Below are 55,909 nucleotides of genomic sequence, written 5' to 3'. Positions count from 1 at the left end.
ACCAAGCTCGACGCACTCGAGGCTCGCTTGCGGCCGCAGAGCCGCACGGAGGGCTATGCCGTTCAGGCCGGGCTCGAAACGCTGTCGCGTGGACAATTGTTCGGCTGGAAGATCGCAGCCACGAGCGTATCAGGGCAGAAGCACATCAATGTCACGGGACCGCTGGCCGGGCGCATCATGAGCGACACCGTCATCGCCGATGGCGGCACCGCGTCGATGAAGGGCAACGCGATGCGCGTCGGCGAGCCGGAATTCGCCTTCCGGATAGGGCGCGATCTGCCACCGCGCGCGGCGCCGTACGCGGTCGACGAGGTTCTGGCCGCCGTCGGCAGCTTTCATCCCGCGATCGAGATTCCGGATTCGCGCTTTGTCGATTTCGCCGGCGCGGGCGAGGCACAGCTCATCGCCGACAATGCCTGCGCGCATCTGTTCGTGCTGGGCGCGGCGACGTCTGCGGATTGGCGCGCGATGGATCTCGTCGAGGAACGGCCGCAGATCACGCTGCGCGGCGAGCGCTATATCGGCCACGGCAGGAACGTGCTCGGCGATCCCCGCGCAGCGCTCGCCTGGCTCGCCAACGAGCTGCGCGGGCTCGGCCTTACCTTGCGGGCAGGGGAGGTAGTGACGACAGGCACGTGCCATCCGCCGCTGCCGATCCAGGCCGGTGATCATTTCGCGGCGGATTTTGGTGTGCTCGGGAAGGTGTCGGTGGGGTTTGTGTAACCACCGCCGTCACCCGTGGCACGTGAGATTCTCGTAGCCCGGATGGAGCGAAGCGCAATCCGGGGACGCTATCGCCTGAAAGCGACGCCGGTCCCGGATTTCGCTACGCTCCATCCGGGCTACGCATCAGCGCCTACGGCTCTCACCTGTGCCCGAAGATCGCGCTGCCCACCCGCACGTGGGTGGCGCCCAGCATGATCGCGGTCGCGAAATCGGCGCTCATGCCCATCGACAGATTCTTCAAGCCGTTGCGCTCCGCGATTTTGGCGGTCAATGCGAAATGCGCGGCCGGCGGCTCATCGACCGGCGGGATGCACATCAGGCCGGAGATCGTCAGCCCATAGGTGTCACGGCAGCTTGCGAGGAAGGCATCGGCCTCGCCGGGCGCGACGCCGGCCTTTTGCGGCTCCTCGCCGGTGTTGATCTGGACGAAGAGGTGGGGGCGCTTTTTCTGGGATTCGATTTCCTTGGCTAACGCCTGGCAAATGCTCGGACGGTCCACCGAATGGATGGCGTCGAACAGCGCGACCGCCTCCTTCGCCTTGTTGGACTGCAGCGGCCCGATCAGGTGCAGCGCGATATCTGGGTAAACAGACGTTAACGCCGGCCACTTGCCTTTGGCCTCCTGCACCCGATTCTCGCCGAATACGCGCTGTCCGGCGGCGATAACCGGCGTAATTGCACTGGCGTCGAAAGTCTTGGACACTGCGATCAGCGTAACGGAGCTGCGATCACGCCGCGCATCCTTGCAGGCGCGTGCAATTTCGGCTTCGACCGAAGCGAGTGCGTTTGGTGAATCGCCGGTTATCGGCGCTGCGCTTTTTTCTGTCATGACGTTGGATTGGCCGTGATCGTACGGGAGGTAAGTCCAATTTTACCGAGTTCAAGAAAGAGTTTTTGAACCCTTCGCTTTACCTTAGCCCGCGGGGTGGGCAGCGAAGATGGCAAACGTCAGTTTCAACCGCAAACGAGCGAAACTCAAGCAGGTTCTCGGAATCCGGGCCCGGCTTGCGTTGCTTGCCGTCATTCTGGTTGCGCCCTTGATGCTCGAGCGCATTCGTTCGCTCGAGGACGCGCGCACGCGGCAGATCGCGCAGGCCGCGGCCGAATTCACCACCGTCGCACGGCACAGCGCCGATGCGCAGCGCGAGGTGATCTCGTCGGTCGAGACCATCCTGAAATCGGAAGCCTTCATCCGTGCCTCCGCCGGCGGCATCAGCAAGAGCTGCGACGTGCTGCGCGCGAGCCTGCCCTCGAACCTTCCCTGGATCCGCACGCTATTGATCGCCGGCCAGGACGGGCGCATCCAGTGCGCCACCAACAACATGTATGTCGGCCTCGATCTCAGTGACCGGCCCTACTTCCAGCAGGCGCAGGAAACCGGCCGTTTCGTGCTGAGCGATTTCATCCTGTCGCGGCCGGTGCCGTCCCCGACCGTCATGGCGGTCTACCCAGTGTCGGCGTTCAGCGGCGTCGCCGATGCCGTCGTGCTGGCCACCGTCAACCTCGACTGGATGTCGAAGGTCATGAACAATCTCGGCGGCCGCGCCGGCATCACCGCCGTGCTGGTCGACAGCGCCGGCACCGTGCTGGCCGCCCCCGCCGACCAGCACAGTACGGTCGGCCGCCCCCTCGACAACATGCCGCTGATGTCCGCGATCGCCGACAGGGCGCTGCGGTCGGACCAGGACGAAGGCTCGCTGTCCTTCCTCGCCGCCGACGGCTCCCGCCGCGCGGTCAGCTACATCCGCATCGCCGGCACCAATGCCCGCCTGATCGCCAGCATCGACGAGGACAAGGTGTCCGCGGCGGTGAATCGCGACATCCGCACCGCCTATCTCCAGCTCGGGTTCGTCGTCGTCTTCGTCCTGCTCGGTGCACTCATCGCCGCCGAGAAACTCGTGATCAAGCCGATCGAGATGCTCGCCGACATGGCCAAGCGTCTCGGCGAGGGTGATCTCTCGGCGCGCGCCGCGCGCAACCGCCTGCCGGCCGAGTTCGTGCCGCTGGCCCGCGCGTTCAACGCGATGGCCGCGCAACTCAGCCAGCGCGAGCGTGAGCTGATCGCGAGCAACGACCGGCTGACCGTGATGGCCTCGATCGACATGCTGTCGGGCCTCGCCAACCGCCGCGGCTTCCAGAGCCGGCTCGATTTCGAATGGATGCGCGCGCAGCAATATGGCAGCGACCTCGCGCTGCTGATGATCGACGTCGACCATTTCAAGCTGTTCAACGACACCTACGGCCATCTCGAAGGCGATTCCTGCCTGACGCGGCTCGGCGAGTCGCTCTCCGGCATCGCCGCCGACACGATGGGCTTTGCCGCGCGCTATGGCGGCGAGGAATTCTGCCTGCTCTTGCCGAACACGGACGTGAACCGCGCCGTCGAGATCGGCGAGCAGGTGCGTGCGGCCGTGCTGAAGCTGTGCCTGCCGCACATCACCTCCGCCCACATGATCGTCACCGTCTCGATCGGCGTTGCCGCGACGAGGCCCAACGAGGCCTTGCGCCCCGGCGATCTCATCGAAGCCGCCGACGCCGCGCTCTACGCCGCCAAGCATCGCGGCCGCAACAGCGTCGTCGAGCACGGCGTGCAGGCGATCGAGACCGGCGCGGCCGCCATGATGATGGCGGCGAGCGCCTAACCCGCAGCCCCCGCCCGATCGAGCTCGATCTCCGTCACCACGCGATTGCGGCCGCCACCCTTGGCGAGATAGAGCGCGCGATCGCAGCGCTCGATGAGATCGGCGATGGCTTCACCGGAACGATACTGCGCCACGCCGATCGAGACGCTGATAGAGGGCAAGGTCTCGCCGGTCGAGCGACGGGTGATGGTGCATTCGGCGATCGCGCGCCTGATGTGCTCGGCGATCCCGGCACAGGTAGCCAGATCGGCGTCCGGCAGCACCGCGATCAGCTCCTCGCCGCCGTAGCGGGCCGGCAGATCCTGCGCGCGCACCTTCTCGCGCAGCACCCTGGCCATCAGCCGCAGCACCTGATCGCCGACGCCATGTCCGAAATCGTCGTTGAAGGTCTTGAAGTGATCGATGTCGAGCAAGAGCACGCTGAGCGGCTCGCCCCAGTCCGCCGTGACTTGCGCCTTGCGCAGGAATTCGTCCAGCGCCCGCCGGTTGGCGAGGCCCGTCAGCGTGTCGGTCCGCGCACGCTCCTCGGACTTGGAGAGCGAGGCGCGGATCACGTCGAGCTCGCGGGCCTTTTCGGCGGAGCCCGCCTCCAGATGGGTCGCCCGCGTGGCCGCGCGGGCGAGCTCATTCATGAGCTGGGCGACCAGCGCCTTCGGATCGACGCCGGATTGGCCCTGGTCGGCGACCTCGCTGATCGCCTGCATCTGCGAATGGTTGTCCGCGATCGCGGTCGCCAGAAACTCCTTCGCCGCTCCCATCAGGGCGTTGAGCCGCTCGGACGTGTCGACGACGGCCGCACTCACCTGTGGCGCGACATAGGTCTCGAACAGGTTCTGATTGGTCCGGGCGTCGAACGGACGATTGTGGTCGATCAGGAGATCGATGGCGTTGCGCAAATCGTCGTGGCTGCCTGCGAAATACTGGTACCAGACCGCAAAATTGATCGGCGTCGGCGCGATCCGCTGCTCGGCCATGCTCCGCATCGCCCGTCCGGCAATGGACGCGGCATAATCGTAGTCGGGATCGTCGAAGCTGGCGTCCATTCGAGTGTTTTGGGGTCCCTGGCCAGCCGCAACCTCGCATCGACCCCTTAATCACACCCCAACGGCGGCCTCGGTAGTTATGCGGAGCAGCGCCCCAGGTTCCGGGGTGAGGCAACCCATTGACCCCCCGAGGGCTTCTATGGCCTAGTCCGCCGTCTTTAGACGGCCGAACCCAAGAAAAACCAACGATTCCATGACCTCCGAACGCTACAACGCCCGCGATTCCGAACCGCGCTGGCAGGCTGCCTGGGACCAGCAGGCGATCTTCGTCTCGAAGAACGACGATCCGCGGCCGAAATACTATGTGCTCGAGATGTTCCCCTACCCGTCCGGGCGCATCCATATCGGCCATGTCCGGAATTATACGCTGGGCGACGTGCTGGCCCGCTTCATGCGCGCCAAAGGGCTCAACGTGCTGCACCCGATGGGCTGGGACGCCTTCGGCCTGCCGGCCGAGAACGCCGCCATCGAGCGCAAGGTCGCGCCCAAGGCCTGGACCTACGACAACATCGCCGCGATGAAGAAGCAGCTCCGCTCGATCGGGCTGTCGCTGGACTGGAGCCGCGAATTCGCGACCTGCGATCCCAGCTACTACAAGCATCAGCAGAAGATGTTCCTGGACATGCTCGCCGCCGGCCTCGCCGAGCGCGAGAAGCGCAAGCTCAACTGGGATCCGGTCGACATGACCGTGCTCGCCAACGAGCAAGTGATCGACGGCCGCGGCTGGCGCTCCGGCGCCGTTGTCGAACAACGGGAAATGAGCCAGTGGGTCTTCAAGATCACGAAGTACTCGCAGGAGCTGCTGTCGGCGCTGGATGGTCTGGACCGCTGGCCCGACAAGGTCAGGCTGATGCAGCGCAACTGGATCGGCCGCTCGGAAGGCCTGCTGATCCGCTTCGCGCTGGATGCGGCGACGACGCCCGCCGGCGAAAGCGAGCTGAAGATCTTCACGACGCGTCCCGACACGCTGTTCGGCGCAAAATTCATGGCGATCTCGGCGGATCATCCGCTGGCACAGGCCGCCGCCGCAAAGAACCCTGAGCTTGCGGAGTTCATTGCCGACATCAAGAAGATCGGCACGGCGCAGTCGCTCATCGACACCGCGGAGAAGCAGGGTTTCGACACCGGCATCCGCGCGGTGCATCCGTTCGACCCGAGCTGGAAGCTGCCGGTCTATGTCGCCAACTTCGTGCTGATGGAATACGGCACCGGCGCCATCTTCGGCTGCCCCGCGCACGACCAGCGCGACCTCGACTTCGTCAACAAGTACGCGCTCGGCAACACGCCGGTCGTTTGTCCCGAGGGCCAGGATCCGAAATCGTTCGTCATCACCGACACCGCCTATGACGGTGACGGCCGTATGATCAATTCGCGCTTCCTCGACGGCATGACCATCGATCAGGCCAAGGAAGAGGTGGCGAAGCGTCTCGAGAGCGAGCTGCGCGGCAACGCGCCGGTCGCCGAGCGCCAGGTCAATTTCCGCCTGCGCGACTGGGGCATTTCGCGCCAGCGCTATTGGGGCTGCCCGATCCCGGTGATCCATTGCCCGAAATGCGATGTCGTGCCGGTGCCGGATGCGGACCTGCCGGTGGTGCTGCCGGAGGATGTGAGCTTCGACAAGCCGGGCAACGCGCTCGACCATCATCCGACGTGGAAGCACGTCACCTGCCCGAAATGCGGAGGCAGCGCTAGCCGCGAAACCGACACCATGGACACCTTCGTGGATTCGTCCTGGTACTTCGCGCGCTTCACCGATCCCTGGAACGAGACTTCGCCGACGACGCCTGCCGTGGCCAACCGGATGCTGCCGGTCGACCAGTATATCGGCGGCGTCGAGCACGCGATCCTGCATCTGCTCTACAGCCGCTTCTTCACCCGCGCGATGAAGGCGACCGGGCACGTGGCGCTGGACGAGCCGTTCGCCGGCCTGTTCACGCAGGGCATGGTGGTGCACGAGACCTACCAGAAGGCCGACGGCACCTATGTGCAGCCGGCCGAGGTGAAGATCGAGGTCGGCGGCAACGGCCGCCGCGCGACGCTGCTGTCGTCAGGCGAAGACATCCAGATCGGCCCGATCGAGAAGATGTCGAAGTCGAAGAAGAACACGGTCGACCCCGACGACATTATCGAGACCTACGGCGCCGACGTCGCCCGCTGGTTCATGCTGTCGGACTCTCCGCCCGACCGCGACGTGATCTGGAGCGAGGAGCGCGTCCAGGGCGCCTCGCGCTTCGTGCAGCGGCTGTGGCGGCTCGTGAACGACTCCGTGGAGTTCGGCAAGGGCGCGCCGGCGGCGCGGCCGGCCTCGTTCGGCCCGGATGCGACCGCCCTCCGCAAGGCCACCCATGGCGCGCTGGACAAGGTCACCACCGGGATCGAGCGGCTGCACTTCAATGTCTGCCTCGCCCATATCCGCGAATTCGCCAACACCTTCTCGGAGGTGCTCCAGCAACCCGGCCAGCCGGCGGCTGACCTCGCTCCAGATTTGGCTTGGGCCATCCGCGAGGCCGGCCAGATCCTGGTCCAGCTGTTCTCCCCGATGATGCCGCACCTGGCCGAGGAGTGCTGGCTGGCTCTGGGCCAGCAGGGGCTGGTTTCGGAGGCCAATTGGCCCCAAATCGAACGCGATTTGCTGGTTGAAGACAGCGTGACCCTGGTGGTCCAGGTCAACGGCAAGAAGCGGGGTGAGGTCACAGTTGCAACAGCGGCTCAGAATCCGGAAATCGAGGCTGCCGTTTTGGCCCTCGATGCGGTAAAGCTGGCCCTGGACGGCAAGCCCGTCCGCAAGGTGATCATCGTCCCCAAGAGGATCGTGAATGTTGTCGGCTAGGATCCGCATCGCAGCCCGCCTGCTGGCAGTCGCCGCACTGGCGGCGCTGACGGCTGGCTGCTTCCAGCCGATGTATGCCGACCGGGGCGACGGCACCCCCGGCCTGCGCGAGAAGCTGATGGGGGTCGAGCTGCCGCCCATCAGCAAGCCCAACGCGTCCCGCGAGGCTCGTGTCGGCGTCGAGGTCCGCAATGCCCTGGCTTTCAAGCTCTACGGCAGCGCCACGGGCATGCCGCCGACGCACCGCCTGGACATCCGCTTCAACTCCAGCCGCTCCTCCCTGATCGTCGATCCCAACACGGGTCTGCCGAGCAGCGAGAATTTCGGCATCGACTGCCAGTACAATCTGATTGAGATCGTCAGCGGCAAGTCGGTCATGACCGGCACCACGTTCTCGCGCGTGTCCTACGACATGCCCGGGTCCTACCAGCGCTTCTCGCGCAACCGCGCCGTTCGCGATGCCGAGGATCGTGCCGCCAACGAGATCGCGGAGAACATCAATACCCGGCTCGCCGCGTTCTTCACCGCGGGCACCTGATTCCATTCCGTCATTCCGGGGCATGCGAAGCATGAACCCGGAATCTCGATCCCCAACCTCTGGATTCCGGGTTCGCGCTGCGCGCGCCCCGGAATGACGATCTAGGCCGATGGTCGCGCTGCGCGGAAAAGAAATCGACGCCTTCCTCGCCCGCCCCGATGCGGGCCGTCCGATCATCCTGCTCTACGGTCCCGACGCCGGCCTCGTCCGCGAACGCGCCGACGCGCTGATCGCCTCGGCGGTCGACGATCCCAACGATCCCTTCTCGCTGGTGAAGCTCGACGGCGACGAGCTCTCCGCCGAGCCGTCGCGGCTCGTCGACGAAGCCATGACGGTGCCGCTGTTCGGCGGCCGCCGCGCCATCCGCATCCGCGCCGGCTCGCGCAGCTTTGCCGGCGGCATCGATACGCTGGCCGAGATGAGCGTGAAGGATTGCCGCATCGTGATCGAGGCCGGCGAGCTGCGCCCGGAATCGCCGCTGCGAAAAGCCTGCGAGAAGGCCAGGACGGCGGTCGCGATCGGCTGCTATCCCGATACCGAGCGCGACCTCGCCAAGCTGATGGAGGACGAGCTCCGCATCGCGAATTTGCGCATCGCGCAGGATGCCCGCGCGGCGCTGATGTCCTTCCTTGGCGGCGACCGCCAGGCCTCGCGCAACGAGCTGCGCAAGCTCACGCTGTACGCGCATGGCAAGGGCGAGATCACGCTGGACGACGTGATGTCCGTGGTCGCCGACGCGTCCGAGCTGAAGCTCGATCCGATCGTGGACGGCGCCTTCGCCGGCCGGCCCGACATCGTCGAGACCGAATTTGCAAAAGCGATGATCGCCGGCACCTATCCCGGCGTGATCATCTCGGCCGCACAGCGCCAGGCCGCATGGCTGCACAAATCCGCACTCGCCATCGCCGACGGCCAGCCGGCCTCCGCCGTGCTCGACGGCGGCTTTCCGCGCTTACATTTTTCACGAAAGCCGATGGTCGAAACCGCGCTGCGCAATTTCAGCGTGGCGCGCCTCGCCGCCATCATCGAGCAGCTCGCGACCGCCGCGCTCGACACCCGCAAGCAATCGACGCTAGCCGCCGCCATCGCCCAGCGCACGCTGATGGCGATTGCGGCGAATGCGAAGCGGCGGGGTTAGGTCTCCGTTCTCGCCACGTCGGCGTAGCTCTCTCCACTCGTCATTGCGAGCGCAGCGAAGCAATCCAGAGTCCCTCCGCGGAAAGATCCTGGATTGCTTCGCTGCGCTCGCAATGACGACGTGGAAATAGATCCGCCCGCAATGACAGAGCGAAGCGCCAAACCCGTCATCCTGAGGTGCGAGCCGTGCGACGCAACGCGGCGCGCGGGGAGCCTCGAAGGATGAACGGCCGAGATACAGCCGGGCCGTCGCCCTTCGAGGGCCGCTGAAGAAGCGGCCACCTCAGGGTGACGGTGATAGAGAGTCGGCGCGTCTACAGCGCGCCTTTGGCGAGCCGCTTCATCACCTCGTCGAGCTGATCGAGGTTGCGGTAGTTGATCTGCACGGAGCCGCCGGGGTCGCGGTGATTGACGGTGACCTTGAGGCCGAGCGCGTCGCTGACGCGCTTCTCGAGGTCGATCGTATCCGGGTCCTTTTCCTTGCCCCCGGTCGAGCGCGCCTTCTGCGGCTTGCGCTCCGGTACGCCCTCTTCATGCGCGAGCGCCTCGGCCTGACGGACGTTGAGGCCCTCCTCGACGATGCGCTTGGCGGCGGCGAGCGGATCGGGGACGCCGATCAGCGCGCGGGCGTGACCCGCCGTCAATTCACCGGTCGCGATGAAGGCCTGCACCTCGGCCGGCAGCTTGGTCAGCCGCATCATGTTGGCAACGTGGCTGCGGCTCTTGCCGACGACCTTTGCGATGTCGTCCTGGCTGCGTTTGAACTCATTGGCGAGCGCGTGATAGCCCTGCGCCTCTTCCATCGGGTTGAGGTCCTCGCGCTGCACGTTCTCGACGATCGCGAATTCCAGCGCATCGCTGTCGCTGATGTCGACCGGGACGATCGGCACCTCGTGCAGGCCGGCCATTTGCGAGGCACGCCAGCGCCGCTCGCCGGCGATGATCTCAAAGCGGTCCTGCGCGCCCTTCACCGGACGCACCACGATCGGCTGGATCACGCCATGCTGCTTGATGGACTCGCTGAGCTCCTTGAGCTCCGTATCCGAAAACGTGCGGCGCGGATTGCGCGGATTGGCCTTGATGAATTCGATCGGCACCTTGCGCTGCGCGCGCGGACGATCGACGTGCTGAGCCTCGCCGCCGACGTCACCGATCAGACTTGCAAGACCCCGGCCCAGTCGCGAACGCGCTTCGTCGGCCATCGCCAGCTCCCTTGGATTCACGGTGCAGCACTCCAGAACTGAATTATCGTAGGGTGGGCAAAGCGAAGCGTGCCCACCAGTTGTTTATGTGCGGAAGATGGTGGGCACGGCGAAGACGCCTTTGCCCACCCTACGGCACCGCTAATGCGTCGTGCGCAGCTCGCGCTCGCGCTGAATCACTTCGGTGGCGAGCCGCAGGTAAGCTTCGCTGCCGACGCATTTGAGATCGTAGACCAGCACGGGCTTGCCGTAGGACGGCGCTTCCGAGATGCGCACGTTGCGCGGGATCATGGTCTTGTAGACCTTCTCGCCCATGAACTGGCGAACGTCGGCGACGACCTGGTTGGAGAGGTTGTTGCGCGAGTCGAACATGGTCAGCACGATGCCATGGATCGACAGGTTCGGATTGAGCGTCGAGCGCACCTGCTCCACCGTCTGCAGCAATTGCGACAGACCTTCGAGCGCGAAGAACTCGCACTGCAACGGCACCAAGATCGCGTCCGACGCCGCCATCGCGTTGACCGTGAGCAGGTTGAGCGAAGGCGGGCAGTCGATCAGCACATAGGTGTAGTCGGCGTCCGGCGAGACGTTGTTGTTGAGCGCGCCGATCGCGTCGCGCAGCTTGAAGGCGCGGCCGGGCGTGGTGCCAAGCTCGAGCTCGAGGCCGGAGAGATCCATGGTCGAGGGCGCAATGTGCAACCGGGGCACCGCGGTCGAGACCACGGCTTCGCGCAGAGGCGCTTCACCGATCAGCACATCGTAGGTCGAGCAGGAGCGGTTGCGACGATCGATGCCGAGACCGGTCGAGGCGTTGCCCTGCGGATCAAGATCGACGATCAGGACGCGCTCGCCGATCGCCGCGAGCGCCGTGCCGAGGTTGATCGCTGTGGTTGTTTTTCCCACGCCGCCTTTTTGATTCGCCAGCGCGAGGATGCGCGGGTGGCCATGCGGGACTTCAGCTGGCTGTTCCTGGGCGGTCTGGTCTTGCGGCTCGTCAGTCACGCTCATCGAAATTTCCCCACTCCACCCCTGAACGTCTCACCCTCGCCGTTCGGCGGCATTCAACTCCACGATCCAACCATCACCGGTGCGGCTTTGGTGGAGCTGAGGCTGAATATTCCAATATTTAGCGGCTTCGGTCAATTCAGCCTCTACATCTTGACCCTTAGGAAATAACGCCTTTGCGCCATGGCGCATCAGCGGCTCCGCAAAGCCGATGAGTTGATGTAGCGGAGCCAGCGCACGCGCGGTGACGCAATCGACGGGGCCGGTGATTCTATCCACATTATCCCCGATCTCAGCGAGATGTACGACTCCCGGCGACGTGGTGACGCGGACAGCTTCGCGCAGGAACGCCGCCTTCTTGGCGATTCGCTCGACGAGGTGGACGCTGGCGCCCGGAGTCTCCGCCATGGCGCAGGCGAGCACGACGCCGGGAAAACCGCCGCCGCTGCCGAGGTCAGCCCAGCGCTTTGCGGTCGGCGCGAGATCGACGAGCTGGAGCGAATCGGCGATGTGCCGGGTCCAGAGGTTCGGCAGGGTGGAGGGCGCGACGAGATTGGTCTTGGCCTGCCACTCCCGCAGCAGCGCAATGTAGCGGTCGAGCCGTATCTCGGTTTCACGTGAAACGGGCGCGAGCTTGAGCGCCGCGATCTTGTCCGCGGCGATGATGGCATCGAGCGACCGATCGTTGGCGCTGGCCTTGTCGATCCTGGCCGTCACCGGTTCGGATCGACGACCCGCGCCCTCACCCGCTCCGGGTCGTCGCGATAGCGGTCTGTCCCCGCCCGGTCCGCGCTGTTTCACGTGAAACGCCTATGCGATTGCTTTGGAAGTCTTCCGTGCCTCGCGGCGGAGATAGGCCGCGAGAATACCGAGTGCCGCCGGCGTCATGCCATCGATGCGGCCGGCCTGGCCGACCGTGAACGGCCGTGCCTTCTCCAGCTTGGCGCGGACCTCGTTGGAGAGACCGGGGACCTGCTGGTAGTCCACCTCCGACAGCACCATCCCCTCGTCGCGCCGGAAGGCTTCGACGTCGGCGCTCTGGCGCTCCAGATAGACATCGTACTTGGCGTCGATCTCGAGATGGGTGGCGATGACGGGATCGATGGCCGACAGCTCCGGCCAGATTGCGCGGACCTGGCTCCAGCCGATCTCGGGATAGGCCATCAGCTCGAACGCCGAGCGGCGCTGGCCGTCCCGATTCAGGGACAGCCCGTGCTTGATCGCCTCGTTCGGGGTGATCGTCAGCGACTTCGACAGTGTCCGGGCGGCGTTCAGGGCGTCCATCTTGGCGCGGTGATGCAGCGTCCGGGCACTTCCGACGCACCCCAAAGTGATGCCCTTCTCCGTCAGGCGCTGGTCGGCATTGTCGGCCCGCAGCGTCAGCCGGTACTCGGCCCTCGAGGTGAACATCCGATAGGGCTCGCTGATCCCGCGGGTCACGAGGTCGTCGATCATCACGCCGAGATAGCCATCGGCCCGGTCGAACACCGTCAGAGCGGCCCCACTGGCGGAGAGCGCGGCGTTCAGGCCGGCCACGATGCCCTGCCCGGCGGCCTCTTCGTATCCGGTGGTGCCGTTGATCTGCCCGGCCAGGAACAGACCGCGCAGGCGCTTGGTCTGCAGGGTTGGATCGAGCTCCCTGGGATCGAGGTGGTCGTATTCGATGGCGTAGCCGGGGCGGACCATCTTCACCCGCTCCAAGCCGGGAATGCTGGCGAGGATCGCGAGCTGGACCTCCTCCGGCAGCGAGGTCGAGATGCCATTGGGATAGACGGTGCTGTCGTCCAGACCTTCCGGCTCCAGGAAGATCTGATGGCCGTCGCGATCGCCGAAGCGGACGATCTTGTCCTCGATCGAGGGGCAATAGCGGGGACCGGAGCTCTTGATCTGGCCGGAGTACATCGGGGAGCGATGGACATTGGCCCGGATCACTTCGTGGGTCGCGGGCGTGGTCCGGGTGATCCCGCACTGGATCTGCGGGGTCGTGATCCGCTCGGTCATCACCGAGAACGGCTCCGGCGGCTCGTCTCCGGGCTGCATTTCGACCGCCGCCCAGTCGATCGTGGTGCCGTCCAGACGCGGCGGAGTCCCGGTCTTGAGCCGTCCGAGGGTGAACCCGGCCCGCTCGAAGGAGACCGAAAGACCCATCGCCGGTGCCTCGCCGACCCGGCCGGCCGGCCAATTCTTCTCACCGAGATGGATCAGACCGCGCAGGAAGGTGCCGGTAGTGACGACAACCGCCCCTGCCCGAAGCTCCCGGCCATTGGCCAGACGCAGTCCGGTGACGCGTCCTTCGACCACGATCAGCTCGTCGGCTTCGCCCTCGATGACGGAAAGACCCTCGGTCTCGCGGATCGCGGCCTGCATCGCCGCTGCATAGAGTTTTCGGTCCGCCTGGGCGCGCGGACCACGCACAGCTGGGCCCTTGCGGCGATTGAGAACACGAAACTGGATGCCGCCGGCATCGCCGACCCGGCCCATCAGGCCATCGAGCGCATCGACCTCGCGGACCAGATGACCCTTGCCGAGACCGCCGATGGCGGGATTGCAGGACATCGCGCCGACCGTTGAGAAACGGTGCGTCACCAGAGCCGTGGTCGCACCCATCCGGGCAGCGGCAGCCGCAGCTTCACAGCCGGCGTGGCCGCCGCCAATCACGATGACGTCGAAACTCTCTCGCTCTGTCCGCATGGGCGGACTTCTATCCCAGAGCGGAAAAAGCCGGAAGTGGAAACTGGGTGAGGACGCGTTTCACGTGAAACAGGTGGGCCGAAGGGGACGACGGCATTTTCGCGAGAACAACCCCATGCACAGTAGGAGGCGCCCTGATCTGTCTCCTGTTTCACGTGAAACAATTGGTGGCTCCCCACCGGGAAAACCGTCCCACCACCCCCTATTGGCTCGTTACGGGAGGAGCCGGATCAGACGTCAGACCGTCGCGTCGCACTCCGTCATTGCGAGCACAGCGAAGCAATCCAGGATCCCCCCCGCAGCAACAGTCTGGATTGCTTCGTCGCAAGGGCTCCTCGCAATGACGAGATCGAGTGCGACCACCGGCCCAATCCCTCGCTGCTCGTGAAGGGACATCAGATCCGCAGACGAAGCCATCTAGACTGGCTGAACAGAGCGCCGCTGTTTCACGTGAAACGCGCCGAGCCCGAAGACTCGGTTTCACCAGGAGGGACCCCGATCGCTTGTTTCACGTGAAACAATGGGAACCACGTAGCCCGGATGGAGCGCAGCGAAATCCGGGGAAGGTATCTCCGCCGGGCGACCGGCCCCGGATTGCGCGGCGCTCCATCCGGGGCTACGAGAACTGTCCTCGTTTCACGTGAAACACAAGCAATGGAACAAGCACTAGTTCTACAATGAAGAACTAGCGCTACTTTCCGATGCAGAATTTCTGGAAGATCGCCCCGAGGACGTCCTCGACGTCCACCCGGCCCAAGAGCCGGCCCAGGGCGTAGGCGGCGGCGCGCAGTTCTTCGGCGGCCAGCTCTTCGCCCTCTTCTACAAGCTCCAGACTCCGGCGCAAGCTGTCCGAGGCCTGGCGCAACAGATCGCGTTGGCGGGCCCGGGTCACCAAGGCACCCTCGGTCGTCCCGAAGAAACTGGCGGCGAATTTGACAAGGGCGTCGACCAGCTCGGGAATGCCGTCGCCCCGGCTTGCCGAGATCCCGAACTCGCCTACCGGCTCGGCGCCTCCGGTCCTGCCAAGGTCGATCTTGTTGCGCACGATCCAGACCGTGTCGCCAGGTCGATCGGCTTCGGATTTCCTCAGCGACCGCATCGCGTCCGGCTCGACGGTGCCCCCGCCCTCCACCAGCCACAGCACGAGGTCGGCGTCCTCAGCCCGCGCCCGCGCCCGCCTCACGCCTTCCTGCTCGACCGGATCATCGGTCTCGCGAATGCCGGCGGTGTCGATGACAGTGACCGGATAGCCGTCGAGATCGAGCGACACCTCGATCACATCGCGCGTGGTGCCGGCATGCGGCGACACGATCGCGACGTCGCGCCGCGCGAGCTGATTCATCAACGTCGACTTGCCGACGTTCGGCTCGCCCGCGATTGCAACCACGAGGCCGTCGCGCAGGCGTTCAGAATGTCCCTGTGCCGCAAGCACTTTTGCGATTTCGTCGTGCAGCGCCTTGATCGCTCTCACCGCCGGCGCCCTCAGCTCCGCCGGCACATCGCCTTCATCGGAAAAATCGATGCCGGCCTCGATCAACGCTGACGCCTCGATGATGCGCTCGCGCCAGTCGCGCGCGCGGTCGCCGAGGAGGCCCTGCAGCTGGCGCAGCGCCTGGCGACGCTGCCGGTCGGTGTCGGCGTGGATGAGATCGTCGAGGCCCTCGGCCTCGGTCAGGTCGAGCTTGCCATTCTCGAAGGCGCGCCGGGTGAACTCGCCGGGCTCGGCCGCGCGTGTATTCGGAATATCGGAAATAGCGGCGAGGACCGAGGCCAGCACCGCGCGTCCGCCATGAACGTGGAACTCAGCAATGTCCTCGCCGGTCGCGCTGGCCGGCCCTGGAAACCAGAGCACGACCGCATCGTCGATCGGCTGGCCCGCCCCGTCCCGGAGCAGCCGGCGGCTGGCCTGCCGCGACGCCGGCAGCCTGCCCGCGAGCGTCGTCAGGACCAGCCCGGCCTGCGAGCCAGAGACGCGTACCACCGCGATCGCGCTGGGCGCCCGGCCGGATGACAGCGCAAAAATGGTCTGGTCTCGCGGATGCATGGCCTATTTGTCCGGCTCCCCGCGAAAAGGCAAACATCCCGTTTTGAACCGGCCAGCGGCGGGATTTTGCTGCGCCAGATTCCGCAGCAAATTCATATTGCTTCGCAATATAGGCGCAGCATTTTTGCTGGAGGAATGCCTCCTGGCACAGCGGATGGGCCCACCGAAATTCAAGGATTATTTTGATATATCAACAAATTGAAGGTCATCCGAGATCAGGTCACCGGCTGCCTTCCATGCTGCACTCTGCTGCAGCAAAGCTGCAAAACAAAAAGGGCGCCCGAAGGCGCCCTTGAATTCTTTGCTGCAGTGCACTCAGGTGTTCATGGAGTCGAAGAACTCCGAATTGCTCTTGGTCGAGCGCAGCTTGTCGAGCAGGAAGTCGATCGCGTCCATGGTGCCCATCGGATTGAGGATGCGGCGGAGCACGTACATCTTCTTGAGCACCTGCGGATCGGTGATGAGCTCCTCCTTGCGGGTGCCGGAGCGCGAAATGTCGATCGCCGGGAAGGTGCGCTTGTCCGAGACCTTGCGGTCGAGGATCAGTTCCGAGTTACCGGTGCCCTTGAACTCTTCGAAGATGACTTCGTCCATGCGGCTGCCGGTATCGACCAGCGCGGTCGCGATGATGGTCAGCGAGCCGCCCTCCTCGATATTACGGGCGGCACCGAAGAAGCGCTTCGGGCGCTGCAGCGCGTTGGCGTCGACACCGCCGGTCAGCACCTTGCCGGATGACGGCACCACGGTGTTGTAGGCGCGGCCGAGGCGCGTGATCGAATCGAGCAGGATCACGACGTCGCGGCCATGCTCAACCAGGCGCTTGGCCTTCTCGATCACCATCTCGGCGACCTGAACGTGGCGCACCGCCGGCTCGTCGAAGGTCGAGGACACGACCTCGCCCTTCACCGAGCGCTGCATGTCCGTGACTTCTTCCGGACGCTCGTCGATCAGCAGCACGATCAGATAGCATTCGGGATGATTGTGCGTGATCGAGTGCGCGATGTTCTGCATCAGCACGGTTTTACCGGTACGCGGCGGCGCCACGATCAGCGCGCGCTGGCCCTTGCCGATCGGGGCTACGATGTCGATCACGCGTGCAGACAGGTCTTTCCGCGTCGGATCGTCGATTTCCATGCGGAAACGCTGGTTCGGAAACAGCGGCGTGAGGTTGTCGAAATTGACCTTGTGCTTGGCCTTTTCCGGGTCTTCGAAATTGAGCGTGTTGACCTTCAGCAGCGCAAAATAGCGCTCGCCCTCTTTCGGGCTGCGAATGTGGCCTTCGATGGTGTCACCGGTGCGCAGGCCGAAACGGCGGATCTGCGAGGGCGAAACGTAGATATCGTCCGGGCCCGGCAGATAATTCGCATCGGGCGAGCGGAGGAAGCCGAAACCGTCGGAGAGCACTTCGACGACGCCTTCGCCGACGATATCGGTCTCGGCGAGCGAAAGCTGCTTGAGGATGGCAAACAGCAGCTCCTGCTTGCGCATGGTGCTGGCGTTCTCGACCCCGTTCTCTTCCGCGAACGAGACGAGCTCGGCCGGGGTCTTCGACTTGAGGTCCTGGAGTTTAATTTCCCGCATTGGGGTGGTCCTGTGGGGTAACCTTGGAAGGGGTGCGAGGAGGCTCTGAAATGCGGACGTGAGAAGATAAGGTCCGCAGGTCTGGCAAGGAGAGTGCCGGTGAGGCTTCAAACCTGATGCGGTGTCCGGCCTCTGGAAAGCTCAGACACAACCACATCCGCCTGCGTTGGGTGGGATATCGATAATATAGAAAATCGCTCCCTTCTCCGCAAGCCGAAGCGCTGAGCGATTCCGCGGGTGGCTTGCCTAGAACGGCTTCACGATCACCATGATGACGATGAGAATCATCAAAACGGTCGGCACCTCATTGATAATCCGATAGAATTTCTGGCTCCGCGGACGCCGGTCGGCGGCGAAATCTTTGAGCCAGCGCGAAAAAAAGCCGTGGACCGCCGACAGCGCCAGGACCAATGCCAGTTTTACGTGCAGCCAGCCGAACGTGAACCAGTGGCCGGACCAGGCGAGAAAAAGCCCGGCGAGCCAGGTGACAATCATGGCGGGGTTGATGATCGCCTTGAACAGCCGGCGCTCCATGACCTTGAACGTTTCCGACTGCTTCGAGCCGATCTCGGCGTCGCAGTGATAAACGAACAGCCGCGGCAGATAGAGCATGCCCGCCATCCAGGAGATGACGGCGATCACATGCAGCGCCTTGATCCAGAGATAGACGTCTTCGAACATTTTCGCGGCCCGGATTGATGCCCAGCGAAAGGAGCTGGGGATAGTAAGAACCCGTTAAGGTCTTACCCTGCACACATATCCGTCCGTAGCGCCTTCCTCAAATCTAGAATCTTAGATTCTTAAGGTTTGAGTCTAAGTGACCGTGGATTGGACTCACGCAATTCCGTCCGCGACTTCACGCGCGCTTGTTCACATCCATCAACATATCCTGCGCCAGTTGGGCCTGTTCCGATAAGCCGTCCGGACTCAAAGGCTTGCGTGCGCTCGTCGGCAGCTTATCAAGGGGGTTATCCGCGCAATCCCGCTTCCCGCTTGGAGAGGCGGCGGACTTGTTCTGACGGGCAGCGGTGTGAAGAAAATTGGCACTTGTCCCGTCCCTGGTGTCGCACATCCCTTTCCGAGCGGTTAAGCTCCACAGAAATCCACAAACCACCCCGCCCTCATCCAAAGAGTTTTTGTGCCGACCTCGAACAATTATTTCCATCTGCACCTGGTCTCCGACTCCACTGGCGAGACGCTGATCACCGTCGCGCGCGCCGTCGCCGCGCAATATGCGAACGTGACGCCGGTCGAGCATGTCTATCCGCTGGTGCGGAGCCAGAAGCAGCTCGACCGGGTGCTCGACGAGATCGAGGAAGCGCCGGGGATCGTGCTATTCACGCTGCTCGAGAAGGATCTCGTCGCCAGGCTCGAGGACAAGTGCAAGCAGATCAATGTTCCGAGCCTGTCGATCATCGGGCCGGTGATGCAGCTGTTCGAAGCCTATCTCGGCGCTGCGACCACGGGTCGCGTCGGCGCCCAGCACGTGCTCAATGCGGAATATTTCAAGCGCATCGACGCACTTAACTACACGATGATCCATGACGACGGTCAGCATGTCGAAGGTCTCGACGACGCCGACGTGGTTCTGGTCGGCGTGTCCCGCACCTCGAAGACGCCGACATCGATCTATCTCGCCAATCGCGGCATCCGCACCGCCAACGTGCCGCTGGTGCCCGGCATTCCCGTGCCGGCACAGCTGGAGACGCTGACGCGGCCGCTGGTGGTGAGCCTGCACGCGACGCCGGAACGCCTGATCCAGATCCGTCAGAACCGCCTGCTCTCCATGGGCGCCGAATCCGGCAGCGACACCTATACCGACAGGCAGTCGGTCACCGAGGAGGTCGCGTTCGCGCGCAAGCTGAGCGCCAAGCACGACTGGCCGCTGCTTGACGTGACGCGGCGCTCGATCGAGGAAACCGCCGCGGCGATCATGAAGCTCTACAGCGATCGTCAGCGTAACCGGCCCTTGGAATAGTTGTCGCGATGGCTCTGTGGCGCGGCACATCTCCGCTGATCCTGGCCTCGCAAAGCAGCGCGCGCAAAATGCTGCTGGCCAATGCCGGGCTCGAATTCGAGGCCGTCACGGCTGACATCGACGAGCGCGGTATCCAGGCCAGCTCCAACCTCGGCGATCCGCGCGAGATCGCTCTGCTGCTGGCCCGCGAAAAGGCCAAGGCGGTCTCTATGGGTCGTCCGGGAAGTTATGTGATCGGCGCCGACCAGACGCTGGCGCTCGGCAGCCGTCTCTTCAATAAGCCCGCCGGGCGCCCACAGGCGCTGGCGCAACTGCGCGATCTCGCCGGCAACAGCCATGAGCTGAATTCCGCCGTGGCGGTGGCGCGGGACGGCAAGATCGTGTTCGAGGATGTCTCGGTGGCGCGCATGACCATGCGGCCAATGAGCGAAGCCGAGCTTTCGGCCTATCTCGACGCCGCCGGCGAGGCCGTGACCAGAAGCGTCGGCGCCTATCAGCTCGAGGGCCTCGGCATTCATCTGTTCGAGCGCATCGAGGGTGACCATTTCACCATTCTCGGCCTGCCGCTGCTGCCGCTGCTTGCGTATCTGCGGAGCGAGCAGCTAATTGCGGTGTAGACGCGAGAGAAGGCTGGGTGCTGATGCGGATCCTGGGACTGACAGGCTCGATCGGGATGGGCAAATCCACCACTGCAAAGTTGTTCGCGGAGGCCGGCGTGCCCGTCTATGACGCCGACGCCGCCGTGCATCAGCTCTACGAGGGTGAAGCCGCGCCGGCGATCGAGGCCGCCTTCCCCGGCACCACCGTGAACGGCAAGGTCGATCGGACAAAACTGTCGGCGCGCGTGGTGCACGATCCCGCCGCGATCAAGCAGCTCGAGCAGATCGTCCATCCGATGCTCGGTGCCTCCCGGCAGAAATTCTTCGCCGATGCCGAGGCCGCCAAGGCGCCGGTCGTGGTGCTGGACATTCCGCTGCTGTTCGAGACCGGCGGCGAGAAGCGGGTCGACGCGGTGGTCGTGGTGTCGACATCGCCGGAACTCCAGCGCGAACGCGTGCTGGCGCGCGGCACGATGGACGAGGCGAAACTCGATGCCATCATCGCCAAGCAGACGCCGGATGCCGAGAAGCGCAAGCGGGCCGATTTCGTGGTGGATACCTCACACGGACTTGAGCCGGTGCGCGCCCAGATCAAGCACATCCTGGCCGAGGTCGTTAAGATGCCGCAGCGGCGAGCCTGATTCGCCGACTTACAAGACTTCTTGCACGGCCTCCCGATCATGCGCGAAATCGTTCTCGACACCGAAACCACCGGCCTCGATCCGCTCCGCGGCGATCGCCTGGTCGAAATCGGCTGCGTCGAGATCTTCAACCGCATGCCGACGGGACAGACGTATCACGTCTATATCAACCCCGAACGGGACATGCCGGCGGAAGCCTTCGCGGTGCACGGGCTGTCGGCCGAGTTTCTCTCGACCAAGCCGCTGTTCCACGAGGTGGTCGACGCGTTCCTGGAGTTCATCGGCGATGCGCCGCTGGTGATCCACAACGCCTCGTTCGACATCAGCTTCATCAATGCCGAGCTTGATCGGATCAAGCGTCCGGCGATCCCGCGCGAGCGGCTGGTCGATACGCTGCTGCTCGCGCGCCGCAAGCATCCCGGCGTGTCGAACCGGCTCGACGATCTCTGTTCGCGCTATTCGATCGACAATTCACACCGCACCAAGCACGGCGCGTTGCTCGACTCCGAGCTTTTGGCCGAAGTCTATGTCGATCTGGTGGGGGCGCGGCAGTCGCAGCTGCTGCTGGCTTCGGAGAGCGAAGAGATTCGCGTCAATTCCGCCGGCGATGCGCCGCGGCGGCAGCGGTCAGTGCCGCTCGCGCCGCGCGTTTCGGATGCCGAGCGGGAGGCTCATCGGGCCTTCATCGCAACGATGGGCGAAAAGGCGATCTGGAACGAGTATCTCGCCGCTCCAGTCGCCCCTCCGGCTGGTTAAGCCTGCGCTTAGGCCTGGCCGGTCTGGCCACCCTGGGCGGCCATCTGCCGCTCCATGTTCTGGCGATAGAGACCGACGAAATCGACCGGGTCCAGCATCAGCGGCGGGAACCCGCCATCGCGCACCGCGGTTGCGATGATCTCACGGGCGAACGGGAACAAGAGCCGCGGGCACTCGATCATGACCAGCGGGTGCAGGTTCTCCTTCGGCACGTTGACGATCCGGAACACGCCGGCATAGGCGAGCTCGAACGAGAACATCACCTTGCCCGCGGTCTCGGCCTTGCCTTCGACCGTCAGCGTCACCTCGAACTCCTGTTCGCTGAGGTTATTGGCGCCGACATTGATCTGGATGTTGATCTGGGGCGGCTGGCCCTGCTGCTGGAGCGAGCTCGGCGCGTTCGGATTTTCGAACGACAGGTCCTTGGTATATTGCGCCAGCACGTTGAGCTGGGGAGCCTGAGCCGCCTCGGGAGGGGTGCCGTTACCGTTGGTCATAGAAGTGTCTCCTTAACCCGATTGGGGCTGAAATTCGCGGCGGTTGGCTAACATAGGGCCGCCTCGTTCCACAAGGACGAACGGTCCCGGATGGGAATCCAGATCGTGCCCGCAACTATGACGTTCAGGGCGGCCTTTCGCCGAAATCGCGCCTTAAACGATTGAAGATACGCGATTTCCGCCCAGGATCGGGTTTCCCCTTAAGGATAAAACGCGCTACGCTCGCCTCTGTGCCAAAAGGCGCCATTGGCCGGGCAAGATTTCGTGCCTACATCCCAGGGACCAGACGCGCGGACCTAAAATGGTGATGTAGACTTGCCGTTCTCGTATGGAACGGTCTACTGGCCGGATTGATTTTCCCGGCAACGACCCCGAAGCGAAGACCCAGAGCAAAGACCAGAAAGCGAATACGACGTGGACATCTACACCATCATCTTCCTGGCGTTGGCGGTCTTCATCTTTCTGAGGCTGCGCAGCGTGCTGGGGCAGCGCACGGGCAACGAGCGGCCGCCGTTCGATCACACCGCCGCCCGTAATGCGCTGGGGGGTGCCCAGGACAAGAACGTCGTGACCATGCCGGGCAAGGTGATCGATCAGGCTCCGCTGGCGCCGACGGTCGAGCCGACCGCCCCTAGCGACCGCTGGAAGGGTCTGACTGAACCGGGCACCGCACTGGCGCAGGGTCTCGATGCCATCGTCGAGAAGGATTCCACCTTCGATCCGCGTCATTTCATCTCGGGTGCTCGCGGCGCTTATGAGATGATCGTGCTGGCCTTTGCCAATGGCGATCGCCGCGCGCTGCGCGACCTGTTGTCGTCGGAGGTCTATGAGAGCTTCGACGCCGCGATCAAGGAGCGCGAGAAGAACGAGCAGAAGACCGAGACGCGCTTCGTCTCGATCGACAAGGCCGAGCTGGTCGGCGCCGAGCTGCGCGACCGCACCGCGCAGCTCACGATCCGCTTCGTCTCGCAGATGATCTCGGCCACCCGCGACAAGGCCGGCAACATCGTCGATGGCAGCGCCGACACGGTTGCCGACATCACCGATATCTGGACTTTCGCCCGCGACACCACCTCTCGCGATCCGAACTGGAAGCTGGTTGGCACCGGAAGCGCGAATTAAGCTCTTTCTCAAAAACAGCGCGACGGCGTTCTGCGCGGGCGTCGTCGTGCTGTCGACGTTTTCGCTCGGCGCCGAGGCGGCGCGGCGCCACTATCGCAGCCACCATCACCATCCCCCGCAATTGGCAGCGAGCCCGCCGCGGGCCTTGCCCTATCCGCAGCTTCCGCTGCCGTTCGAGATCTCTGGCGCGCAATATCTGCCGCTGGCCTGGACCGACGTGAAAGGCTGGAACGAGGACGATCATCTCGCCGCCTACAAGACATTTCGCGCCAGCTGCAAGTCGATCAATGCTCAGAATGGCGCCCCCGAGCCGAAAGCGCTGGGGGCTTCGCTAAGCGAGCCTTGCAGGGTCGCCAAGACGCTCGAGCTCGGCGACGACGCCAAGGCAAAAACCTTCTTCGAGGAGAATTTCGCGCCGCTGCGCATCTCCCGCTTAGGGGAGCCCGACGGTTTCGTCACCGGCTATTACGAGCCGGTGCTCGAGGGATCGCGCACGCAGACCGATGTCTTCAATGTCCCGGTCTATCGCCGGCCCTCGAACCTGTTCGTGCGCGGCTACAAGCAGGATTCCGTCAGCCTGCCCAACAAGGGCCCGGTCTACCGCAAGATCGGCCGCCGCAAGCTGGTGCCCTATTACGACCGCGGCGAGATCGAGGACGGCAAGATCGCCGGCCGCGGACTGGAGGTCGCCTGGCTGAAGGATCCGACCGATCTGTTGTTCGCGCAGATCCAGGGTTCGGCGCGGATCAAGTTCGAGGACGGCACGACGCTCCGGCTCAATTACGACGCCTATAACGGCTATCCCTACACGGCGGTGGGACGCATCCTGATCGAGCGCGGCATCATTCCGAAAGAGGAGATGTCGATGCAGAAGATCAGGGAGTGGATGGCGCAGAATCCTGACGGCGCCAAGGAGCTGCGCCGCCAGAACCGCGCCTACATCTTCTTCCGCGAGGTCAATCTCTCCGACAAGGACGAGGCGGTGGGCGCGCAAGGCATTCCGCTGACGGCGGGACGCTCGATCGCGGTCGACAAGTCGCTGCATGTCTACGGCACGCCGTTCTTCATCGAGGGCGAGCTGCCGATCGACTCCGAACGTTCGAAGACGCCGTTTCACCGGCTGATGATCGCGCAGGACACCGGCTCGGCCATCATCGGCCCCGCGCGCGCGGATCTGTATTTCGGTGCCGGGCAGGAGGCCGGCCGCGTCTCCGGGCGGCTGCGCCATCCCATGCATTTTGTCATGCTGGTCCCGAAGAGCCTCGATCCTGCGCCGCGCGCTGCGCGGTTGCCGGTACCGGATCCGCGTCCCTCGGAGAAAATCGCAAAACTGTTTCCGCAAACCGATCCGGCCAAGACGGGCGCGCCTGCTGCTGCGCCCGCCGCGGCGCAGGGCAAGAACGAAACGGTTGCCATCGCCGGGCCTGTGCCGCTACCGGTGCCGCGTCCCGCCATCGAGCCTGTCCCTGAGCCGCGGCGGCCCGTGAAGAATCGTCCCCATCGGCAGCAATGAAGCGATCGTCCCGTCCGCCCGTGCTGGAGCCTCGCCCCTCGCCGCGCCGCCGTGCGCTGAGCGAGGAGGAGCGCGCGCTGTGGGATACGGTCGCAAAGCAGGTCAAGCCGCTGAGGAAGCATCGCGTGGCCAAGGCGCATGCCGCGCCGTCCGCGGGGCCGTCGCCCGTGGCCCAGGTGACCCGGCCCTCGCCACCGGCAAGGCCGGTTGCCATAGCGCCTGCGGCGCGCGTCGCGAAACCGTCGGTCCCGCCGCTGGCGCCGCTCGGCAAGCGCGAGCGGACAAAACTGTCGCGCGGCCGCAGCGAGATCGAGGCGCGGCTCGATCTGCACGGCATGACCCAGATGCGCGCCCATCGCGCGCTGACCGGCTTCCTGCACCGGGCCCATCATGATGGGCTGACCTTCGTGCTCGTCATCACCGGCAAGGGACGCAGCGGCGGCGAAAGCGGCGTGCTCCGCCGCCAGGTGCCGGAATGGCTGAGCCTGCCGGAATTCCGCACCTTCGTCGTCGGCTTCGAGACCGCCCATATCGGCCATGGCGGCGAGGGCGCGCTGTATGTGCGGATCAGGCGGGCGAGATTCTAAAACGGCCGCACGATTCCGACGCGCGGGATCAGTGTGAGGACCAGGCCGAAGATATTTGTCTTCCGATCCTCGGCCGGAATCATCGGAGCTTCCTGCTTTGCCGGCAGCATCTTCACCGCGTGCAGGATCAGGACCATGCAGACCGCCCAGTTCGAGATCCAGCGCGAATAGTCGAACACCATCGCGAACATCACGAGATAGGCGAGGCTGATGCCTGTTAGCGCCGCGATGACGAGCCGCTTGTGCAGATCGCTGGCGAGCGCGCCGATCAGGCCCGCGAAGAAGCGCCACAGCGGCGTGTGCAGCCAGATCAGCAGCGCGAACACGGGCACGCCGAGGATGTTGTGCGGCAGGCGGCCCCAGGTGTCCGAGATCTCCTTCGCCAGCGGCTGGTACCAGATGTAGGCGAACTGCAGCAGGTCGGTGCGGGAGGGATCGGCCATCCGCGTCTTCAGGTATGCGACGAAGTCCGCTTCCGGGATCGGCATCGTTCCCAAAAATTGCGCGGCGAAGAACAGCGCGGAGACAAGGGCCAGGGCGATCACGCCGAATGCGACATTGCCGCGATTGCTGCCGTAAGCGAGGTAGTGCCTGATCACCACGATGGTGATGATCGTCGGCACGTACATCAGGAGATGGATGTGGTGGATCAGGACGAGAATGATCGCGAACAACGCCGCCGTTGCCACGAACAGCAGCGAGCCGGCCGGCATCAGCAGGAGGACGATCGCCAGCGCGCAGCCATAGATGTCGAAATGGCCGAGCGTGTGCATGAAGTTCTTCAGGAAGAACGGCGAGCCCGCGGTGAAGACGAACAGCGGCAGCGTCTTCGCGGTGAAGCCGAACGTCCTCTGGAACAGTTTTGCGTAGAGCCCTGATGTCAACAGCCAGGTCGCGCCGCCGAGCGCGAACACCAGCCAGACCGGCACCTTGTCGGTGAACAGCGCGACGATCGCCCCGATCAGCGCGCGCTTGATGAAGCCGAAATGGTAGTCGACGAGGAGATGGATATAGGGGACGTAAGGCGGCAGCTGGATCTTGTGAATGAACACGCCGGCGATGACCGCTGCGTTGATCGCGAGCAGCAGGCGCCAGGGGTTTTTCTGGACGTTAGCGAGCACGTCGCACCCGGCGCGCGCAAAACTCCGCTGTCGTCCCGGACAAGCGGGCTGGCAACGCGCAGCGTTGTCCAGAGCGAGCGCAGATCCGGGACCCATAACCACTGCAGGTCGTTTGAGCCGAGATCGGAGCCGCCATCTGTTTCAACAAGGACCATCAGGGGTAATGGGTCCTGGCTTTCGCCAGGACGACGGCCCGATAGATAGCGGACTTGCTCCGGATTACAAAATGAACCGGCTCAGATCCGCGTTCTTGGCGAGGTCGCCGACGTGCTTCTGCACGTAGTCGGCGTCGACCTTGATGGTCTCGCCGTTGCGGTCGGGGGCGGTGAAGGAGATCTCGTCGAGCACCCGCTCCATCACGGTCTGGAGCCGCCGCGCGCCGATGTTCTCGACGGTGGAGTTCACGGCGACCGCGACGTCGGCCAGCGCGTCGATGGCGCTGTCGGTGATGTCGAGCGTCACGCCCTCGGTCTGCAGCAGGGCGACATATTGCTTGATCAGCGAAGCCTCGGGCTCGGTCAGGATGCGCCGCATGTCGTCGCGGGTCAGCGCCTGCAGCTCGACGCGGATCGGCAGGCGGCCCTGCAATTCCGGCAGCAGGTCGGACGGCTTTGCGACGTGGAAGGCGCCCGACGCAATGAACAGGATGTGGTCGGTCTTGACCGCGCCGTGCTTGGTCGAGACCGTGGTGCCCTCGATCAGCGGCAACAGATCGCGCTGCACGCCCTCGCGCGAGACGTCGCCGCCGACGCGGCCGTCGCGGGCGCAGATCTTGTCGATCTCGTCGAGGAACACGATGCCGTTGTTCTCGACCGCGCTGATCGCCTCCAGCGTGAGCTGCTCGGTGTCCAGCAGCTTGTCGGATTCCTCGTTGACGAGGATCTCGTGCGAGCCTTCCACCGTCAGCCGCCGCGTCTTGCTGCGGCCGCCGAGCTTGCCGAAGATGTCACCGATCGAGATCGCGCCCATCTGCGCGCCCGGCATGCCCGGGATCTCGAACATCGGCATGCCGCCGCCGGACGATTGCGTCTCGATCTCGATTTCCTTGTCGTTGAGCTCGCCGGCCCGCAGCTTCTTGCGGAAGGATTCCCGCGTCGCCGCGCTGGAATTGGCGCCGACCAGCGCATCGAGCACGCGCTCCTCGGCGGCGAGCTGCGCCCGCGCCTGCACGTCCTTGCGCTTCTTCTCGCGGACCTGGGCGATCGCGACCTCGACGAGATCGCGCACGATCTGCTCGACGTCGCGGCCGACATAGCCGACCTCGGTGAACTTCGTCGCTTCCACCTTCAGGAACGGCGCATTCGCCAACTTGGCGAGACGTCGCGCGATTTCCGTCTTGCCGACGCCGGTGGGGCCGATCATCAAGATGTTCTTCGGCAGCACCTCCTCGCGCAAGGAGCCTTCGAGCTGCTGCCGCCGCCAGCGGTTGCGCAGTGCGATCGAGACGGCGCGCTTGGCGTCGCCCTGGCCGACGATGAAACGGTCGAGTTCGGAAACGATTTCGCGGGGGGAGAAGTCTGTCATGGCACCTTAGCTAGGGTCAGATGCGGGCCGGGACAAGCCGCTTTTTTCGGCCGTCAGATGATCGGCGGGCCCGACTGCCATTGTTTCACGGCCTCGATCGGATGGATCAGCATCAGGATATTGAGCGTCAGATTGTCGCGAATGTGGAGCGCCAGCATGATCTCGAAGGCAAGGCCGAGCAGGACGGTCGCAGATACCGGCAGTACGCGCGCGACGAGGAACCCGAGCATCATGGCCAGATTGTCAGAGATCGAATTGACGATGCTGTCACCGTAATAGTCCAGCGAGATCGTGCCGGCGCGGTAGCGCTCGATGATGAAGGGCGAGTTCTCGACGATCTCCCAGGCGCCCTCGATCAGCATGGCGACGATCAGCCGGGCCGGCCACGATAAGGTGAGGAATGGCAGACGCGCGAACAGCAGCCAGGTCAGCCCGTAGAACAGGAAGCCGTGCAGCACGTGCGAGAAACTGTACCAGTCGGCGATGTGCTGGGAATTCTCCGAGCTGTTCACCACGCCGTGCCAGAGCTTGACATAGCCGCAGGTGCAGATCGGCACGCGCCCCATCGCGAACAGGATCAGGGCTTGCAGCGCCAGCAGCGATAGCGCGATGCCGGCCCAGGCGAGCGGCGGAAATGCGACCTTGCTCTCCTGCGCGTGCGCCAGCGTCATGGCTCGCGCACCATCAACAATGCGGCCCCGTCCGGCGTCTCGACCATGCGGTCGCGAACGAAGCCGGCCTTCTCGTAGGCGCGTATCGCGCGCGCATTGAGCGGATCCGGATCGGTGACCATGCGCGGCAGGCCGTACCGCAACTGCTCGTCGACGAACGCGCGAGTGAGCGCCGAGCCATGGCCCCGCCCGATCATGTCGCCCTCGCCGATGAACTGGTCGATGCCACGCGTGCCCTCCGGTTGCGGCCCGAAGCCCGTGTTCCAGGCGGTCAGGCGGTAGCACTGAAGATAGCCGAAGGGCCTGTCGCCGGCCAACACGATGAACTGGTCCATCGCGGGTTCATCGAGATCACCGCTCACCAGCGCGAACTGCTCGTCCGGATCGCCCCACCATTCCCGCACATGGGCTTCGCCCAGCCACCGCCGGATCAACGGCAGGTCGGCAGCGGTCATCGGGCGGAAGGTGTAGGCGGCGATCATCTAGCAGCCCCACAGCGGTGGTGCCCTCCCTCTCCCGCTTGCGGGAGAGGGTCGGGGAGAGGGGGTCTGTGCATCGGGACAGCCCCTGAGTGGAGAGAGCCCCCACCCGGCGCTTCGCCATAGCCGAGGCGTTGCCTCGGCGTCTCTAAAGAGGACGGCCGCCGAAGGCGGCCTGTGCCTCCCCCCGCAAGCGGGAGAGGTTGCACCGACCGTGCGGATGGTCGTACGGACAAGAGACGCTCCGCCCTAGCCGCTTGCGAGGCTCTCGATGGTCAGATTGCGGTTGGTGTAGACGCAGATGTCGGCGGCGATGTCGAGGGAGCGGCGGACGATGGTCTCGGCGTCCTTGTCGGTGTCGAGCAGGGCCCGCGCCGCGGCCAGCGCGTAATTGCCGCCGGAGCCGATCGCCATCACGCCGGCCTCGGGCTCGAGCACGTCGCCGGTGCCTGTCAGCACCAGAGAGACGTCCTTGTCGGCCACGATCATCATGGCCTCCAGCCGCCTGAGGTAACGGTCGGTGCGCCAGTCCTTGGCGAGCTCCACGGCGGCCCGGGTCAGCTGCCCGGGATATTGCTCGAGCTTGCTCTCCAGCCGCTCAAACAGGGTGAAGGCGTCGGCGGTGGCGCCGGCGAAGCCGCCGATGACGTCGCCCTTGCCGAGCTTGCGGACCTTCTTGGCGTTGGACTTGATCACGGTCTGGCCGATCGAGACCTGGCCGTCGCCGCCGACGACCACCTTGCCGCCCTTGCGGACCGTCAAAATCGTGGTGCCGTGCCAGCCCGGCGAGCTGTTCTGGGTGTCCTGCATGAAATACCTCGTTGTCCGGCCTGATTTAGGCGGTCCGGGCTGAGGGTACAACGGGCCGTTCCGGGCCGAATTTCGCTCACCATAGGCAGAAGTAGAGACCCGTCCGGCCGTTCCCGCAGTAGCGAAGGTGTCATTTGGCTGTTAATAGACTGGCGTTTTCGGCTCAAAGCTAGAATGGAAACCGATTTTCCATGCGCACCGCGACGATCAAGCGCAAGACCAAGGAAACCGACATCGAGGTCTCCGTGAACCTCGATGGCACCGGCGTGGCCAATATCGCGACCGGCATCGGCTTTTTCGACCATATGCTCGATCTCCTCGCCCGCCATTCCCGCATCGACCTCACGGTCAAGGCGGTGGGTGACCTGCACATTGATTATCACCATACCACCGAAGACACCGGCATCGCGCTCGGCCAGGCGGTGAAGCAGGCGCTCGGCAACATGGCGGGCATCACCCGCTATGCCGGCGTGCACATGCCCATGGACGAGACCTTGTCGCGCGTGGTCATCGACATCTCGGGCCGCCCGTTCCTGGTGTTCAAGGCCGACTTCCCCCGCGACAAGATCGGCGAGTTCGACACCGAGCTGGTGCGCGAGTGGTTCCAGGCCTTCGCCATCAACGCCGGCGTGACTCTCCACGTCGAGACCCTATATGGCGATAACAGCCATCATATCGCCGAGTCCTGCTTCAAGGGTCTGGCGCGGGCGCTGCGCACTGCCGTTGCGATCGATCCGAAGGCAGTGGGCGAAATCCCGTCCACCAAGGGCTCGCTCGGCGGCTGACATCTCCGTCTTGGCGGCGAAAGGCCGCCGACGGCATCTACTCAATTCTCGAGAACGGGGCATCGCCATGCCTGCCTACACAGTTCATGCTCCCTTCCCTGGCGGAGCCGATCTGCGCGCGACCGACAAATTCGTCTTCGTGCGCGACGGCTTCCATTTCTGGGCGATGATTTTTGGCCCGTTCTGGCTGCTGTGGAATCGGCTGTGGCTGGTGCTGATCGGCTGGCTGATCTTCATCGCTGCCTTCCATGCCGGACTCTCCAGCCTGGGTCTCGGCCGCAGTTCGATCTTCCTCGCCGATATCGTCATCGCGCTGCTGACGGGACTCGAGGCCTCCAGCCTGCGGCGCTGGACGCTGTCGCGCGGCAAGTGGCGGCAGCTCGACATCGTCATCGCCGACGACCATGACACGGCCGAGCGCCGCTTTTTCGAGCGCTGGAGCCAGAAGCAGCACGGCATCGTCAACGATCAATGGGCCGTCGATCGCGGCGGCCCGCCGCCGACCCGGGGCGTGCCGGGCCAGCAATTCTCGAACCCGCCGCCCATTCCGGCCGGCGGCATCATTGGATTGTTTCCAGAACCGGGAGGGTCAAGATGAGCGTCGCCATCATCGATTACGGTTCCGGGAATCTGCATTCGGCCGCGAAGGCCTTCGAGCGCGCCGCGCGGAGCCTCGAAAATCCGCAAAAGGTTTTCGTTACCAGCGATCCCGATCAGGCCTACGAGGCCGACCGTCTGGTCCTGCCCGGCGTCGGCGCCTTCGCCGACTGCCGGCGCGGTCTTGATGGCGTCAACGGCATGGTCGAGGCGATCACCGAGGCGGTGCGCGTCAAGGCGCGGCCGTTCTTCGGCATCTGCGTCGGCATGCAGCTGATGGCAAGCCGCGGCAAGGAGCACGTCATCACCGAAGGCCTGAACTGGATCGGCGGCGACGTCGAGAAGATCACGCCGCGCGATGAAAGCCTGAAGATCCCGCACATGGGCTGGAATACGCTCGAGGTGCTCAGGGAGCATCCGGTGCTGAACAAGCTGCCACTCGGCCCGAAGGGCCAGCACGCCTATTTCGTGCACTCCTATCACCTCAACCCCGCCAGCGAGGCGGACGTGCTCGCGCGCGCCGACTACGGTGGACCTGTCACCGCGATCGTCGCGAAGGACACCGCCATCGGCACCCAATTCCACCCCGAGAAGAGTCAGCGTTTCGGCCTGGCCCTGATCTCGAACTTCCTGCGATGGAAACCGTGATTCTCTTTCCTGCGATCGATCTCAAGAACGGCCAATGCGTGCGCCTCGAGCAAGGCGACATGGCGCGCGCGACCGTTTTCAATCTCAATCCCGCGGCCCAGGCGCAGAGCTTTGCCGACCAGGGCTTTGAGTATCTCCACGTCGTCGACCTCGACGGCGCCTTCGCCGGCAAGCCGGTGAACGCCGAGGCCGTCGAGGCGATGCTGAAGACGATCAGGATCCCGGTGCAGCTCGGCGGCGGCATTCGCGATCTCAAGACCGTCGAAGCCTGGCTCGACAAGGGCATCACCCGCGTCATCATCGGCACCGCCGCGGTGCGCGATCCTGAATTGGTGAAGTCTGCCGCGAAGAAATTCCCCGGCCGCGTGGCCGTCGGCCTCGATGCCCGCGACGGCAAGGTCGCGGTCGAAGGCTGGGCCGAGACCTCGCAGGTCACGGTGCTGGAGATCGCAAAGCGTTTCGAGGATGCCGGCGTCGCCGCCATCATCTTCACCGACATCGCGCGTGACGGCCTGCTCAAGGGCCTGAATCTCGACGCGACCATCGCGCTGGCTGACGCGATCTCGATCCCCGTGATCGCCTCCGGCGGCCTCGCCTCGATCGAGGACGTCAAGGCGATGCTGACGCCGCGCGCGAAAAAGCTCGCCGGCGCGATCGCCGGCCGCGCGCTGTACGATGGCCGGCTCGATCCCACTGCCGCCCTCACCTTGATCCGCGACGCGCGCAGGAGCTGACACATGTTCAAGGTGCGCGTGATCCCCTGCCTCGACGTCAAGGACGGCCGCGTCGTCAAGGGCGTCAACTTCGTCGACCTGCGCGATGCCGGCGATCCCGTCGAAGCCGCGATCGCCTATGACGCCGCCGGCGCCGACGAGCTGACCTTCCTCGACATCACCGCGACCCATGAGAACCGCGGCATCATGCTGGACGTGGTCCGGCGCACGGCGGAGGCCTGCTTCATGCCTGTCACCGTCGGCGGCGGCGTGCGTGAGGTCAACGACATCAAGACGCTGCTGCGCGCCGGCGCCGACAAGGTCTCGATCAACAGCGCCGCGGTGTCGCGGCGCGAATTCGTCAAGGAAGCTGCCGAAAAATTCGGCGAGCAATGCGTAGTGGTTGCGATCGATGCCAAGCGGGTCAAGCGCCCGGGCGGCGACCGCTGGGAGATCTTCACCCATGGCGGGCGCAACTCCACCGGCATCGACGCGATCGAATACGCCCAGGAGGTGGTCTCGCTCGGCGCGGGTGAAATCCTGCTCACCTCGATGGACCGTGACGGCACCCGGCAAGGCTTCGACATTCCGCTGACCCGGGCAATCGCCGACAGCGTTCCCGTTCCCGTGATCGCTTCGGGCGGCGTCGGCAATCTCGACCACCTCGTCGACGGTATCCGCGACGGGCACGCCACGGCCGTCCTGGCCGCCTCGATCTTCCACTTCGGGGAATTCACCATCCGCGAAGCCAAGGAGCACATGGCCAGGCGCGGGCTGCCCATGCGCCTCGATGCCTGACGACTCCCGTTCGTAAAAATGCTACATTAGCCTGCGGGGAATGGCCTCCGTGGCTTCATGTGTTTTGAGTAAGTCCGATGTCGCGTTTCACGATCCACGATCTGGCCGAGACCATCGACGCCCGCGCGGCTTCCGGCGGCGAGGCCTCCTATACCCGCAAGCTGCTGGACAAGGGCGCCGAGCATTGCGCCAAGAAGTTCGGTGAGGAAGCAGTCGAAACCGTAATCGCAGCAGTCGAAAACGATCGCGCGCATCTGATCGCCGAGAGTGCCGATCTGCTCTATCATTTCCTTGTCTTGCTCAAGGCCCGCGGCGTAAAGCTGGAAGAGGTCGAAGCCGCGCTGGACAAGCGGACGAACATGTCAGGGTTGGAAGAGAAGGCGTCGCGCAAGAGCGGCAACTAGCCGAGGTGGAGAGGTCGCTTCATGGATATCCGCGCACCGGAGCAACAGTATAATCCGTACCGCGTCTATACGCGCGAGCAGTGGGCGCGCCTGCGCGACGATACGCCGATGACGCTGGAGCCGGGCGAGTTCGACCGGCTGCGCTCGCTGCACGATCGCCTCGACCTGCAGGAGGTCGAGGACATCTATCTCCCGCTGTCGCGGCTGCTGTCGATCTATGTCGATGCGATGCAGCGCCTCTATTACTCCGAGCGCCAGTTCCTCAACATCCGCGACCGCAAGGTGCCCTACATCATCGGCGTTGCCGGCTCGGTCGCGGTCGGAAAGTCCACCACGGCCCGCGTGCTCCAGGCGCTCCTGGCGCGCTGGTCGCCGCGTCCAAAGGTCGAGCTGATCACCACCGACGGATTCCTCTATCCGAACGCGGTGCTCGACCGGCAGGGCATCATGCAGAAGAAGGGCTTCCCCGAGAGCTACGACCTGCCGCTGCTGCTGAGCTTCCTCTCCGACATCAAGTCGGGACGCCGCCATGTCCGCGCGCCGGTCTACTCGCATCTGACCTATGATATCGTCCCGGGCCAGTGGGCCGAGGTCGACCAGCCCGACATCCTGATCGTCGAGGGTGTCAACGTGCTGCAGACCGGCAAGCTGCCGCGCGACGGCAAGGCGGTGCCCGTCGTCTCCGACTTCTTCGACTTCTCGGTCTATATCGATGCCGATGAGGCGGCGCTGCGGCGCTGGTACATCAAGCGCTTCCTGGCGCTGCGCGACACCGCGTTCACCAATCCAAAGTCCTATTTCAACCGCTACGCGCTGCTCTCGGACGAGGAAGCGACCGCGACCGCAACCGCGATCTGGGAGCGCACCAACCTCGCCAATCTCGAGGACAACATCCTGCCCACCCGTCCCCGTGCGACGCTGATCCTGAAGAAGGGCCCGGATCACGTGGTGGAGAGCGTGGCGCTCAGGCGGCTGTAGGCCGCGGTGCCGTAGCTGAAGGCTGCGGTGCCGTAGGGTGGGCAAAGGCGCGAAGCGCCGTGCCCACGCTCTGTGCCTGCTGTCGAACGATGCGTGGGCACGCTGCGCTTTGCCCACCTTACGATATCTGTGCTGTGGCCACGCCTGTCCCCACATCGTCATTGCGAGCGTAGCGAAGCAATCCAGACTGTCTCCGCGGAAGGACTCTGGATTGCTTCGCTACGCTCGCAATGACGGGGAGAGAGTGGAGACTACACCGCCAGATGCCGTGACGCCGCGAGGCCAGCCAGCGCCTCGTCCAGCTTGTCCCGATCGAGCGGCTTGATCAAAAACCCGTTCATGCCGGCCTCGAAGCAGGCATAGCGATCCTCCACCAGCGTGTTGGCCGTAAGCGCCAGGATCGGCGTGTGCCGGCCGCCGATGGTGGCCTCGTGGGTGCGGATGCGTTTGGTCGCCTCGATGCCGTCGAGCTGCGGCATCTGGATGTCCATCAGCACCAGATCGTAGGGCGTGCCGGCCGAGCTAGCCGCCAGCCACGACTCCAGCGCGGCCTCGCCATGGACGGCGATGACGACGCGATGGCCGAGCTTTGTCAGCAGCGAGCGCATCAACAGCGCGTTGATCTCGTTGTCTTCGGCGACGAGGATCGACAGGCCTTTCACCGGCGCTGCGCCGGTAGCTTCGGCCGGCGGTTCCGGCGCGAGGTCGGGCGAGGGGATCTCAGGCGTCAGCGTGAGGCGTGCGGCGAGCGAGGCGGCGCGCAGCGGCCTCACCAGAAAGCCGGTGAAGGCCGGCGAGAGCTTTTCATGGCGCGAGCTCGACGTCAGCAGCACCAGCCGTTGCGGCGCATGCGCGCGGGCGGCTTCGCCCAACCGGTCGGCGATGCCAGGACCGATCGCGCGATCGACCAGCACCGCGTGCCATGAACGTTCCGGTAGCAGCGCTTCCGCGACAGCGGCGTCCGTCGCCAGGCAGGTCTGAGCGCCCCAGCGCTCCAGGCGCCGCGCGATCAGCGAGGCTTCGATGCCCTCGGCGATCACGAGGATCGACTTGCCTGTGAGGTCAGGGCTCGGGAACGTCGTCTGCCCCGCGCTTCCGTGCGATGGCGCGAGCGGCACTGCGACCTCGAAGGTCGCGCCCTTGCCTGGCTCGCTCGTCAGCGTGATGCGGCCGCCCATGCGCTTGACGATGCGCTCGCTGATGGCGAGGCCGAGCCCGGTGCCGCCATAGGTGCGGGCGACACGCTCGTCGGCCTGCTCGAATTCGCGGAAGATGCGTTGCTGCGCTTCGGGTGCGATGCCGATGCCGGTGTCGCGGACCAGGAAGCTGATCTCGTTCGGCCAGATGCCGGGTTCGACGATCAGCGCGACGCCGCCGTGAGCGGTGAACTTGATGGCGTTGCCGGTGAGGTTGAGCAGCACCTGGCGCAGCCGCGCGGCGTCGCCCACGACCTCCAGCGGCAGGCGCTCGTCGACATAGGCGGCAATCTCGAGCTGCTTGGCCTGCGCGCGCGGCGCCAGCAGCTCGGTGATCTCCTCGATCAGGGGCGAGAGCGCGAACGGACGCTGCTCGAGGTCGAGCTTGCCGGCCTCGATCTTGGAATAGTCGAGCAGCTCCTCGATCAGCGCCATCAGCGCTTCGCCCGAGGTCTTCACCGCCCTCGCATAGGTCGCCTGCTCCGGCGTCAGATGGGTGTCGAGCAACAGGCCGCCCATGCCGATGATGCCGTTCAGCGGAGTGCGGATCTCGTGCGAGGCCATCGCCAGGAAGCGCGACTTGGCGCGGTTGGCGGCATCGGCCTGGTCGCGCGCCTCCGACAGCGCGCGCTCGGTCTCGGTGCGGTCGGTGACGTCGCGTCCCACGCTCTGCAGTTCGGCCGCCTGGCCGGCGTCGAGCCGGACGTAACCTTCGCGCCAGGCGATCCAGCGCGCCCCGAGCGGCGTGGTGATCCTCTGGTCGTGGATGCGCGTGCCGTTGCTTTCGCGGGCGCTGTCGCCCTGCTCCAGCACGTCGAAATCAAAGCGCGTGCCGACCAGCGCGCTGCGCGCCTGTCCGGCGAGTGCGCAATAGGCGTCGTTGGCGAAGGTGATGCGGCCCTGATGGTCGCGCAGCACGATCAGATCGCCCTGCTGCTCGAACAGGCTGCGCGCGCGCTCCTCGGCTTCCTTCAGCTCCCAATTGCGGTCGATCAGCGCCTCGTTGTGGACGGCGAGGGTGCGCAGCCGCTTGTTGACGAAGCGCAGCCGCATGCTGAGCGTGGCAAGGCCGAGGCAGGCGAGGGCGAACAGGAAGCTTGCACCGATCGCAAAGGCGTTGGGATCGTAGCCGGACTTCTCGGCCCGGCTGCCGGCGATGAAGCCATAGGCGCCGCCGAACGTCGCCGAAAAGATCATGAAGGAGCGGATCGCGAAGGCTACCCTGGGATGCTGCCGCCTGAAGCGGCGCATGCGCACCTTGATCCGGAACGTCCGACCCATCGCAACCCCGACTCTTGTCCGAAAACCCCACCGCCGCTGCATGCGACGATGTCGCGCCGACCTTGCGAACAGCTTGAGGCTTCGGTGCCGCCTCCAAACAGGGTTGACGAGGTGTTAACGCCTCAGAGTGAAGCGGCCTGGAACGGGCGGTGGCCGTTATGGGCACCAACGATCAGCGCTGCGGCCTCGCGCTGCGAGAACGTCTTCGAGCGCACATAGATGCGGTAATCGGCGGGGCCGTCAGTCGAGAGATAGATGACCGGGCCGCCATCGACCGGCTGCGCCGCGATGGTGACGAGGCGGTTTGCCGGATTGGCCTGGCAGGAATCAGTCTCGGAACCGAGACCGTCATCCACCACTGCGAAGTCCGCAGCGTCCGCGTCGTCGGTGATCTGGACCCTGACCGTGGCCCGCGACGGATCGTCGGTGAAGGCGACGTGGACGCCGGCGGTCCAGAACAGGGATGTCAGCTCGACGGAGGTTTCGCCGAGAGCGATGCAGGGATGCGAGACCGATCCGATCTCGCCGCGGGCAAACACCGCAGCCGCCAGCAGGGGAACGACGGAGGCCAGGATCTTGAAACGCAACATGACACTCTACTCGCCAGGCCCGAGTGAACGACTCTTGGAGAACTCGTTGGGCCTTATGGTTTGCAGAGCGTAAAGGAAACTCGTTACCGCCGGGTTGATGCGCAGAATGATCAGGCGAGCTGGCGCACATCCTCCGCGAGTGCGCGGTAGGACAGCGCCTCGGCGAGATGCAGCCGGCCGATCTTGTCGGCATGATCGAGGTCGGCGAGCGTCCGCGCCACCCGCAGCACACGGTGATAGCCGCGCGCCGACAGCCGCATGGTCTCGGCAGCATCGCGCAGCAGTTTTTGACCCTGCGCATCGGGCCTTGCGATCTCCTCCAGCACGGAGGCCGGCGCCTCGGCATTGGTGCGGATGTTGGGCAAGCCTGCATCGGCGTAACGCGCGAGCTGGATGTCGCGCGCCGCCGCCACGCGCGCGGCGACCTCGGCCGAGCCCTCCGCCGGCGGCGGCAGGATCAGGTCGGCGGCCGTCACGGCCGGCACCTCGATGCGCAGGTCGATGCGGTCCATCAGCGGGCCGGAAATGCGGGCCTGGTAGTCGGAGGTGCAGCGATCGATGCGGCCGCGCTTGCAGGCGTAACCGGGCTCGAAGGCGTTGCCGCAGCGGCAGGGATTCATCGCCGCGACCAGCATGAAGCGCGCAGGATAGGTGACGCGGTGATTGGCGCGGGAGACGGAGACCTCGCCGTTCTCCAGCGGCTGGCGCAGCGAATCCAGCACGCGGGGATCGAACTCCGGCAGCTCGTCGAGGAACAGCACGCCCTGATGCGCGAGCGAGATCTCGCCGGGTTTAGCACGCATGCCGCCGCCGGTGAGCGCGGCCATGCTGGCGGAGTGATGCGGCGAGCGGAACGGCCGCCGCGACGTCAGCGCGCCGCCCTCGATTTCGCCGGCCACGGAAGCGATCATCGAGACCTCGAGCAGCTCGCCCGGCGACAGCGGCGGAAGAATGGAGGGCAGGCGCGCGGCCAGCATCGACTTGCCGGCGCCGGGCGCGCCGATCATCAGGAGGTGATGTCCGCCGGCGGCGGCGATCTCCAGCGCGCGCTTGGCGCTCTCCTGGCCCTTGATATCGCGCAGGTCGAGCTTTGAAGCGGCGGCCTCGTGCACTTTCGGCGAGGGCCGCGACAGCACCTGCGTGCCCTTGAAGTGGTTGGCGATCTGGATCAGCGATTGCGCGGCGATGATCTGGATATCGGGGCTCGCCCACGCCGCTTCCGAACCGCAGGACGCCGGGCAGATCAGCCCTTCCTCGCGCTGATTGGCACCGATCGCGGCGGGAAGCACGCCGGCGACGGCTGCGATCGAGCCGTCGAGGCCGAGCTCGCCGAGCACGGTAAAGCCGGTCAGCGCATCCGGCGGGATCGCGCCGATCGCCGCCATCAGCCCGAGCGCGATCGGCAGGTCGTAATGGCTGCCTTCCTTGGGCAGATCGGCGGGCGCCAGATTGACGATGATCCGCCGCGCCGTCAGCGCGAGCCCTGAGGCGATCAGCGCCGAGCGCACCCGCTCGCGCGCCTCCGACACCGCCTTGTCAGGCAGGCCGACGATGGCAAAGGCCGGCAGACCAGGCGCGACCTGCACCTGCACGTCGACCGCGCGGGCCTCGATCCCCTCAAAGGCGACGGTAGAAACCCGTTGAACCATGCCGACCCAGCCTGCCCTCTCGCACAATCAAGGGTAGCAGGAGGCGTGGCGCTTCGCAAGAACAATACGGGAACATCTCCGGGGCCGGGGCAAGCCCTAACCAATCGTAAACGCGATCCCGACACTACGCCTTGAATGCGAGCTTCTGTTCTCAGCACATTCCAACGAATGTCCGCTACTCCTGAGGGTGCGGGATGGGCCGTGGTCTAACGGGTGAACAGTTCAAATGCTTGCAAATCGCCGGAGAAGCGAACGTCGGGTGTGCAGCCGGCTCGCCAAGATTCATTTTGGGGCGGGCTCGCTGCCCAGGGACTGCACGATCACGGATATCTCGGACGGGGGCGTGAAAGTCGTGGCGGAATTTCTGGAAGTGCCGCCGCAATTCACCATCATCTTCGCGCCGGACTATTCCCGCCAATGCCGCCTGCGCTGGCGCATCGGCTGCGAATTCGGTGCCGAATTCACCGACTAGACCTCAACAGGGTCGCGTCCTTAACGGGACTTTAGCGTTAATCGGTAAGCATCTCTGATCAGTTGCCGAGTGATCAGAGTATGCCCAAGCGTTCGTCCCTCGCCTTCCCCCCGGCGAGATTGCTGCTTCCCGCCCTCATCGCGCTTGCCCTCGGCGGCTGTCAGACGACGAGCCTCGAGGACGTCACCGGCGCGCTCGGCGGCAAGACGGAAGCAGCCGGCAAGGCCGACGCCAAGGCTGACGTCAGGTCGGACATGGACGCGCTGCGTGAGCGCTATCGCGCCAAGCCGAGCGATCCCGCTATTGCGATCGAATACGGCAAGGCGCTGCGCGACACCGGCCAGCGCGCTCAGGCGGTCGCGGTGCTCGAGCAGGCCGTGCTCGCCCATCCCAGCAACAAGGCGCTGCTCGCCGGCTACGGCCGCGCGCTCGCCGACAACGGCAATTTCCAGCAGGCGTTCGACGTTCTGGGCCGCGCGCATTCGCCCGAGGATCCCGATTGGCGGATCCTGTCGGCGCAGGGCGCGGCGCTCGATCAGCTCGGCCGCAACGAGGAGGCGCAGCAATATTACGCCAGCGCCTTGAAGATCGTGCCTGACGAGCCGCAGGTTCTGTCCAATCTCGGCCTGTCCTACATGCTCCAGAACAATCTGCCGCGGGCCGAACAGGTGCTCGGCCGCGCCCATCAGCGCAATCAGAACGACGTGCGGATCCGTGCCAATCTCGCGCTCGTGCTGGGATTGCAGGGCCGCGAGGCCGAGGCTGAAATCCTCGTGAAGGCAGATTTGCCGCCGGACCAGGCCGCGGCCAAGGTCTCGGCGCTGCGGCAGCTGCTGGCGAAGAAGCAGCAGCAGCGGGCCGAGAAGTAGCCCGCCGCCGGGTTTTCCGTACGCGAAACCTACGACGCCTTGCGATGCGGGGCGGATCCGCGACCCGAGCGGCCCTTCAGCTTCTTCAGGAGCGGGCCGAGCAGCGAACGCTTCGGCTTCTTCACCTCGCCGCGCCCGGCGAGGCGGTTGGCCATGGTCTGGAACAGCTCGGTGGTGCGGTGGTTCTTGGAGACCTCCGCGATCATCTGGCCGTTATTGGCCGCGGTCGAGAACAGCTTCGAATCGAACGGGATCACCGCGATCGGCTGGCTCTCCATGGTCTTGGCGAACGCCTTGACCTCGATCTCCGCGCGCTTGTGCATGCCGACCTGGTTGATGCAGTACAGCGGCGGCCGGTCGTTCGGCCGCGCCGCCTTCAGCACGCTCAGCATGTTCTTGGTGTTGCGCAGGTTGGCGAGATCGGGCTCGGCCACGATCACGATGTCGTCGGCGTTGACCAGCGCGCGCTTGGTCCAGGCGGACCATTGATGGGGAACGTCGAGCACGATGCAGGGCGTGGTCATGCGCAGCGTGTCGAACACCGCGTCGAACGCTTCGGCGCCGAAATCATAGACGCGGTCGAGGGTGGCGGGCGCAGCGAGCAGGCTGAGGCGATCGGTGCATTTGGCGAGCAGGCGCTCCATCAGCGCCGTGTCGGGCCGGTCCTGCGACAGCACCGCATTGGCGATCCCCTGCGCCGGGTCCTGGTTGTAATCGAGACCCGCAGTGCCGAAGGCGAGGTCGAGATCGATCACGACGGAATCGAGCGAAAGGTCGCGGGCGATGGTCCAGGCCACGTTGTGCGCGACGGTGGACGCGCCGACGCCGCCCTTGGCGCCGACCACCGCGATGACGCGGCCGGTGATGATGGCTTCGGACGCCGAGAACAGGCTGCAGATCGAGCGGACCACGTCGAGCGTCTCGACCGGGCCGACGACGTAGTCGTTGACGCCGCGCCGCACCAGCTCGCGATAGGGCGCGGTATCGCTGGGATTGCCGATCACGACCACGCGGGTGCCGGGATCGCAGACGCCGGCGAGATCGTCGAGACCTTCGAGGATGTCGCGCGTGCCGTCGGATTCGATCACGATCACGTTCGGCGTCGGCATCGATTCATAGACTTCGATCGCCGCAGCCAAGCCGCCTTCCTTGGCGGTGAGATGCGCCTTGGCGAGCCGGCGATCCTCGCCCGCGGCGGTCACCGCCTTGAGCGTCTGGTCGGTCTCGCAGAAGGCCTGCACGGAGATGCGAGGAACCGGTGCAATGTGTTCCTCGGGGTGCCGCGGATCGTCCGCTTCTTCTTCGTCGTTGAAGCCTGTCATTTGCCTGTGTCGCTGAGTTTGGCCTTCTCGGCGTCGGGATTGGGAGTGGCGATCGGGGTGCCCTTGCGATAGCGGTCGAAGGCGACGTCGCGCCGCGCGGTATAAACCGGTGTTTCCGACCGCGGCTGCTCGAGGTCGGCGGGATTGTCGATCATCGCCGCGAGGTTGCGCTGGCTGGCGCAGCCCAGATTGAAGTACGGCCGGTTCTCGTTGTAGCCGGGATCCAGGATGGACGGCCCGACGTCCTCCGGCCACAGCCCGCAGGGGCCGGCGACCGCGGCGATCCTGGAATAGCTGAGGCGGATGGTGGGCAGCAGGGCGGGATCCTCGGGCCGATAGGGATGCTTGACGATGGCGCGCGACGGCACGCCGCCGGATGCCAGCACGGAACGGATTTCCTGATAGGTCGCCGCCGCAGCGCGCGAATTGGCGGTGTCTACAGGCACGTCGACGACGACGGAGCCGCTGCCTTCGCGCACCCAGTCCCGGGCGATGCCTGCGACGTCGGAGTGCTGCGCGTCCGAGAGGCCGCCGCGCGCCTTGCCGACGAAGATCACGATCGACTTCTTGGCCTCCTGCACCGCGATCGGGTGGCGCTGGCGGTAGTCGGTCGGCACCGTCTGGGTGACGATCTCGCCGGTGGTGTTGCAGGCGCCGAGCATGATGGAGAGCCCCGTCACCGCCAGCGCAATGCTTAAGCCGCGACGTCGATCCGCTGTCTTTTTCGTCATCGCTCGATCCCCTCTTGCCCCGTTCCCCAAGCCGTCTGGTCGTCTCAGTCGATGATGAAGCCGAAATCGCCGGGCGTGCCGCTGACCGGGTCGACGCGCCGCGTGGTGCCGTAGAGGCGGTTCATGCGGCCGAGCAGCGCCGTCTGCGCGTCCGAGGCCGGCGCGAAGCCGTCGTCGGGCCGCGACAATTCCTTCTGGGCGACCGCGCGCACCACATAGGGCGTCACGATCACCATCAGCTCGGTCTCGTTGTTGACGAAGTCCTGGCTGCGGAACAGCGCGCCGATGATCGGCACCTGGTCGACGCCGGGGAGGCCGTTGATCGCCTGCTTGGTCTGCTGCTGGATCAGTCCGGCCATCGCCATCGAGCCGCCCGAGGGAATTTCCAGCGTGGTCTCGGCGCGGCGGGTCTGGATCGAGGGGATGGTGATCGAGCTGGTCTGGCCCGCGGACACCGCCTGCGTCACGGAGATGGCGTTCTGATTCGACAGCTCCGAGACTTCGGTCATCACGCGCAGGCTGATACGTCCCTCGCTGAGCACGACCGGCGTGAAGTTCAGGGAGATGCCGAACTTCTTGTAGGTGATCTGGGTGGTACAGACGTGGGTGACCGGATCGCAGGAATAGCCCGCAGGGATCGGGAATTCGCCGCCGGCGATGAAAGTGGCGGACTCGCCGGAGATCGCCGTCAGGCTCGGCTCGGCCAGGGTCCGCATCACGCCGGCGCTTTCCATCGCGCGCATCGTGGCGTTGACGGTGGCCACGCCTTTTGCGAGCCCGGTCACACCGAGCCCGTTGCTGCTGACGAGCGGGCCGCCGGAGACCGAGAACGGGTTGGAGTTGTTGAAATTCACGACCGCGGTGCCGGCGTTCAGGCTGGCGCTGAGATCGACGCCGAGCTGCTTGACGATGTCGCGGCGCACCTCGCCGACGACGACCTTGAGCATCACCTGGTCACGGCCGCGCACGACGATGTTGTTGACGACCTTCTCGGAGCCGCCGACGAGCTTTGCGGCGACGTCGCCGGCCTGCTGGGCCTCGACCGGGCTCGACACCGAGCCGGTCAGCATCACGCTGTCGCCGACGCCCTCGATCTGCACGCCCGGCAGCGACTGGCGCAGCGCCGAACGCATGCCGTTGAGATCACGTTTCACCGCGATGTCGTAGGCGGCGACCTGCTGGCCGTCGGCGGTGAAGAACACGACATTGGTCTGGCCGACCTGGCCGCCGATGATGTAGGCGCGCTGGGCCGAGCGGATCACCGCGTTGGCGATCTTGGGATCGGCCACCAGCACGTCCTTGACCTCGCGCGGCAGGTCGATGACGACGGACTTGCCGACGCCGAGCGAGAGAAAACGCGTCTTCGCCGGCGCGATCGAGCCGACCGACGTCAAGCCGAGATCCGGCACCTGCATCGGTGCCTGGTCGCCGACCGGCGCATCTGCAGCAGCGCTGACCATGTCAGGAGCTGCGAGCAGCCCCAGCATCAGCATCGCCCCCGTCCAGAACGTGCTTGCGCGATTCCCCCGAATGCGCAGGCCCGTCCGATCATCCCCATAGTTCATGCTATCCCCATCACTTCTGTGACGTCAGTTGCCGCACCTGCACCCCGTAACGGATCACGTTGACCCCGTCGGAACGCTTGGCCGACTGATCCCCGACCGTGAGCTCGGTCGCGTTGACATCGACGATGCTGCGCAGCGCGAGCTGGAGCGTGCCGCCCTGGCGCGCGGCCGACAGCGTCGCGACCTGATCGGGCTTGAGCTCAAGCGTGACGGTCTTGCCGATCACGGCGGTCTGGCCGTCCTTTTCCTTCGGCGCCTGGTCGATCGCGAGCACACGGATATTGGACAGGATGACCTCGGACACGATGAGGTCGTTGCCGGCGGTTGCGCCGCTGGGGTCGGGATTCTTCAGGCGGCGTGTCAGGACGACATCGACGCGGTCGTTTGGCAGGATGAAGCCGCCGGCGCCGGTCTCGGCGGAAATCTCGGTGGAGACGGCCCGCATGCCCGAGGGCAGGATCGCGGCCATGAAGCCCGAGCCCTCGGCCCTTACCAGCTTCTGCTCGCGGATCGGCTCGCCCTGCATCAACGGGACGCGTGCGATCGCGCCGGCGATCTGCATCTGGGCGTCGGGCCTGGCGTCGCGGCGGATGAAGGCGCTGCTCGCGGTCGCCGCCGGCCAGGATTGCCATTGCAGGTCGTCGGGCTTTACGGCTTGGCCGAGCTGGATGTCGTTCTTCGCGATCAGAACCTCGACCGTCGGCAGCTTCTCGGCGACGGGCGCGACGGGCGCGGGTGCGTTCTGATAGCCGCTCGCCAGATATGCTGCGACGCCGCCGGCGCCCAGCGCGATGACGAGAACGACAATGCGTGCGGTGTTCATACGCTTTTACTCTTACGCGGGTCACTCGAACCGCACCTGGCGGGTTCCCCTGCGTCGATGAGTAGGGAGTAAAAGTATAAGGGTTGTTGCGAGGCCGAATGCGCCGGCCGGTCACGATGCTGGTTTTCGGCAGATGGTGAACGTGGCGTTATTCAGTCGGCCAGCGGCCCCGTAGATTCACGCATGCCGGCGCGCGCGTTTGGATGAGGCGCGGCGTCATGGTGAACGGGTGGTTAGTGGCGCGTGACGCCAGCGAGATGGAGTCGTCACGCCACACCCTCGGTGTCGTCCTGGCGAAAGCCAGGACCCATAACCACCGATGAGTATTGTTGCAGAACGTGTCTATCCGACCTTCGCCAAACCGGCAGTCGGGGTAATGGGTCCTGGCTTTCGCCAGGACGACGACGTTGAGGAAACGTTTGTGTGCGACCTTACTGGCAGGGATACCGCCGGCCGTCCTTGGCCGCGTATGTGTTCGATGCCGGATCGTAGGAGCGGTAGCGCTGGGCGCATGAGGCCGCGTGCTGCTGGGTGGCCGCCGCTTCCTGCTGCGCGGCAGCGGTGGCCGCACCGGCCGCGATGGCACCGCCGATGAGGCCGCCGACCAGTCCGCCGACACCGGCGCCATTGTCATAGCACGGTCCGTAACGGCACCAGACCTTCTCGGTCAGCGCCGGAACTCCGCCCGTGCCTCCCACGACGCTCTGCAACGGAGCGGCCATCGCGGAGGCCGAAAGCATCAGAGCGCCGGTGCCGGTCATCAAGACAACTTTCAAGACGTGATCGATGCGCATTGGGATTTCCTGTTTCATTCGCGAGTTCACGATTGGGCGGAGCTATCGGCCGGCCGCATCCACGACGCGGCAGAGATTGTTGCTGATGCCTGGCGCCACCTGGCCCGGCGGCATGATGAAGACCGCATCGACGCGGCTGCCCCTGCCCTCCTTGCGGACGACGACGCGCAACGTCTGCGGCCGTCCGGATCCGGTGGTTTCCTGTTGCGTGGTCAGCGTCCCCAGCGCCTTGTCCACGTTCACGTCGACAAAGCCCTCCGCGAGAACGGCGCGGGAGACCTTGTCGAGAGCGGCACCGGGACTGACGGACGGGAAGATCATCCAGACCTTGTGGGTCGTGCCCGTCACCAGCGGAACGCCGCTGCTCTGGTAGTGGTCTGCGCAGCTCTCGGCCCGCGCCGGCATCGACGAAAGGGCCATGAGCGCGAGCGCGCAAATTGTTCTTGTCAGCATGCTTTCATTACCTGTTTGAGGCAGTCGGGGGGATTTAGGCCAACCGCGCCGCAAGTCCATGCACGCCGGCGCGTTCGGGATGGAGACGTTCGGATTCTGGCTTGTCCGTCGCGACGCGATCGCGCGATGTGGATGTCTGGTGCGGCAATCGGATATCGCGCGCGGGCGCTCGACCTGAATTCACCGAAATTGTGCTAGCGTGGTGATGCATCTACCGCACGAGCGGACGCCACGAACGATGGATAGCGCATGGCCGAAGACATACTCGCCGCATCTCCCGCACGATCGGGGTCGTCGTTTCAGGCGTTGCTTGAGATGCTCCGGCCTCACGGGATCAACGCGCACTCCGCGCCGAAGCCCGACGGATCATTCCGCTGGCAGGCGGATGTTGCCGTCGGAGCCGGCATGGATGTCGTGCGGGCGGAGCTGTCCGCAGGTTGGGACTGGCGCTATTCATACGGCGATTCAGGCGGCGAGCTTGCGATCAGCCTGCTGAACGCCGGCAAGGCCGACATGCTCATTGCGGGAAAGAGCGTCCAGCGAACGTCCTCCGAAGTGGCCGTCGTGTCGCTTCCGCGATTGCAGGAGCAGAGCGTCGAGGCGGTGGACGGCAGATATTCGAGTGTCACGCTGACGCTGCACACCGATGTGGTGACCAAGGCGCTGTCTGCGACGTTCGGAAACGCGGCACTGGAAGATCTCGATCTGACGCCGAAGCTCGACTTGTCGACCAGCGCGGGGCAGGCCCTTTATCAACTCGTCCGTGCCAGTGCCGCCGGCCTGTATGACGGGATCCTGGCACGCTCTCCAAAAGCCAGCGCCCTGCTCTCGGAAGCGGCGATGCAGCTGATCCTTGAAAATGTCCCCCATCGGCTGATCGACCGCTTGAATCGCCAACCGTTGGATGCGCCGCCTCGCCACATCAGGCGCGCAGTCGAATACATGCGGGCCAATCTTCATCTGCCGCTGACGGTCGCGGATATTGCCGGCAACGTCGGGATCAGCAGCCGGTTGCTGCAGTCAGGGTTTCGCAGGATCCACGGGACGACGCCGGTCGCTTATCTGCGGCGAATTCGACTCGAGGCGATCCACGACGAGCTGTCGCGACCGGAGAATCTGCTTCCGGTCAGCGAGGTCGCATGGAAGTGGGGTTTTACCCACATGGGCCGGTTTGCTGCGTCGTATCGTTCGGCATTCGGGCTGTATCCGTCGGAGACAGTCCGTCGCGCCCGGGGCTTCTGCGGCTGAACGCGTAGCCCGGATGGAGCGAAGCGCAAATCTCACCACGCGCGCAGATCCCGGATTACGCTGCGCTCCATCCGGGCTACGAGAGCGGCGACGAAGCTACTTCTTCCGCTTCTGCTCGATCACGTCCCAGATCTTCGCCGCAACGTCAGGGCCGCCGAGCCGCGCGATCGCGCGGATGCCGGTCGGCGAGGTCACGTTGATCTCGGTGAGATTGCCGTTGATGACGTCGATGCCGACGAACAGCAGGCCCTTCTCGCGCAGCGCCGGGCCGACGGTGGCGCAGATCTCGCGCTCGCGCGGGGTGAGCTCGGTCTCCTGCGCCGCGCCGCCGCGCACCATGTTGGAGCGGAGGTCGTCGGCGGCCGGCACGCGGTTCACCGCGCCGGCAAACTCGCCGTTGACGAGGATGATGCGCTTGTCGCCGTGCTTCACCTCGGGAATGAACTGCTGGATCACCCAGGGCTCCTTGAACGTCACCGAGAACATGTCGAACAGCGAGCCGAAATTCATGTCCTGCGGCATCACGCGGAACACCGCCGCGCCGCCATGGCCGTGCAGCGGCTTCATCACGACGGCACCGTGCTGGTCGCGGAACGCGTTGATCTCGTCGAGGTCGCGCGAGATCAGCGTCGGCGGCATCAGCTGCGGAAAATTCATCACGAATAGTTTTTCGGGCGCGTTGCGCACCGAGGCCGGGTCATTGACCACCAGCGTCTTCGGATGGATGCGCTCCAGGAAGTGCGTCGAGGTGATGTAGGCGAGGTCGAACGGCGGGTCCTGGCGCAGCAGCACCACGTCAAAGCCGTTGAGCGCCTCGCGCTTGGGTTCGCCGAGGGTGAAATGATCGCCGGGCTCGTCGCGCACGGTCAGGAGCTGGACCGGAGCGACCAGCTCCTCGCCGACCATCGAGAGCTTGTCGGGCGTGTAATAGGACAGGCCATGGCCGCGCTTCTGCGCCTCCAGCAGCAGCGCAAAGGTGGAATCGCCCTTGATGTTGATGCGGGCGATGGGGTCCATCTGGACGGCGACGTTCAGTTTCATGGTCTGCCTTTCAGGTCGAGGCGTCGAATGCCGCCAACACATGGCGCGGAAGCGAGCGCGGCGCAATCAGCATGGCGTCGAATCGGAATTCGAATTCGGCATGCTCGGGATGCGCTACGAGCCAGCCTTGGGCGGCGTTGATGATGCGTAGCTGCTGGCGGGGCGTGACGGCGTAGGCGGCGTCATCGAGGCTGGCGCGTGCCTTGACCTCGACGAAGGCGATCAGGTTGCGGCGGCGCGCCACGAGGTCGATCTCGCCATGCGGCGTGCGGTAGCGTTTTGCCAGGATGCGGTAGCCCTTGGCCATGAGATAGGCGGCGGCGCGGCTTTCGGCCGAGATGCCGGTGCGGAACGCGGCGACGCGCTCGGGCGAGGCGACCTTCGGTTCCGCAGGCACCTCAGCCTTCGCCATCGCCGCCTCGCAGGTCCTTTGCGAGCTCGAGCGCGCGGGCATAGACCTCGCGGCGCGGCCGGCCCGATAGCGCGACGGCGTGCGCAACGGCATCCTTGACGCTGTTCGCGGCGAGCTGCTCGCGCAGGAGATCGTCCAGCGCATCCGATGTCAGCACCTCGGCATCGGGCGCGGGTGGAGCGATCACCAGCACGAACTCGCCGCGGGTCTCCAGTGTGGCAGCGTCCCGCGCCAGCTCGTGCAGCGTTGCGCGCGAAATTTCTTCATGCAGCTTGGTCAGCTCGCGGCAGATCGCGGCCTCGCGCGCCCCCATGATCTCGGCGAGCTCCGCGAGCGTATCCTGCACGCGGTTGCCAGATTCGAACATCACCAGTGTCGCGTCGATGCGGGCGAGCTCGGTCAGGCGCGCGCGCCGCGCGGCGGATTTCGCCGGCAGAAAGCCTTCGAAGAAAAAGCGGTCGGTCGGCAGGGCTGCGACCGACAGCGCGGCCAGCACCGAGGAGGGGCCGGGCAGCGCATACACGGCGTGGCCGGCAGCGCAGACCTCGCGCACCAGCTTGAAGCCGGGATCGGAGATCAGCGGCGTGCCGGCATCCGATACCAGCGCCACCGAACCGCCTTGCGCCAGCGCCTCCAGGATCTTCGGGCGCGCGGCTTCGGCGTTGTGCTCGTGATATTGCCTGAGCGTTGCTGCGATGTCGTAGCGCTCGGTCAGGCGGCGCGTGATGCGGGTGTCCTCGCAGGCGATCACGTCGACGCCGGCGAGCGTCTGCAGCGCGCGCAAGGTGATATCGCCGAGATTGCCGATGGGGGTCGCGACCAGATGGAGGCCCGGCGCCGCCTTGGGGGCCGGGAACCGATGGGCATCGATGGAGAAGCCGCGTGGGGCGGCGTCTGGGTCTTCAGGCGTATTTATCGGGGCCGGCTTTGCGCGCATAATGAAGCCAACTTAGGCACGATCCGCAGGGCTGGGAACTGCTCTTCGAAAAGATCCGTGCCGAGGTGAGGGGCGAGGAACGGACGGGAATGTGATCGACCCAAGGTCACGTCGAGGGGGAGTGAGGGCTCCCGTGCCATATTCGCGACGGAAACGCCGCCTTGATGCTACGCGACGAACGGCGAAGAGCTGGCCGGGACGGGAAGGAAGCCGCGTTAAGCGGTCATTATCCTTTTGTTTTGGTTAACTATTTGCCGACACTATGCCTGAATCCGCGGCTTGTGTCGCGGCAAAGTATGTTGTGACCGGCTGGCGAGAGCCGGCCGGAAGAGAAGCTGTCATGCTGGGCCCGCGTCATCCAAAATCTCCCGCTCCGGGGCCCCTGTCATCGGGTGCGACCCGGCGGAGCGCGCTCGGCCTGTTGCTCGGCACGCCGCTGCTGTCGGCCTGCGCCGGCGTGCAGCAGAGCCTCAGCCAGTTCTCCAACCCTTTCTCCAGCTCATCCGCGCCGCCGGCCCAGCCGGCAGGTCCCCCGCAACAGGCGACGACCGCCGGCAGCGGCGGGGTCAAGGTTGCGGTGATCCTGCCGCTCTCGGCCGCGGGCAATGCGGGTCTCGCCGCGCAGTCCATGCGCAATGCCGCCGAGATGGCGCTGGCCGAGTTCCAGAACCCGAACATCCAGCTGCTGATCAAGGACGACAATGGCAGCCCGCAGGGCGCTCAGGCCGGCGCGCAGCAGGCTGTCGAGGAAGGCGCCGAGATCATCCTCGGGCCGCTGTTCGCGCAATCGGTGCCGGCGGTGGCGCAGGTCGCGCGCGCCCGCAACATTCCGGTGATCGCGTTCTCGACCGACTCCAGCATCGCCGGCCGCGGTGTCTATCTGCTCTCGTTCCTGCCGGAGTCCGACGTCAACCGCATCGTCGAATATTCGGCCAGCATCGGAAAGCGCTCCTTTGCCGTGCTGCTGCCCGATAACGCCTATGGCAATGTCGTCGAGGCCGCCGTGAAGGCGGCGGTGCCGCGGCGCGGCGGGCGCATCGTCGCGTTCGAGAAATACGGCGCCGATCGCGCCACCCCGGCGCGGACCGTGGCGCAGCAGCTCGGCAGCGCGGATGCGCTGTTCATTGCCGACGACGGCGATGCGGTGGTGACGGTCGCGGATGCGATGACCGCGGCGGGCGCGAATTTGCGCAACATCCAGCTGCTCGGCACTGGCCTGTGGGACAATCCGCGCGTCTATGCGAGCTCGGCGCTGCAGGGCGGCCTCTATGCCGCGCCGGATCCGGCCGGCTTCCGCGCCTTCGCCGGCCGCTACCGCACGAAGTACGGCGCGGAGCCGATCCGCACCGCGACACTCGCCTATGACGCCGTCGCGCTCGTCGCCGCGCTGGCGCGCACGCAAGGCGGCCAGCGCTTCTCCTCCGATGTGCTCACCAACCCCTCCGGCTTCGCCGGCATCGACGGCCTGTTCCGCTTCCGCGCCGACGGCACCAATGAGCGCGGCCTTGCCGTGATGAAGGTGACGACGGGCGGTGGTGTTGCGGTGGCGGGCTCGCCGAAGAGTTTTGGGGCGTAGCGAGGGACGACGGTGCCGTAGGGTGGGCAAAGCGAAGCGTGCCCACCATTCATGCGAATTTGCGAAGAGATCGTGGGCACGGCGCAAGTGCGCCTTTGCCCACCCTACGGCAGCGCGTTACGCCGCCAGATCCGCGACCACCGCATCCAGCACCGGAAAACCGCTGCTGGTCACGCGCAACCGTCCCGTCGTATCGACCGTGATCGCGCCTTCCTCGCGCAACAACGCGATGCGCTTGGGGTCGAGCGGGCGACCGGAGAGAGCGGTGTAGCGCTCGGGGTCGATGCCCTCGGCGAGACGCAGTCCCATCAGCAGGAATTCGTCGGCGCGCTCCTCGCTGTTGAGGAGATCGTCGGTGACGACGCCGTGGCCGTTGGTCTCGACCCGCATCAGCCAGGCTTCGGGGCGCTTCTCGGTGGCGGTGGCATGCCGCACGCCGTCGATGTCGAGGCGGCCGTGCGCGCCCGGGCCGATACCGGCATATTCCTCGCCGCGCCAGTAGACCAGATTGTGCCGGCACTCGGCGCCGCGCCGCGCGTGGTTGGAAATCTCGTAGGCGGGGAGCCCGAGCTTGTCGCAGGTCTCCTGCGTGACGTCGTAGAGCGCGCGCGCGACGGCTTCGTCCGGCGTCTTCAATTTGCCGGCCTGGTGCAGGCCGAAGAACGGCGTGCCTTCCTCGATCGTCAATTGATAGAGCGACAGATGTTCGGCGGCCTCATCGATCGCGTGCCGCAGCTCATCGGCCCACATCGCGGGCGTCTGGTCCGGGCGGGCGTAGATCAGGTCGAAAGAATAGCGGTCGAACGAACGGCGCGCGATGGCGACGGCATCGAGTGCTTCGCGCGCGCTGTGCAGACGGCCCAGCGCTTTGAGCGACGCATCGTCGAGCGCCTGCACGCCGAGCGAGACGCGGTTGATGCCGGCGGCGCGATAGCCGGCAAAGCGCGTGGCCTCGACGCTGGTCGGGTTCGCTTCCAGTGTCACCTCGACGTCGCCTGCGACGGTCCAGTGCTTGCCGATGGCATCGAGCACCGCGCCGACGGTTGAAGGCTGCATCAGCGACGGCGTGCCGCCGCCGAGGAAGATCGAGGTCACTTCACGACCGGGCGCGCGCTCGGCGGTCGTTGCGATCTCGCGCGCGAAGGCCGAAGCAAACCGCGCCTCGTCGATCGCGGCGTGGCGGACATGGCTGTTGAAGTCGCAGTACGGGCACTTCGACAGGCAGAACGGCCAGTGCACGTAGACGCCGAAGGCTTCCTTAGCGCGGCTCAAGGCAGATCTCCGCCAGTTTCACGAAGGCGCGGGCGCGATGCGACAGGCCGAGGCCGAGCGGCGGCAGGCCGTGCTTCTCGATGCTTTCCATCTCGCCGAAGGTGCGGCTGTGGCCATCGGGCAGGAACATCGGGTCGTAGCCGAAGCCGGCGGTGCCGCGCGGCGGCCAGGCCAGCGTGCCGTCGACGCGCGCCTCGACCTCTTCGAGATGATCGTCGGGCCAGGCGACGCAGAGCGCGGAGACGAAATGCGCGGTGCGCTTTGCAGGCGTGGTCGCGCCGCGTTCCTGCAACAGCCGCTCGATCTGGGCCATCGCCGCGTTGAAATCCTTGGTCGGACCGGCCCAGCGCGCGCTGTAGATGCCGGGTGCGCCGTCGAGCGCGTCGACGACGATGCCGGAATCGTCGGCGAAGGACGGAAGCCTGGTCGCGCGCGCGGCGGCGATCGCCTTGATCGCGGCGTTGCTGCGGAAGTCGTTGCCGGTCTCATCCGGCTCGTCCAGGCCGAGCTCACCGGCCGACACCGCCTCGATCCCGTACGGCGCAAGCAGCTCCTTCATCTCGGCGAGCTTGCCGGGATTGTGGGTGGCGATGACGAGCTTTCCGGTGATTCGACGGTGCATGGGCCTATTGACTACGCGACAGCTAGTTTCTGCAAGTCCACGAGACGCGCGACGCCCTTGCGCGCCAGCGCCATCAGCGCCAGGAACTCGGCTTCCGTGAACGGCTCGCGTTCCGCGGTGCCCTGCACCTCGATGATGCGGCCATCGCCGGTCATGACGAAATTGGCGTCGGTCTGGGCTTCCGAATCCTCGGCATAGTCGAGATCGAGCACCGGCGTGCCATTGTAGATGCCGCAGGAGATCGCGGCGACGTTGTCGCGCAGCACGTTGGCCTTGATCATGTTGCGCGCCTTCATCCAGTTGATGCAATCGGCGAGCGCGACCCAGGCGCCGGTGATAGAGGCCGTGCGGGTGCCGCCGTCGGCCTGGAGCACGTCGCAATCGACCGTGATCTGGCGCTCGCCGAGCGCTTCGAGGTCGACGATGGTGCGAAGCGAGCGGCCGATCAGGCGCTGGATCTCGACGGTGCGGCCGCTCTGCTTGCCGGCGGAGGCCTCGCGGCGGGTGCGTTCGGAGGTCGCGCGTGGCAGCATGCCGTATTCGGCGGTGACCCAGCCGCGGCCCTGGCCCTTCAGCCATGGCGGCAGGCGGTCCTCCAGTGTGGCGGTGACCAGCACATGGGTGTCGCCGAATTTCACCAGGCAGGAGCCTTCCGCATATTTGACCACGCCGCGCTCCAGCGTCACGGGGCGCAATTCGTCGGGCGCACGGCGGCTTGGCCGCATGGGAAATCCTCCAAAATTCTCGGAAAAGGGGCTGTTCGCGGTGCTTGTAGGTGGGGTGAGGGTATGCGGCAAGGCTTTTTCACCCCCGGTTTTCCACCCCGCAAACGCCACGCTTGTCAGAACCGTGCCGGATGGACAAATTATGAGCATCTGAGAGGAGTTACCGTCTGTGGCCCATCACGATCCGATCCATCTGATCGCGCCGCGCGCAGGCCTCGCCCAGCTCAACGAGCGCTCCCGCGACATCTTTCGTCAAATTGTCGAAAGCTATCTCGCGACCGGCGAGCCGGTCGGCTCGCGCAACATTTCCCGCCTGATCGCCATGCCGCTGTCGCCGGCCTCGGTGCGCAACGTCATGGCGGACCTGGAACAGCTCGGCCTGATCTATGCCCCGCACACCTCGGCGGGCCGGCTGCCGACGGAACTCGGGCTGCGGTTCTTCGTCGACGCCCTGATGCAGGTCGGCGATCTCACCGAAGCCGAACGGCAGTCGATCCAGAGCCAGCTTGCCACGGTCGGCCAGGCCCAGTCGGTCGAGGCGGCGCTGGACCAGGCGCTGACGCGGCTGTCGGGCCTGACCCGCGCGGCCGCGGTGGTGTTGACGCCGAAATCCAATGCGCGGCTCAAGCACATCGAATTCGTCCGCCTGGAACCCGAAAAAGCGCTGGTGATCCTGGTCGGCGAGGACGGCCAGGTCGAAAACCGCGTGCTGACGCTGCCGCCCGGAGTTCCATCGTCCGCGATCACCGAAGCCGGCAATTTCCTCAATGCGCGGATTCGCGGCCGGACCCTCGCCGAGGCGCGGCTCGAGCTCGAAACCGCGCTCGGGCAAGCCCGCGCCGAGCTCGATCAGCTGACGCAAAAGGTGATCTCGGCCGGCATCGCCAGCTGGTCGGGCGGCGAGAACGAGGACCGCCAGCTCATTGTCCGCGGCCACGCCAATCTGCTGGAAGATCTGCACGCGCTGGAGGATCTGGAGCGGGTGCGCCTGTTGTTCGACGACCTCGAGACCAAGCGCGGCGTGATCGACCTGCTCGGCCGCGCCGAGACCGCCGAGGGGGTGCGCATCTTCATCGGCTCGGAGAACAAGCTGTTTTCCCTGTCCGGCTCCTCCACCATCATCTCGCCCTATCGGGATGCCGCCGGCCACATCGTCGGTGTTTTGGGCGTGATCGGGCCGACGCGGCTGAATTACGCCCGCGTGATCCCGACCGTGGACTATGCCGCCCGCATCGTCAGCCGCCTTCTGGGGGGCTGACCGGCATTTGCGCCGATCACGGGCGCTTGATTTTCGTGCGCTTAGGCACGATATCCGGGCCAACAATCCCTGGAAACGAGTTCGAGATTAAAGCCGATGACCGAGCAAGACCGGCAACCCGAAGACACGACTGCAGCGACCGGCGAGCCCGTGGTGTCAAAACCCTACATCATGCCCGACGATCCCGAGCCCGGCTCGGTCGAAATGTTGCAGAAGGAAGCCGCCGAGGCGCGCGACCGCATGCTGCGGACGCTGGCCGAGATGGAGAATTTGCGCAAGCGCACCACCAAGGAGGTCGCTGACGCCCGCCTCTACGGCATCACCGGCTTTGCCCGCGACGTGCTCGACATCGCCGACAATCTCCAGCGCGCGCTTGATGCGGTTCCGGCCGAGGCCCGTGCCACCGCCGATCC

The 55,909-nt window shown here is 65.4% G+C and carries 55 protein-coding genes (2 of these 55 cut by a window edge); 25 read left to right on the top strand and 30 right to left on the bottom strand.

From position 1 onward, the window contains the following. Positions 1-723, top strand: the 3' portion of a protein-coding gene (locus tag QA649_RS01050; protein ID WP_283022584.1) for a fumarylacetoacetate hydrolase family protein. The gene continues 63 nt to the left of window position 1, outside the view; 723 of the gene's 786 nt are visible here — the last part of the coding sequence; the start codon falls outside the window, past its left edge; its stop codon occupies positions 721-723. A 142-nt stretch (positions 724-865) separates the two neighbouring features. On the opposite strand, the gene QA649_RS01045 is transcribed toward QA649_RS01050, so the two are convergent. Continuing rightward, positions 866-1,555, bottom strand: a complete 690-nt coding sequence (locus QA649_RS01045) for a YggS family pyridoxal phosphate-dependent enzyme (protein WP_283022583.1) — start codon at positions 1,553-1,555, stop codon at positions 866-868. 109 nt (positions 1,556-1,664) lie between these two features. Between QA649_RS01045 and QA649_RS01040 the strand changes: the two genes are divergently transcribed. Further along, on the top strand, positions 1,665-3,368 hold the full coding sequence (locus QA649_RS01040; protein WP_283022582.1) for a diguanylate cyclase: 1,704 nt from the start codon (positions 1,665-1,667) through the stop codon (positions 3,366-3,368). Here QA649_RS01040 and QA649_RS01035 read toward each other — a convergent pair. After that, positions 3,365-4,411, bottom strand: a complete 1,047-nt coding sequence (locus tag QA649_RS01035) for a GGDEF domain-containing protein (RefSeq protein ID WP_283022581.1) — start codon at positions 4,409-4,411, stop codon at positions 3,365-3,367. The genes QA649_RS01040 and QA649_RS01035 overlap by 4 nt on opposite strands. Positions 4,412-4,604: 193 nt before the next feature. Here QA649_RS01035 and leuS point away from each other — a divergent pair, with 193 nt between their 5' ends. The 3 genes from leuS to holA all read left to right on the top strand — a co-directional run bounded on the left by leuS (position 4,605) and on the right by holA (position 8,917). After that, positions 4,605-7,241, top strand: coding sequence for a leucine--tRNA ligase (leuS, locus tag QA649_RS01030; protein ID WP_283022580.1), 2,637 nt, complete (start codon positions 4,605-4,607; stop codon positions 7,239-7,241). Beyond that, positions 7,228-7,779 carry an LPS assembly lipoprotein LptE gene (locus QA649_RS01025; protein WP_018646016.1) on the top strand — a complete coding sequence of 184 codons (552 nt, stop codon included), beginning with the start codon at positions 7,228-7,230 and terminating at the stop codon, positions 7,777-7,779. Before leuS ends, QA649_RS01025 begins: the two co-directional genes overlap by 14 nt. A 109-nt stretch (positions 7,780-7,888) precedes the next feature. Further along, positions 7,889-8,917 (top strand): DNA polymerase III subunit delta, encoded by a 1,029-nt coding sequence (holA, locus tag QA649_RS01020; protein WP_018646017.1) that lies wholly within the window; start codon positions 7,889-7,891, stop codon positions 8,915-8,917. A 313-nt stretch (positions 8,918-9,230) separates the two neighbouring features. Here the strand turns inward: holA and QA649_RS01015 are convergent, their stop codons facing one another. The 7 genes from QA649_RS01015 to hemJ all read right to left on the bottom strand — a co-directional run bounded on the left by QA649_RS01015 (position 9,231) and on the right by hemJ (position 18,120). Continuing rightward, positions 9,231-10,118, bottom strand: a complete 888-nt coding sequence (locus QA649_RS01015; RefSeq protein ID WP_026312464.1) for a ParB/RepB/Spo0J family partition protein — start codon at positions 10,116-10,118, stop codon at positions 9,231-9,233. 141 nt (positions 10,119-10,259) lie between these two features. Next, on the bottom strand, positions 10,260-11,126 hold the full coding sequence (locus QA649_RS01010) for a ParA family protein (RefSeq protein WP_271510229.1): 867 nt from the start codon (positions 11,124-11,126) through the stop codon (positions 10,260-10,262). Positions 11,127-11,156: 30 nt separating this feature from the next. Continuing rightward, positions 11,157-11,840: a 16S rRNA (guanine(527)-N(7))-methyltransferase RsmG gene (rsmG, locus tag QA649_RS01005; protein WP_283022579.1), complete on the bottom strand. Its 684-nt coding sequence runs from the start codon at positions 11,838-11,840 to the stop codon at positions 11,157-11,159. A 93-nt stretch (positions 11,841-11,933) separates the two neighbouring features. After that, a complete protein-coding gene (gene mnmG, locus QA649_RS01000) occupies positions 11,934-13,814 on the bottom strand; it encodes a tRNA uridine-5-carboxymethylaminomethyl(34) synthesis enzyme MnmG (protein ID WP_283022578.1) in 1,881 nt (626 codons plus the stop codon). A 691-nt stretch (positions 13,815-14,505) separates the two neighbouring features. Then, complete coding sequence (gene mnmE / locus QA649_RS00995; protein WP_283022577.1) at positions 14,506-15,858, bottom strand: tRNA uridine-5-carboxymethylaminomethyl(34) synthesis GTPase MnmE; 1,353 nt, start codon at positions 15,856-15,858, stop codon at positions 14,506-14,508. Between the two features lie 315 nt (positions 15,859-16,173). Next, positions 16,174-17,439, bottom strand: coding sequence for a transcription termination factor Rho (rho, locus tag QA649_RS00990; protein WP_011083462.1), 1,266 nt, complete (start codon positions 17,437-17,439; stop codon positions 16,174-16,176). Between the two features lie 246 nt (positions 17,440-17,685). Then, entirely contained in the window at positions 17,686-18,120 is a 435-nt protein-coding gene (hemJ, locus tag QA649_RS00985; protein ID WP_211405135.1) for a protoporphyrinogen oxidase HemJ, read from the bottom strand. A gap of 457 nt (positions 18,121-18,577) precedes the next feature. On the opposite strand from hemJ, the gene QA649_RS00980 reads away from it, so the two are divergent. The 4 genes from QA649_RS00980 to dnaQ are packed head-to-tail and all read left to right on the top strand — an operon-like array spanning position 18,578 to position 21,413. Then, on the top strand, positions 18,578-19,417 hold the full coding sequence (locus QA649_RS00980) for a pyruvate, water dikinase regulatory protein (RefSeq protein ID WP_283022576.1): 840 nt from the start codon (positions 18,578-18,580) through the stop codon (positions 19,415-19,417). 8 nt (positions 19,418-19,425) lie between these two features. Then, entirely contained in the window at positions 19,426-20,034 is a 609-nt protein-coding gene (locus QA649_RS00975; protein ID WP_283022575.1) for a Maf family nucleotide pyrophosphatase, read from the top strand. A gap of 23 nt (positions 20,035-20,057) precedes the next feature. Beyond that, positions 20,058-20,657, top strand: coding sequence for a dephospho-CoA kinase (gene coaE, locus QA649_RS00970; protein WP_283026226.1), 600 nt, complete (start codon positions 20,058-20,060; stop codon positions 20,655-20,657). Positions 20,658-20,696: 39 nt separating this feature from the next. Continuing rightward, positions 20,697-21,413, top strand: coding sequence for a DNA polymerase III subunit epsilon (dnaQ, locus tag QA649_RS00965; protein ID WP_283022574.1), 717 nt, complete (start codon positions 20,697-20,699; stop codon positions 21,411-21,413). 8 nt (positions 21,414-21,421) lie between these two features. Here dnaQ and secB read toward each other — a convergent pair whose 3' ends face one another. Beyond that, positions 21,422-21,910: a protein-export chaperone SecB gene (secB, locus tag QA649_RS00960; protein ID WP_018646030.1), complete on the bottom strand. Its 489-nt coding sequence runs from the start codon at positions 21,908-21,910 to the stop codon at positions 21,422-21,424. Between the two features lie 414 nt (positions 21,911-22,324). Between secB and QA649_RS00955 the strand changes: the two genes are divergently transcribed. The 3 genes from QA649_RS00955 to QA649_RS00945 are packed head-to-tail and all read left to right on the top strand — an operon-like array spanning position 22,325 to position 25,132. After that, positions 22,325-23,032, top strand: a complete 708-nt coding sequence (locus QA649_RS00955) for a Tim44/TimA family putative adaptor protein (RefSeq protein ID WP_283022573.1) — start codon at positions 22,325-22,327, stop codon at positions 23,030-23,032. Continuing rightward, complete coding sequence (locus tag QA649_RS00950; RefSeq protein ID WP_283022572.1) at positions 23,010-24,545, top strand: MltA domain-containing protein; 1,536 nt, start codon at positions 23,010-23,012, stop codon at positions 24,543-24,545. Before QA649_RS00955 ends, QA649_RS00950 begins: the two co-directional genes overlap by 23 nt. Then, positions 24,542-25,132, top strand: coding sequence for a Smr/MutS family protein (locus QA649_RS00945; protein WP_283022571.1), 591 nt, complete (start codon positions 24,542-24,544; stop codon positions 25,130-25,132). The genes QA649_RS00950 and QA649_RS00945 overlap by 4 nt, the downstream gene beginning before the upstream one ends. Here the strand turns inward: QA649_RS00945 and QA649_RS00940 are convergent. The 5 genes from QA649_RS00940 to hslV form a co-directional block, all read right to left on the bottom strand. After that, positions 25,129-26,253 (bottom strand): hypothetical protein, encoded by a 1,125-nt coding sequence (locus tag QA649_RS00940; RefSeq protein ID WP_283022570.1) that lies wholly within the window; start codon positions 26,251-26,253, stop codon positions 25,129-25,131. The two genes, QA649_RS00945 and QA649_RS00940, sit on opposite strands and share 4 nt — an antisense overlap. Positions 26,254-26,472: 219 nt before the next feature. Beyond that, the gene (hslU, locus tag QA649_RS00935; RefSeq protein ID WP_283022569.1) at positions 26,473-27,777 is read right to left on the bottom strand and encodes an ATP-dependent protease ATPase subunit HslU; all 1,305 of its coding nucleotides are present in this window, start codon (positions 27,775-27,777) and stop codon (positions 26,473-26,475) included. Between the two features lie 53 nt (positions 27,778-27,830). After that, a complete protein-coding gene (locus QA649_RS00930) occupies positions 27,831-28,448 on the bottom strand; it encodes a DUF2585 domain-containing protein (RefSeq protein WP_283022568.1) in 618 nt (205 codons plus the stop codon). Then, positions 28,445-28,930: a GNAT family N-acetyltransferase gene (locus QA649_RS00925; RefSeq protein ID WP_283022567.1), complete on the bottom strand. Its 486-nt coding sequence runs from the start codon at positions 28,928-28,930 to the stop codon at positions 28,445-28,447. Before QA649_RS00925 ends, QA649_RS00930 begins: the two co-directional genes overlap by 4 nt. Positions 28,931-29,176: 246 nt before the next feature. After that, entirely contained in the window at positions 29,177-29,737 is a 561-nt protein-coding gene (gene hslV, locus QA649_RS00920) for an ATP-dependent protease subunit HslV (protein WP_283022566.1), read from the bottom strand. 191 nt (positions 29,738-29,928) lie between these two features. On the opposite strand from hslV, the gene hisB reads away from it, so the two are divergent. The 7 genes from hisB (at position 29,929) to coaA (ending at position 34,660) form a co-directional block, all read left to right on the top strand. Then, a complete protein-coding gene (gene hisB, locus QA649_RS00915) occupies positions 29,929-30,522 on the top strand; it encodes an imidazoleglycerol-phosphate dehydratase HisB (RefSeq protein ID WP_211411357.1) in 594 nt (197 codons plus the stop codon). A gap of 67 nt (positions 30,523-30,589) precedes the next feature. After that, positions 30,590-31,120 (top strand): DUF2628 domain-containing protein, encoded by a 531-nt coding sequence (locus tag QA649_RS00910; protein ID WP_260387356.1) that lies wholly within the window; start codon positions 30,590-30,592, stop codon positions 31,118-31,120. Continuing rightward, complete coding sequence (gene hisH / locus QA649_RS00905; protein WP_283022565.1) at positions 31,117-31,767, top strand: imidazole glycerol phosphate synthase subunit HisH; 651 nt, start codon at positions 31,117-31,119, stop codon at positions 31,765-31,767. The genes QA649_RS00910 and hisH overlap by 4 nt, the downstream gene beginning before the upstream one ends. After that, positions 31,764-32,501, top strand: a complete 738-nt coding sequence (gene hisA / locus QA649_RS00900) for a 1-(5-phosphoribosyl)-5-[(5-phosphoribosylamino)methylideneamino]imidazole-4-carboxamide isomerase (protein WP_283026225.1) — start codon at positions 31,764-31,766, stop codon at positions 32,499-32,501. Before hisH ends, hisA begins: the two co-directional genes overlap by 4 nt. Before the next feature lie 3 nt (positions 32,502-32,504). Further along, positions 32,505-33,278: an imidazole glycerol phosphate synthase subunit HisF gene (gene hisF / locus QA649_RS00895; RefSeq protein WP_018646048.1), complete on the top strand. Its 774-nt coding sequence runs from the start codon at positions 32,505-32,507 to the stop codon at positions 33,276-33,278. 77 nt (positions 33,279-33,355) lie between these two features. Then, positions 33,356-33,682, top strand: a complete 327-nt coding sequence (locus QA649_RS00890; protein ID WP_018646049.1) for a phosphoribosyl-ATP diphosphatase — start codon at positions 33,356-33,358, stop codon at positions 33,680-33,682. Between the two features lie 21 nt (positions 33,683-33,703). Next, on the top strand, positions 33,704-34,660 hold the full coding sequence (gene coaA / locus QA649_RS00885) for a type I pantothenate kinase (protein WP_283022564.1): 957 nt from the start codon (positions 33,704-33,706) through the stop codon (positions 34,658-34,660). A gap of 251 nt (positions 34,661-34,911) precedes the next feature. Here coaA and QA649_RS00880 read toward each other — a convergent pair whose 3' ends face one another. From QA649_RS00880 to QA649_RS00870, 3 genes are all read right to left on the bottom strand, one after another. Further along, on the bottom strand, positions 34,912-37,137 hold the full coding sequence (locus QA649_RS00880) for an ATP-binding protein (RefSeq protein ID WP_283022563.1): 2,226 nt from the start codon (positions 37,135-37,137) through the stop codon (positions 34,912-34,914). Between the two features lie 122 nt (positions 37,138-37,259). Continuing rightward, complete coding sequence (locus QA649_RS00875; protein WP_283022562.1) at positions 37,260-37,727, bottom strand: hypothetical protein; 468 nt, start codon at positions 37,725-37,727, stop codon at positions 37,260-37,262. Positions 37,728-37,837: 110 nt separating this feature from the next. After that, a complete protein-coding gene (locus QA649_RS00870; protein ID WP_283022561.1) occupies positions 37,838-39,376 on the bottom strand; it encodes a YifB family Mg chelatase-like AAA ATPase in 1,539 nt (512 codons plus the stop codon). A gap of 226 nt (positions 39,377-39,602) precedes the next feature. On the opposite strand from QA649_RS00870, the gene QA649_RS00865 reads away from it, so the two are divergent. Further along, a complete protein-coding gene (locus QA649_RS00865; protein ID WP_011083489.1) occupies positions 39,603-39,848 on the top strand; it encodes a PilZ domain-containing protein in 246 nt (81 codons plus the stop codon). Positions 39,849-39,928: 80 nt separating this feature from the next. Continuing rightward, entirely contained in the window at positions 39,929-40,717 is a 789-nt protein-coding gene (locus QA649_RS00860) for a tetratricopeptide repeat protein (protein WP_283022560.1), read from the top strand. 29 nt (positions 40,718-40,746) lie between these two features. On the opposite strand, the gene QA649_RS00855 is transcribed toward QA649_RS00860, so the two are convergent. From QA649_RS00855 to QA649_RS00830, 6 genes are all read right to left on the bottom strand, one after another. Next, entirely contained in the window at positions 40,747-42,039 is a 1,293-nt protein-coding gene (locus QA649_RS00855; RefSeq protein WP_283022559.1) for an AAA family ATPase, read from the bottom strand. Further along, positions 42,036-42,770: a CpaD family pilus assembly protein gene (locus QA649_RS00850; RefSeq protein WP_283022558.1), complete on the bottom strand. Its 735-nt coding sequence runs from the start codon at positions 42,768-42,770 to the stop codon at positions 42,036-42,038. Before QA649_RS00850 ends, QA649_RS00855 begins: the two co-directional genes overlap by 4 nt. Positions 42,771-42,814: 44 nt before the next feature. Next, positions 42,815-44,335: a type II and III secretion system protein family protein gene (locus tag QA649_RS00845; protein ID WP_283022557.1), complete on the bottom strand. Its 1,521-nt coding sequence runs from the start codon at positions 44,333-44,335 to the stop codon at positions 42,815-42,817. A gap of 10 nt (positions 44,336-44,345) precedes the next feature. Further along, positions 44,346-45,158: a Flp pilus assembly protein CpaB gene (gene cpaB, locus QA649_RS00840; RefSeq protein ID WP_283022556.1), complete on the bottom strand. Its 813-nt coding sequence runs from the start codon at positions 45,156-45,158 to the stop codon at positions 44,346-44,348. Positions 45,159-45,589: 431 nt separating this feature from the next. Beyond that, positions 45,590-45,952 carry a BA14K family protein gene (locus tag QA649_RS00835; protein ID WP_283022555.1) on the bottom strand — a complete coding sequence of 121 codons (363 nt, stop codon included), beginning with the start codon at positions 45,950-45,952 and terminating at the stop codon, positions 45,590-45,592. 42 nt (positions 45,953-45,994) lie between these two features. Further along, the gene (locus tag QA649_RS00830) at positions 45,995-46,405 is read right to left on the bottom strand and encodes a hypothetical protein (protein WP_283022554.1); all 411 of its coding nucleotides are present in this window, start codon (positions 46,403-46,405) and stop codon (positions 45,995-45,997) included. A gap of 249 nt (positions 46,406-46,654) precedes the next feature. Here QA649_RS00830 and QA649_RS00825 point away from each other — a divergent pair, with 249 nt between their 5' ends. Further along, positions 46,655-47,653, top strand: coding sequence for an AraC family transcriptional regulator (locus QA649_RS00825; protein WP_283022553.1), 999 nt, complete (start codon positions 46,655-46,657; stop codon positions 47,651-47,653). A gap of 96 nt (positions 47,654-47,749) precedes the next feature. Here QA649_RS00825 and gshB read toward each other — a convergent pair whose 3' ends face one another. Genes gshB through rsmI form a run of 3 tightly spaced genes read right to left on the bottom strand, consistent with a single transcriptional unit; the run spans position 47,750 to position 50,043 of the window. Beyond that, complete coding sequence (gene gshB / locus QA649_RS00820; protein WP_283022552.1) at positions 47,750-48,694, bottom strand: glutathione synthase; 945 nt, start codon at positions 48,692-48,694, stop codon at positions 47,750-47,752. A 10-nt stretch (positions 48,695-48,704) separates the two neighbouring features. Next, the gene (locus QA649_RS00815; RefSeq protein ID WP_283022551.1) at positions 48,705-49,106 is read right to left on the bottom strand and encodes a YraN family protein; all 402 of its coding nucleotides are present in this window, start codon (positions 49,104-49,106) and stop codon (positions 48,705-48,707) included. After that, the gene (gene rsmI, locus QA649_RS00810) at positions 49,093-50,043 is read right to left on the bottom strand and encodes a 16S rRNA (cytidine(1402)-2'-O)-methyltransferase (protein WP_283022550.1); all 951 of its coding nucleotides are present in this window, start codon (positions 50,041-50,043) and stop codon (positions 49,093-49,095) included. The genes QA649_RS00815 and rsmI overlap by 14 nt, the downstream gene beginning before the upstream one ends. A gap of 340 nt (positions 50,044-50,383) precedes the next feature. Here rsmI and QA649_RS00805 point away from each other — a divergent pair, with 340 nt between their 5' ends. Continuing rightward, positions 50,384-51,619 carry a penicillin-binding protein activator gene (locus QA649_RS00805; RefSeq protein WP_283022549.1) on the top strand — a complete coding sequence of 412 codons (1,236 nt, stop codon included), beginning with the start codon at positions 50,384-50,386 and terminating at the stop codon, positions 51,617-51,619. Between the two features lie 117 nt (positions 51,620-51,736). Here QA649_RS00805 and hemW read toward each other — a convergent pair whose 3' ends face one another. From hemW to rph, 3 genes are read right to left on the bottom strand one after another with little or no spacing between them, the layout of a single operon-like run. Continuing rightward, positions 51,737-52,891: a radical SAM family heme chaperone HemW gene (gene hemW / locus QA649_RS00800; RefSeq protein WP_283022548.1), complete on the bottom strand. Its 1,155-nt coding sequence runs from the start codon at positions 52,889-52,891 to the stop codon at positions 51,737-51,739. Beyond that, complete coding sequence (gene rdgB / locus QA649_RS00795; RefSeq protein WP_283022547.1) at positions 52,878-53,513, bottom strand: RdgB/HAM1 family non-canonical purine NTP pyrophosphatase; 636 nt, start codon at positions 53,511-53,513, stop codon at positions 52,878-52,880. The genes hemW and rdgB overlap by 14 nt, the downstream gene beginning before the upstream one ends. An 11-nt stretch (positions 53,514-53,524) precedes the next feature. Continuing rightward, entirely contained in the window at positions 53,525-54,238 is a 714-nt protein-coding gene (gene rph, locus QA649_RS00790) for a ribonuclease PH (RefSeq protein WP_080133847.1), read from the bottom strand. 169 nt (positions 54,239-54,407) lie between these two features. On the opposite strand from rph, the gene hrcA reads away from it, so the two are divergent. Continuing rightward, positions 54,408-55,496: a heat-inducible transcriptional repressor HrcA gene (gene hrcA / locus QA649_RS00785; RefSeq protein ID WP_283022546.1), complete on the top strand. Its 1,089-nt coding sequence runs from the start codon at positions 54,408-54,410 to the stop codon at positions 55,494-55,496. 96 nt (positions 55,497-55,592) lie between these two features. Next, positions 55,593-55,909 carry the 5' portion of a nucleotide exchange factor GrpE gene (gene grpE, locus QA649_RS00780; protein WP_283022545.1) on the top strand. 301 nt of this gene lie beyond the right edge of the window, so the window shows 317 of its 618 coding nt (coding positions 1-317); the start codon lies at positions 55,593-55,595; its stop codon lies off the right edge, out of view.

Source organism: Bradyrhizobium sp. CB1717 (assembly GCF_029714325.1).
Taxonomy (GTDB): domain Bacteria; phylum Pseudomonadota; class Alphaproteobacteria; order Rhizobiales; family Xanthobacteraceae; genus Bradyrhizobium.
This window is presented reverse-complemented; position numbering and strand designations above follow the sequence as displayed.

Bases quoted from the DNA above. Each gene is read 5' to 3' on its own strand.
- rdgB (WP_283022547.1), bottom strand. From the start codon at position 53,513: ATGCACCGTCGAATCACCGGAAAGCTCGTCATCGCCACCCACAATCCC.
- QA649_RS00815 (WP_283022551.1), bottom strand. From the start codon at position 49,106: ATGGCGAAGGCTGAGGTGCCTGCGGAACCGAAGGTCGCCTCGCCCGAG.
- QA649_RS00975 (WP_283022575.1), top strand. From the start codon at position 19,426: ATGGCTCTGTGGCGCGGCACATCTCCGCTGATCCTGGCCTCGCAAAGC.
- QA649_RS01040 (WP_283022582.1), top strand. From the start codon at position 1,665: ATGGCAAACGTCAGTTTCAACCGCAAACGAGCGAAACTCAAGCAGGTT.
- rho (WP_011083462.1), bottom strand. From the start codon at position 17,439: ATGCGGGAAATTAAACTCCAGGACCTCAAGTCGAAGACCCCGGCCGAG.
- QA649_RS00835 (WP_283022555.1), bottom strand. From the start codon at position 45,952: ATGCGCATCGATCACGTCTTGAAAGTTGTCTTGATGACCGGCACCGGC.
- QA649_RS00845 (WP_283022557.1), bottom strand. From the start codon at position 44,335: ATGAACTATGGGGATGATCGGACGGGCCTGCGCATTCGGGGGAATCGC.
- QA649_RS00870 (WP_283022561.1), bottom strand. From the start codon at position 39,376: ATGGTTCAACGGGTTTCTACCGTCGCCTTTGAGGGGATCGAGGCCCGC.
- QA649_RS00945 (WP_283022571.1), top strand. From the start codon at position 24,542: ATGAAGCGATCGTCCCGTCCGCCCGTGCTGGAGCCTCGCCCCTCGCCG.
- coaE (WP_283026226.1), top strand. From the start codon at position 20,058: ATGCGGATCCTGGGACTGACAGGCTCGATCGGGATGGGCAAATCCACC.
- QA649_RS00880 (WP_283022563.1), bottom strand. From the start codon at position 37,137: ATGGGTCGGACGTTCCGGATCAAGGTGCGCATGCGCCGCTTCAGGCGG.
- holA (WP_018646017.1), top strand. From the start codon at position 7,889: ATGGTCGCGCTGCGCGGAAAAGAAATCGACGCCTTCCTCGCCCGCCCC.
- mnmG (WP_283022578.1), bottom strand. From the start codon at position 13,814: ATGCGGACAGAGCGAGAGAGTTTCGACGTCATCGTGATTGGCGGCGGC.
- hslV (WP_283022566.1), bottom strand. From the start codon at position 29,737: ATGCAGGACACCCAGAACAGCTCGCCGGGCTGGCACGGCACCACGATT.
- QA649_RS00890 (WP_018646049.1), top strand. From the start codon at position 33,356: ATGTCGCGTTTCACGATCCACGATCTGGCCGAGACCATCGACGCCCGC.
- QA649_RS00830 (WP_283022554.1), bottom strand. From the start codon at position 46,405: ATGCTGACAAGAACAATTTGCGCGCTCGCGCTCATGGCCCTTTCGTCG.
- QA649_RS01045 (WP_283022583.1), bottom strand. From the start codon at position 1,555: ATGACAGAAAAAAGCGCAGCGCCGATAACCGGCGATTCACCAAACGCA.
- coaA (WP_283022564.1), top strand. From the start codon at position 33,704: ATGGATATCCGCGCACCGGAGCAACAGTATAATCCGTACCGCGTCTAT.
- gshB (WP_283022552.1), bottom strand. From the start codon at position 48,694: ATGAAACTGAACGTCGCCGTCCAGATGGACCCCATCGCCCGCATCAAC.
- QA649_RS00855 (WP_283022559.1), bottom strand. From the start codon at position 42,039: ATGACAGGCTTCAACGACGAAGAAGAAGCGGACGATCCGCGGCACCCC.
- secB (WP_018646030.1), bottom strand. From the start codon at position 21,910: ATGACCAACGGTAACGGCACCCCTCCCGAGGCGGCTCAGGCTCCCCAG.
- QA649_RS00925 (WP_283022567.1), bottom strand. From the start codon at position 28,930: ATGATCGCCGCCTACACCTTCCGCCCGATGACCGCTGCCGACCTGCCG.
- QA649_RS00875 (WP_283022562.1), bottom strand. From the start codon at position 37,727: ATGTTGCGTTTCAAGATCCTGGCCTCCGTCGTTCCCCTGCTGGCGGCT.
- dnaQ (WP_283022574.1), top strand. From the start codon at position 20,697: ATGCGCGAAATCGTTCTCGACACCGAAACCACCGGCCTCGATCCGCTC.
- hemJ (WP_211405135.1), bottom strand. From the start codon at position 18,120: ATGTTCGAAGACGTCTATCTCTGGATCAAGGCGCTGCATGTGATCGCC.
- hisF (WP_018646048.1), top strand. From the start codon at position 32,505: ATGTTCAAGGTGCGCGTGATCCCCTGCCTCGACGTCAAGGACGGCCGC.
- QA649_RS01025 (WP_018646016.1), top strand. From the start codon at position 7,228: ATGTTGTCGGCTAGGATCCGCATCGCAGCCCGCCTGCTGGCAGTCGCC.
- QA649_RS00860 (WP_283022560.1), top strand. From the start codon at position 39,929: ATGCCCAAGCGTTCGTCCCTCGCCTTCCCCCCGGCGAGATTGCTGCTT.
- QA649_RS00805 (WP_283022549.1), top strand. From the start codon at position 50,384: ATGCTGGGCCCGCGTCATCCAAAATCTCCCGCTCCGGGGCCCCTGTCA.
- QA649_RS01015 (WP_026312464.1), bottom strand. From the start codon at position 10,118: ATGGCCGACGAAGCGCGTTCGCGACTGGGCCGGGGTCTTGCAAGTCTG.
- QA649_RS01010 (WP_271510229.1), bottom strand. From the start codon at position 11,126: ATGAGCGTGACTGACGAGCCGCAAGACCAGACCGCCCAGGAACAGCCA.
- QA649_RS00865 (WP_011083489.1), top strand. From the start codon at position 39,603: ATGCTTGCAAATCGCCGGAGAAGCGAACGTCGGGTGTGCAGCCGGCTC.
- cpaB (WP_283022556.1), bottom strand. From the start codon at position 45,158: ATGAACACCGCACGCATTGTCGTTCTCGTCATCGCGCTGGGCGCCGGC.
- hslU (WP_283022569.1), bottom strand. From the start codon at position 27,777: ATGACAGACTTCTCCCCCCGCGAAATCGTTTCCGAACTCGACCGTTTC.
- hisB (WP_211411357.1), top strand. From the start codon at position 29,929: ATGCGCACCGCGACGATCAAGCGCAAGACCAAGGAAACCGACATCGAG.
- QA649_RS01035 (WP_283022581.1), bottom strand. From the start codon at position 4,411: ATGGACGCCAGCTTCGACGATCCCGACTACGATTATGCCGCGTCCATT.
- QA649_RS00825 (WP_283022553.1), top strand. From the start codon at position 46,655: ATGGCCGAAGACATACTCGCCGCATCTCCCGCACGATCGGGGTCGTCG.
- rsmI (WP_283022550.1), bottom strand. From the start codon at position 50,043: ATGCGCGCAAAGCCGGCCCCGATAAATACGCCTGAAGACCCAGACGCC.
- mnmE (WP_283022577.1), bottom strand. From the start codon at position 15,858: ATGCATCCGCGAGACCAGACCATTTTTGCGCTGTCATCCGGCCGGGCG.
- QA649_RS00910 (WP_260387356.1), top strand. From the start codon at position 30,590: ATGCCTGCCTACACAGTTCATGCTCCCTTCCCTGGCGGAGCCGATCTG.
- QA649_RS00930 (WP_283022568.1), bottom strand. From the start codon at position 28,448: ATGACGCTGGCGCACGCGCAGGAGAGCAAGGTCGCATTTCCGCCGCTC.
- leuS (WP_283022580.1), top strand. From the start codon at position 4,605: ATGACCTCCGAACGCTACAACGCCCGCGATTCCGAACCGCGCTGGCAG.
- hisH (WP_283022565.1), top strand. From the start codon at position 31,117: ATGAGCGTCGCCATCATCGATTACGGTTCCGGGAATCTGCATTCGGCC.
- QA649_RS00850 (WP_283022558.1), bottom strand. From the start codon at position 42,770: ATGACGAAAAAGACAGCGGATCGACGTCGCGGCTTAAGCATTGCGCTG.
- rph (WP_080133847.1), bottom strand. From the start codon at position 54,238: ATGCGGCCAAGCCGCCGTGCGCCCGACGAATTGCGCCCCGTGACGCTG.